At 63.1% G+C, this 54,560-nt stretch carries 65 protein-coding genes and 1 tRNA gene (2 of these 66 cut by a window edge); 45 read left to right on the forward strand and 21 right to left on the reverse strand.

The features are described from left to right. On the forward strand, positions 1-778 hold the 3' portion of the coding sequence (gene truB / locus K309_RS0109460) for a tRNA pseudouridine(55) synthase TruB (RefSeq protein WP_029046202.1). It extends 179 nt beyond the left edge of the window; the window shows 778 of its 957 coding nt (coding positions 180-957); its start codon lies off the left edge, out of view; it ends in the stop codon at positions 776-778. A gap of 24 nt (positions 779-802) precedes the next feature. Here truB and K309_RS39830 read toward each other — a convergent pair whose 3' ends face one another. The 8 genes from K309_RS39830 to K309_RS0109500 form a co-directional block, all read right to left on the reverse strand. Next, positions 803-958: a hypothetical protein gene (locus K309_RS39830; RefSeq protein WP_369796405.1), complete on the reverse strand. Its 156-nt coding sequence runs from the start codon at positions 956-958 to the stop codon at positions 803-805. After that, a complete protein-coding gene (locus K309_RS36220) occupies positions 955-1,422 on the reverse strand; it encodes an AroM family protein (protein ID WP_084402385.1) in 468 nt (155 codons plus the stop codon). The genes K309_RS39830 and K309_RS36220 overlap by 4 nt, the downstream gene beginning before the upstream one ends. 52 nt (positions 1,423-1,474) lie before the next feature. Next, positions 1,475-2,191: a dipeptidase PepE gene (gene pepE, locus K309_RS0109475; RefSeq protein WP_029046203.1), complete on the reverse strand. Its 717-nt coding sequence runs from the start codon at positions 2,189-2,191 to the stop codon at positions 1,475-1,477. A gap of 21 nt (positions 2,192-2,212) precedes the next feature. Beyond that, the gene (locus K309_RS0109480) at positions 2,213-3,001 is read right to left on the reverse strand and encodes an IclR family transcriptional regulator (RefSeq protein ID WP_029046204.1); all 789 of its coding nucleotides are present in this window, start codon (positions 2,999-3,001) and stop codon (positions 2,213-2,215) included. A gap of 172 nt (positions 3,002-3,173) precedes the next feature. Beyond that, on the reverse strand, positions 3,174-4,784 hold the full coding sequence (locus K309_RS0109485) for a DHA2 family efflux MFS transporter permease subunit (protein WP_029046205.1): 1,611 nt from the start codon (positions 4,782-4,784) through the stop codon (positions 3,174-3,176). Positions 4,785-4,786: 2 nt separating this feature from the next. After that, positions 4,787-6,100, reverse strand: a complete 1,314-nt coding sequence (locus K309_RS36225) for an HlyD family secretion protein (RefSeq protein WP_232232343.1) — start codon at positions 6,098-6,100, stop codon at positions 4,787-4,789. A gap of 44 nt (positions 6,101-6,144) precedes the next feature. Further along, entirely contained in the window at positions 6,145-7,698 is a 1,554-nt protein-coding gene (locus tag K309_RS0109495; protein WP_029046206.1) for an efflux transporter outer membrane subunit, read from the reverse strand. A 105-nt stretch (positions 7,699-7,803) separates the two neighbouring features. Then, positions 7,804-8,289 (reverse strand): MarR family winged helix-turn-helix transcriptional regulator, encoded by a 486-nt coding sequence (locus tag K309_RS0109500; protein ID WP_029046207.1) that lies wholly within the window; start codon positions 8,287-8,289, stop codon positions 7,804-7,806. Positions 8,290-8,501: 212 nt separating this feature from the next. Between K309_RS0109500 and typA the strand changes: the two genes are divergently transcribed. After that, on the forward strand, positions 8,502-10,322 hold the full coding sequence (gene typA, locus K309_RS0109505) for a translational GTPase TypA (RefSeq protein ID WP_029046208.1): 1,821 nt from the start codon (positions 8,502-8,504) through the stop codon (positions 10,320-10,322). 44 nt (positions 10,323-10,366) lie between these two features. On the opposite strand, the gene K309_RS0109510 is transcribed toward typA, so the two are convergent. After that, the gene (locus K309_RS0109510; protein ID WP_029046209.1) at positions 10,367-11,230 is read right to left on the reverse strand and encodes a sterol desaturase family protein; all 864 of its coding nucleotides are present in this window, start codon (positions 11,228-11,230) and stop codon (positions 10,367-10,369) included. Positions 11,231-11,368: 138 nt separating this feature from the next. On the opposite strand from K309_RS0109510, the gene K309_RS0109515 reads away from it, so the two are divergent. The 8 genes from K309_RS0109515 to K309_RS0109550 all read left to right on the forward strand — a co-directional run bounded on the left by K309_RS0109515 (position 11,369) and on the right by K309_RS0109550 (position 17,960). Continuing rightward, a complete protein-coding gene (locus tag K309_RS0109515) occupies positions 11,369-12,457 on the forward strand; it encodes an enoyl-CoA hydratase/isomerase family protein (RefSeq protein WP_029046210.1) in 1,089 nt (362 codons plus the stop codon). Between the two features lie 160 nt (positions 12,458-12,617). Next, positions 12,618-13,181: an NADPH-dependent FMN reductase gene (locus K309_RS0109520; RefSeq protein WP_029046211.1), complete on the forward strand. Its 564-nt coding sequence runs from the start codon at positions 12,618-12,620 to the stop codon at positions 13,179-13,181. 241 nt (positions 13,182-13,422) lie between these two features. Beyond that, entirely contained in the window at positions 13,423-14,460 is a 1,038-nt protein-coding gene (gene dusA, locus K309_RS0109525; RefSeq protein WP_035877126.1) for a tRNA dihydrouridine(20/20a) synthase DusA, read from the forward strand. A 993-nt stretch (positions 14,461-15,453) separates the two neighbouring features. Continuing rightward, positions 15,454-15,732, forward strand: coding sequence for a hypothetical protein (locus K309_RS0109530; RefSeq protein ID WP_029046213.1), 279 nt, complete (start codon positions 15,454-15,456; stop codon positions 15,730-15,732). 101 nt (positions 15,733-15,833) lie between these two features. Next, positions 15,834-15,909 (forward strand) — tRNA-His (locus K309_RS0109535). 350 nt (positions 15,910-16,259) lie between these two features. Next, a complete protein-coding gene (locus tag K309_RS0109540) occupies positions 16,260-17,132 on the forward strand; it encodes a hypothetical protein (RefSeq protein WP_029046214.1) in 873 nt (290 codons plus the stop codon). Beyond that, positions 17,129-17,449, forward strand: coding sequence for an STAS-like domain-containing protein (locus tag K309_RS0109545; protein WP_029046215.1), 321 nt, complete (start codon positions 17,129-17,131; stop codon positions 17,447-17,449). The genes K309_RS0109540 and K309_RS0109545 overlap by 4 nt, the downstream gene beginning before the upstream one ends. Positions 17,450-17,459: 10 nt before the next feature. Continuing rightward, positions 17,460-17,960 (forward strand): hypothetical protein, encoded by a 501-nt coding sequence (locus tag K309_RS0109550; RefSeq protein ID WP_156914322.1) that lies wholly within the window; start codon positions 17,460-17,462, stop codon positions 17,958-17,960. On the opposite strand, the gene K309_RS0109555 is transcribed toward K309_RS0109550, so the two are convergent. Genes K309_RS0109555 through K309_RS42880 form a run of 4 tightly spaced genes read right to left on the reverse strand, consistent with a single transcriptional unit; the run spans position 17,961 to position 20,129 of the window. Continuing rightward, positions 17,961-19,058, reverse strand: coding sequence for a site-specific integrase (locus tag K309_RS0109555; protein ID WP_029046217.1), 1,098 nt, complete (start codon positions 19,056-19,058; stop codon positions 17,961-17,963). A 2-nt stretch (positions 19,059-19,060) separates the two neighbouring features. Continuing rightward, complete coding sequence (locus K309_RS0109560; protein WP_156914323.1) at positions 19,061-19,288, reverse strand: hypothetical protein; 228 nt, start codon at positions 19,286-19,288, stop codon at positions 19,061-19,063. Further along, complete coding sequence (locus K309_RS41605; protein WP_156914324.1) at positions 19,270-19,467, reverse strand: hypothetical protein; 198 nt, start codon at positions 19,465-19,467, stop codon at positions 19,270-19,272. Before K309_RS41605 ends, K309_RS0109560 begins: the two co-directional genes overlap by 19 nt. Continuing rightward, a complete protein-coding gene (locus K309_RS42880; RefSeq protein WP_029046219.1) occupies positions 19,464-20,129 on the reverse strand; it encodes a hypothetical protein in 666 nt (221 codons plus the stop codon). The genes K309_RS41605 and K309_RS42880 overlap by 4 nt, the downstream gene beginning before the upstream one ends. A 26-nt stretch (positions 20,130-20,155) precedes the next feature. Between K309_RS42880 and K309_RS0109570 the strand changes: the two genes are divergently transcribed. Both K309_RS0109570 and K309_RS0109575 read left to right on the forward strand, forming a co-directional pair. Further along, the gene (locus K309_RS0109570) at positions 20,156-20,413 is read left to right on the forward strand and encodes a hypothetical protein (protein WP_029046220.1); all 258 of its coding nucleotides are present in this window, start codon (positions 20,156-20,158) and stop codon (positions 20,411-20,413) included. A 101-nt stretch (positions 20,414-20,514) separates the two neighbouring features. Then, entirely contained in the window at positions 20,515-20,910 is a 396-nt protein-coding gene (locus K309_RS0109575; protein WP_029046221.1) for a hypothetical protein, read from the forward strand. A gap of 616 nt (positions 20,911-21,526) precedes the next feature. On the opposite strand, the gene K309_RS0109585 is transcribed toward K309_RS0109575, so the two are convergent. The 6 genes from K309_RS0109585 to K309_RS39150 all read right to left on the reverse strand — a co-directional run bounded on the left by K309_RS0109585 (position 21,527) and on the right by K309_RS39150 (position 27,479). Then, positions 21,527-23,305, reverse strand: a complete 1,779-nt coding sequence (locus K309_RS0109585; RefSeq protein ID WP_029046223.1) for a DNA cytosine methyltransferase — start codon at positions 23,303-23,305, stop codon at positions 21,527-21,529. 103 nt (positions 23,306-23,408) lie between these two features. Next, the gene (locus tag K309_RS39145; RefSeq protein ID WP_198030800.1) at positions 23,409-24,590 is read right to left on the reverse strand and encodes a RecT family recombinase; all 1,182 of its coding nucleotides are present in this window, start codon (positions 24,588-24,590) and stop codon (positions 23,409-23,411) included. Next, the gene (locus tag K309_RS0109595) at positions 24,587-25,561 is read right to left on the reverse strand and encodes a YqaJ viral recombinase family nuclease (protein ID WP_232232345.1); all 975 of its coding nucleotides are present in this window, start codon (positions 25,559-25,561) and stop codon (positions 24,587-24,589) included. Before K309_RS0109595 ends, K309_RS39145 begins: the two co-directional genes overlap by 4 nt. 79 nt (positions 25,562-25,640) lie before the next feature. Next, positions 25,641-25,865 (reverse strand): hypothetical protein, encoded by a 225-nt coding sequence (locus tag K309_RS41620; RefSeq protein ID WP_156914326.1) that lies wholly within the window; start codon positions 25,863-25,865, stop codon positions 25,641-25,643. Positions 25,866-26,017: 152 nt separating this feature from the next. After that, complete coding sequence (locus K309_RS41625; RefSeq protein ID WP_156914327.1) at positions 26,018-26,332, reverse strand: hypothetical protein; 315 nt, start codon at positions 26,330-26,332, stop codon at positions 26,018-26,020. Positions 26,333-26,999: 667 nt separating this feature from the next. After that, the gene (locus tag K309_RS39150) at positions 27,000-27,479 is read right to left on the reverse strand and encodes a hypothetical protein (RefSeq protein WP_156914328.1); all 480 of its coding nucleotides are present in this window, start codon (positions 27,477-27,479) and stop codon (positions 27,000-27,002) included. A gap of 73 nt (positions 27,480-27,552) precedes the next feature. On the opposite strand from K309_RS39150, the gene K309_RS0109620 reads away from it, so the two are divergent. The 3 genes from K309_RS0109620 to K309_RS41630 are packed head-to-tail and all read left to right on the forward strand — an operon-like array spanning position 27,553 to position 28,552. After that, a complete protein-coding gene (locus K309_RS0109620) occupies positions 27,553-27,831 on the forward strand; it encodes a transcriptional regulator (RefSeq protein ID WP_029046228.1) in 279 nt (92 codons plus the stop codon). Next, complete coding sequence (locus K309_RS0109625) at positions 27,828-28,178, forward strand: hypothetical protein (RefSeq protein WP_029046229.1); 351 nt, start codon at positions 27,828-27,830, stop codon at positions 28,176-28,178. The genes K309_RS0109620 and K309_RS0109625 overlap by 4 nt, the downstream gene beginning before the upstream one ends. 29 nt (positions 28,179-28,207) lie before the next feature. Then, positions 28,208-28,552, forward strand: a complete 345-nt coding sequence (locus K309_RS41630; protein ID WP_156914329.1) for a hypothetical protein — start codon at positions 28,208-28,210, stop codon at positions 28,550-28,552. Here K309_RS41630 and K309_RS0109630 read toward each other — a convergent pair. Then, complete coding sequence (locus tag K309_RS0109630) at positions 28,497-28,730, reverse strand: hypothetical protein (RefSeq protein WP_029046230.1); 234 nt, start codon at positions 28,728-28,730, stop codon at positions 28,497-28,499. The two genes, K309_RS41630 and K309_RS0109630, sit on opposite strands and share 56 nt — an antisense overlap. Positions 28,731-29,000: 270 nt before the next feature. On the opposite strand from K309_RS0109630, the gene K309_RS0109635 reads away from it, so the two are divergent. The 6 genes from K309_RS0109635 to K309_RS0109660 all read left to right on the forward strand — a co-directional run bounded on the left by K309_RS0109635 (position 29,001) and on the right by K309_RS0109660 (position 33,831). Further along, the gene (locus K309_RS0109635) at positions 29,001-29,306 is read left to right on the forward strand and encodes a DNA-binding protein (RefSeq protein WP_232232346.1); all 306 of its coding nucleotides are present in this window, start codon (positions 29,001-29,003) and stop codon (positions 29,304-29,306) included. A 103-nt stretch (positions 29,307-29,409) separates the two neighbouring features. Next, the gene (locus K309_RS0109640; protein WP_029046232.1) at positions 29,410-29,763 is read left to right on the forward strand and encodes a hypothetical protein; all 354 of its coding nucleotides are present in this window, start codon (positions 29,410-29,412) and stop codon (positions 29,761-29,763) included. A 299-nt stretch (positions 29,764-30,062) separates the two neighbouring features. Further along, positions 30,063-31,139 carry a DUF1376 domain-containing protein gene (locus tag K309_RS39155; protein WP_051320395.1) on the forward strand — a complete coding sequence of 359 codons (1,077 nt, stop codon included), beginning with the start codon at positions 30,063-30,065 and terminating at the stop codon, positions 31,137-31,139. Positions 31,140-31,247: 108 nt separating this feature from the next. Beyond that, a complete protein-coding gene (locus K309_RS0109650) occupies positions 31,248-31,742 on the forward strand; it encodes a RusA family crossover junction endodeoxyribonuclease (RefSeq protein ID WP_029046233.1) in 495 nt (164 codons plus the stop codon). A 17-nt stretch (positions 31,743-31,759) separates the two neighbouring features. Further along, on the forward strand, positions 31,760-32,410 hold the full coding sequence (locus K309_RS39160; protein WP_156914330.1) for a hypothetical protein: 651 nt from the start codon (positions 31,760-31,762) through the stop codon (positions 32,408-32,410). Between the two features lie 206 nt (positions 32,411-32,616). Further along, positions 32,617-33,831, forward strand: coding sequence for a phospholipase D family protein (locus tag K309_RS0109660; RefSeq protein ID WP_035877129.1), 1,215 nt, complete (start codon positions 32,617-32,619; stop codon positions 33,829-33,831). 199 nt (positions 33,832-34,030) lie between these two features. Here the strand turns inward: K309_RS0109660 and K309_RS39165 are convergent, their stop codons facing one another. Continuing rightward, positions 34,031-35,095 (reverse strand): HNH endonuclease, encoded by a 1,065-nt coding sequence (locus tag K309_RS39165; RefSeq protein WP_051320397.1) that lies wholly within the window; start codon positions 35,093-35,095, stop codon positions 34,031-34,033. Positions 35,096-35,773: 678 nt separating this feature from the next. Between K309_RS39165 and K309_RS36255 the strand changes: the two genes are divergently transcribed. The 24 genes from K309_RS36255 to K309_RS0109790 form a co-directional block, all read left to right on the forward strand. After that, positions 35,774-37,189, forward strand: coding sequence for a site-specific DNA-methyltransferase (locus tag K309_RS36255; RefSeq protein WP_051320398.1), 1,416 nt, complete (start codon positions 35,774-35,776; stop codon positions 37,187-37,189). Positions 37,190-37,198: 9 nt separating this feature from the next. Further along, entirely contained in the window at positions 37,199-37,600 is a 402-nt protein-coding gene (locus tag K309_RS36260; protein ID WP_156914331.1) for a hypothetical protein, read from the forward strand. A 3-nt stretch (positions 37,601-37,603) separates the two neighbouring features. Then, positions 37,604-38,995, forward strand: a complete 1,392-nt coding sequence (terL, locus tag K309_RS0109685; protein ID WP_029046235.1) for a phage terminase large subunit — start codon at positions 37,604-37,606, stop codon at positions 38,993-38,995. A gap of 9 nt (positions 38,996-39,004) precedes the next feature. Next, positions 39,005-40,312, forward strand: a complete 1,308-nt coding sequence (locus K309_RS36265; protein WP_064737433.1) for a phage portal protein — start codon at positions 39,005-39,007, stop codon at positions 40,310-40,312. Then, positions 40,302-41,054, forward strand: coding sequence for a phage head morphogenesis protein (locus K309_RS0109695; RefSeq protein ID WP_232232347.1), 753 nt, complete (start codon positions 40,302-40,304; stop codon positions 41,052-41,054). The genes K309_RS36265 and K309_RS0109695 overlap by 11 nt, the downstream gene beginning before the upstream one ends. A gap of 10 nt (positions 41,055-41,064) precedes the next feature. Then, a complete protein-coding gene (locus tag K309_RS36270) occupies positions 41,065-42,144 on the forward strand; it encodes a DUF2213 domain-containing protein (protein WP_035877132.1) in 1,080 nt (359 codons plus the stop codon). Between the two features lie 2 nt (positions 42,145-42,146). Next, entirely contained in the window at positions 42,147-42,584 is a 438-nt protein-coding gene (locus tag K309_RS36275; RefSeq protein WP_232232348.1) for a structural cement protein Gp24, read from the forward strand. A gap of 73 nt (positions 42,585-42,657) precedes the next feature. After that, positions 42,658-43,617, forward strand: a complete 960-nt coding sequence (locus tag K309_RS0109710) for a DUF2184 domain-containing protein (protein ID WP_029046237.1) — start codon at positions 42,658-42,660, stop codon at positions 43,615-43,617. A gap of 1 nt (position 43,618) precedes the next feature. Beyond that, complete coding sequence (locus tag K309_RS0109715) at positions 43,619-43,915, forward strand: HeH/LEM domain-containing protein (RefSeq protein ID WP_029046238.1); 297 nt, start codon at positions 43,619-43,621, stop codon at positions 43,913-43,915. A 2-nt stretch (positions 43,916-43,917) separates the two neighbouring features. Continuing rightward, positions 43,918-44,319 carry a DUF4054 domain-containing protein gene (locus K309_RS0109720; protein WP_029046239.1) on the forward strand — a complete coding sequence of 134 codons (402 nt, stop codon included), beginning with the start codon at positions 43,918-43,920 and terminating at the stop codon, positions 44,317-44,319. Then, entirely contained in the window at positions 44,294-44,752 is a 459-nt protein-coding gene (locus tag K309_RS0109725) for a hypothetical protein (RefSeq protein ID WP_029046240.1), read from the forward strand. The genes K309_RS0109720 and K309_RS0109725 overlap by 26 nt, the downstream gene beginning before the upstream one ends. Further along, the gene (locus K309_RS0109730) at positions 44,749-45,111 is read left to right on the forward strand and encodes a hypothetical protein (protein ID WP_029046241.1); all 363 of its coding nucleotides are present in this window, start codon (positions 44,749-44,751) and stop codon (positions 45,109-45,111) included. The genes K309_RS0109725 and K309_RS0109730 overlap by 4 nt, the downstream gene beginning before the upstream one ends. Then, on the forward strand, positions 45,108-45,617 hold the full coding sequence (locus tag K309_RS0109735) for a phage neck terminator protein (RefSeq protein ID WP_029046242.1): 510 nt from the start codon (positions 45,108-45,110) through the stop codon (positions 45,615-45,617). Before K309_RS0109730 ends, K309_RS0109735 begins: the two co-directional genes overlap by 4 nt. 63 nt (positions 45,618-45,680) lie before the next feature. Beyond that, positions 45,681-47,045, forward strand: a complete 1,365-nt coding sequence (locus K309_RS0109740) for a DUF3383 family protein (protein ID WP_029046243.1) — start codon at positions 45,681-45,683, stop codon at positions 47,043-47,045. A gap of 12 nt (positions 47,046-47,057) precedes the next feature. Then, positions 47,058-47,486, forward strand: a complete 429-nt coding sequence (locus K309_RS0109745) for a phage structural protein (RefSeq protein WP_029046244.1) — start codon at positions 47,058-47,060, stop codon at positions 47,484-47,486. Beyond that, positions 47,486-47,998: a phage tail assembly chaperone gene (locus tag K309_RS0109750; protein WP_029046245.1), complete on the forward strand. Its 513-nt coding sequence runs from the start codon at positions 47,486-47,488 to the stop codon at positions 47,996-47,998. Before K309_RS0109745 ends, K309_RS0109750 begins: the two co-directional genes overlap by 1 nt. A 151-nt stretch (positions 47,999-48,149) precedes the next feature. Next, complete coding sequence (locus K309_RS39170) at positions 48,150-50,027, forward strand: tape measure protein (protein WP_051320400.1); 1,878 nt, start codon at positions 48,150-48,152, stop codon at positions 50,025-50,027. Then, on the forward strand, positions 50,024-50,611 hold the full coding sequence (locus tag K309_RS0109760; protein WP_029046246.1) for a phage baseplate protein: 588 nt from the start codon (positions 50,024-50,026) through the stop codon (positions 50,609-50,611). The genes K309_RS39170 and K309_RS0109760 overlap by 4 nt, the downstream gene beginning before the upstream one ends. Next, positions 50,612-50,944, forward strand: a complete 333-nt coding sequence (locus K309_RS0109765) for a phage baseplate plug family protein (RefSeq protein WP_029046247.1) — start codon at positions 50,612-50,614, stop codon at positions 50,942-50,944. After that, entirely contained in the window at positions 50,931-51,848 is a 918-nt protein-coding gene (locus tag K309_RS0109770) for a phage protein (protein ID WP_029046248.1), read from the forward strand. The genes K309_RS0109765 and K309_RS0109770 overlap by 14 nt, the downstream gene beginning before the upstream one ends. A 2-nt stretch (positions 51,849-51,850) precedes the next feature. Next, positions 51,851-52,519 (forward strand): Gp138 family membrane-puncturing spike protein, encoded by a 669-nt coding sequence (locus tag K309_RS0109775; RefSeq protein WP_029046249.1) that lies wholly within the window; start codon positions 51,851-51,853, stop codon positions 52,517-52,519. After that, positions 52,516-52,881: a contractile injection system sheath initiator gene (locus K309_RS0109780; protein WP_029046250.1), complete on the forward strand. Its 366-nt coding sequence runs from the start codon at positions 52,516-52,518 to the stop codon at positions 52,879-52,881. The genes K309_RS0109775 and K309_RS0109780 overlap by 4 nt, the downstream gene beginning before the upstream one ends. 12 nt (positions 52,882-52,893) lie before the next feature. Continuing rightward, positions 52,894-54,357 (forward strand): hypothetical protein, encoded by a 1,464-nt coding sequence (locus K309_RS0109785; protein ID WP_029046251.1) that lies wholly within the window; start codon positions 52,894-52,896, stop codon positions 54,355-54,357. Then, positions 54,348-54,560 carry the start of a baseplate wedge 1 family protein gene (locus K309_RS0109790; protein ID WP_029046252.1) on the forward strand. 447 nt of this gene lie beyond the right edge of the window, so 213 of the gene's 660 nt are visible here — the first part of the coding sequence; the start codon lies at positions 54,348-54,350; its stop codon lies beyond the right edge, outside the window. The genes K309_RS0109785 and K309_RS0109790 overlap by 10 nt, the downstream gene beginning before the upstream one ends.

Below are 54,560 nucleotides of genomic sequence, written 5' to 3' on the forward strand. Positions count from 1 at the left end.
GCTGCCGCTGTGCTTCGGCGAGGCCACCAAGTTTTCGCAGGACCTGCTGGAAGCGGACAAGACCTATGACGCCGTGGTGCGGCTGGGTGCGCGCTCCAGTACCGGCGATGCCGAGGGCGAATTGCTCGATATCCGTGAGGTGACCTGCGACCGCGCCGCGGTGGAGCAGGCGCTGGCGCGCTTTACCGGCGAGATCGAACAGGTGCCGCCGATGCATTCTGCGCTGAAGAAGGATGGCCGACCGCTGTACGAGTACGCGCGCGCAGGGCAGACGGTCGAGCGCGCCGCGCGCCGTGTCACCATCCACGGGATCGAACTGCTGGATTGCGCGCTGCCCCCGTCGTTCACCACGGCCGCGTTTACCATGCGCGTGACCTGCAGCAAGGGCACCTACATCCGCACGCTGGCCGAGGACATCGGCGAGGCGCTGGGCTGCGGCGCCCACCTGACCGGGCTGCGCCGCATTGCCGTGGGCGACCTGACGCTGGACGGTGCGGTGACGCTCGAGCAGATCGAGCAACAGGACGATGCCGCGCGCCCAGGCATGCTGGCCCCGGTCGACGCCTTGCTGCAGAAGAGCCCGCCCGTGACGCTGGACGAAGCTGCCGCCTCGCGCTTCCTGCAGGGACAGCGCATTGCGCGCCGGGACCTGCCCGAGGGCACCGAGATAGCGGAAGGCGTGCTGGCGCGCGTCTATGCCGGCGAGCCAGCGCGCCTGCTCGGCGTCGCGCGTATGCGCGAGGGCGCTTTGCGGCCGGAGCGGCTGGTCAAGCTGTAGGCGCCGCTCCTTGCCGGTAGCGGATCAGTCGAGCGTGATTTTCGCTGCCTTGATCACGTCGGCCCACATCTTGCGGTCCTGTGCCAGGAACCCGGCGAAATGCTCCGGCGTGTCGCCGACCGGCTCGGAGCCGAATTCCGCCATCTTCTTCTTCACTTCCGGATTCGCGAGCGCCTTCACCAGTGCCTGGTTGTAGCGGGCGACGATCGGCCTGGGCAGGTCCTTCGGGCCGAAGTGCCGGTGTCGGTATAAGGGGAGGCATGCGTAACGCGCAATTCACAGGACACCGGCCCGATCAGATGAAAGCTGCCGACCTGGCCTTCCAGGGGCAGCACGATGCCGAGCCGCTTGCATCCCTGGGCGAGCGCGACGGTCAGGTGATCCACCACCTGCTGCGGCTCGATCACCAGCGTGCGCATCGGCGGCAGCGCGGTGCCTGTGCATAGCGGCACCAGTGCGTCGAAGCGGCCATCGTCCAGCGATGCCATCAGCCGCGCCAGCATGGCCTCGGCCACCGGCTTGCCCATCACCGCCTGCGAGCCGTCGCGCAGGCGGCTGGCGAAGCGGTATTCGCCGCCGTCGGGGGCGAGCGTGGCGATGGCATCGGCGTCAAGGTCATCGAGGATGCCGAATTCTTCCGCGATTCAATCACCTGCTTGATGGACATCTTGCTTGGCTTTCCTGTATTGCGACGGGTCAGATGGCAGTGGCGCAGGCCGGCACCGACAATGCGCCGGGGGCGACGTCTTCGATCTCCTGGCCAAGGAACCAGCGTGCGCCATGCGCGCCGCCCATCTCCATGCAATCGCCCGATACGCGCACCCAGTTGCCTTCGGGCAGGCCCAGCACCGGCATCCGCGGCTGCAGCACCGTGAACTCGGCCAGGCGCTGGTCACGGGTTTCGCCGCGGAAGCCCGGGACCACCAGGTTGAAGTAGTGCGGGTTGATCTGGAAGGGCACCAGCGCGAGCGCATCGAGGCCGCCGGGGTCGGCGACCGGCATGTCGTTGGTGGTGCGGATGGTCGGGCAGGCGACGTTGGTGCCCGCGCTCCAGCCGATATAGCGCGCGGCGCCCGCAGCCACCTGGCGCGCGATGACGGGCAGCAGGCCGCGCTCGCGCAGGCATTGCAGCAGGCGGAAGGTGTTGCCGCCACCGATGACGATCAGTTCGGCCGCTTCCAAAGCCCGTACGCAGTCGGCATCGGAGAGCCGGTGCGGGGAGTGCGCTTCGATGCCGGCCGGGGCCAGTGCGTCGCGCACCAATGCTTCATACGTGCCCCAGTCGCGCGTGACGCCGGCGAACGGCAGGAAGCAGGCACGGGTGCGTCCGCCGGCCAGTTCGCGGATGGCGTCGTGGGCATGGACGAGGTAGCCCGCGTCGCTGGAGGAGTTGCTGAGTAACAGGAGTTCCATGGGATTGAGCTGCCGGGGTTGCTAGTGCCCGGCGGTGTCGCCGGGATGGAGCCAGAGCGGATCGCCGATGCGCTGCCCGACCGGCGCCACCGCCCGCACCAGCGTTTCGCGCAGCGCGTCGGCCTGGGCCTGGCTGACCTGCATCGCGGTGAACGACAGGCACAGGCCGCGCACATCGCCGGAAAGCGGATCGGCCAGCGTGGTGGCCACCGCGCCGATGCCCGGCATGCCTTCATTCACGGCGATCGCGCTGCGCTCGCGGCTGGCGCTTGCCACGCGCTCGGCCAGTTCGGCCACAGTAGAGGGGCAGCCCGCCGGCGCCTCGGGCAATTTGCGCGCACCGGAGGTGCCATAGCGTGCGCTGAATTCGGCTTCCGGCAGGCGCGAGAGCAGGACGCGGCCCATCGCGGTGGTGAATGCCGGCCGCCGCGCGCCCGGCGGCGACAGCACTTGCACCGGGTTGCTGCCGTTCAGGCGCTGCAGGACCACGGTGTCGGTGCCGTCGAGCATCGACAGGTAGGCGGTAAAGCCGGTGGAGTCCGACAGCGAAGCCAGGATGGCCCGGCATTGCTCGTCGAACGGATGCGCCTGTGTCGCCGCCTGGGCGGCGCGAATCAGGAGCGTCCCGGGGCGGTAGCGCCGTGTCGACGGCTGCAGCTCCAGCAGCCGGTAGCGCACCATCTGCGCCAGCAGCCGCGAAGCCGAGCTCTTGGCCAGGCCGAGTTCGTCAATGACGTCGTTGAACGTGACTTCGTGCCGGCCCTGTTCGAACATGGCCAGCACGCTTTCCACGCCTTCGAGAATGCTCACACCGTCGCTCCGTCGTTCTGATATTCGGTTGGTTCCGTTTTTCGGAACCATGGTTCCGTAAATCGGTTCGGAAATCATAGGACGGCCGGGGCCGGAATACAAGGGGGCCAGTCGAGAAGACAAAAAAGGGACGCTCGCAAGCGTCCCTTTGTCCCATCAGCAGGCGTGTGCCTCAGTGCGCCGCCATCGCGTCCGCCGAACCGCCGCCGCCCCTGGCCGGCCGCGTCAGCCAGACAAAGCCGATCAGTACGAAGAACAGCATCCCCGAGATCCAGAAGATATCGTTGGCGCCCAGCATGGCTGCCTGCTGGCTGATATTGCGCTCGATCACCCCCACCGCCTGTGCCTGGCTCATGCCCATCTGCATCAGGTGGCTGAGCTGGTCCTGGTAGGCCGGGTTGTACGGGTTCACCTGCTCGACCAGCTGCGCATGGTGCAGGGCCGAGCGGTTCTCCCATACCGTGGTCGAGATCGAGGCGCCGATGCCGCCGAAGGTGATCCGCACGAAGTTCGACAGGCCCGACGCCGCCGGAATCTTCTCGGCCGGCTGCCCCGACAGGATGATCGAAGTCAGCGGGATAAAGAACATCGCCATTGCCGCGCCCTGGATCAGCGTCGGCACCATCAGCGTCCAGGTATCGACCTGCGTGGTGAAGCCCGAACGCATCAGGCTGACGATGCCGAAGGTGATGAACGCAGCCGTTGCGACCCAGCGCGCATCCATCTTCGGCAAGTTGCGCCCGATCACCGGCGACAGCAGGATCGCGAAGATCCCCACCGGCGCCATCACGATGCCGGCATCCGTCGCGGTATAGCCGACGATGGTCTGCAGCCACAGCGGCAGGATCACCAGGTTGCCGAAGAACAGCCCGTATGCCACCGAGATTGCCACCACGCCCGAGCTGAAGTTGCGGCCCTTGAACAGGCTGATGTCGACGATCGGATGCTTCTCATAGGTCTCCCACGCCAGGAAGAACAGGAAACCGACAATTGCCACCAGCGTCAGCACCACGATCTCGGTGGAGTGGAACCAGTCCAGCTCCTTGCCCTTGTCGAGCATCAGCTGCATCGAGCCCACCCAGATCACCAGCAGCGCCAGGCCGATGCGGTCGATCGGCAGCACCTTGGTCGGCGTCTCGCGGTCCTTGTAGATGGCCCAGGTGGCGTAGGCGGTGATGATCCCCACCGGCACGTTGATGTAGAAGATCCACGGCCACGTCATGTTGTCGGAGATCCAGCCACCCAGCAGCGGGCCCATGATGGGCGCCACCAGCGTGGTCATGCCCCACAGCGCCAGCGCCATGGTGCTCTTCGCGGGCGGATAGCTCGACAGCAGCAGCGACTGCGACAGCGGGATCATCGGCCCCGCCACCGCCCCTTGCAGCACTCGGGCGGCCAGCAGCGTTTCCAGGTTGGGCGCGACGCCGCACAGCCACGACGCCAGCACGAACAGCAGGATCGACGTGATGAACAGCCGCACCGCGCCGAAGCGCGTGGTCAGCCAGCCGGTCAGCGGCACCGAGATCGCATTGGCCACCGCGAACGAGGTAATGACCCAGGTGCCCTGGTTCGGCGCCACCCCGAGGTCGCCCGAGATCGCCGGGATCGACACGTTGGCGATCGACGAGTCGAGCACGTTCATGAACGTGGCCAGCGACAGCGCGATGGTGCCGAGCACCAGCTTGCCGCCGGTCAGCGGCTGCGGCGGCTGCGGCGCCAGCGGCGCGGCAGGCCGCGCCGGCGTGCCGGCGCCGGACTGCGCGGCGGTGATGGAGTTGGCCATGATCAGGAGCGGGCCGGCTTGGCGTTGGCACCGCCGGTCGCGTTGGCGGTGTCGGGCCCGATGGCCCCGTTGCCTCCGTTGGTCCCCTTGGCGCCTTCGGCCCCGGCGGCAGCAGGCAGGCCGGCGGCGCGGCCGCCGTTGTTGGCGGTGATGATCTGTGCGATCAGCTGGTCGGCGTCCTGTGCCACCTTGTCATAGACATCGGTCTGCATCAGCCTGGCCGGCGCGGCGTTGGCCATGGCGGCGCCTTCCTCGCGGCGCACGTCGACCTTCACGGTCATCGACAGGCCCACGCGCAGCGGGTGGTCCTTGAGCTGCCGCGCATCCAGCGCGATCCGCACCGGCAGGCGCTGCACCACCTTGATCCAGTTGCCGGTGGCGTTCTGTGCCGGCAGCAGCGAGAAGGCCGAGCCGGTACCGGCCGAGAAGCCCGCGACCTTGCCCTTGTACTCCACCTTGGAGCCGTACACGTCAGCCTCCAGCGTCACCGGCTGGCCGATGCGCATATGGGTGATCTGCACTTCCTTGAAGTTGGCGTCGACCCAGACCTGGTCCAGCGGCACCACGGCCATCAGCGGCGCGCCCGCGGCCACGCGCTGGCCCACCTGCACCGAGCGCTTGGCCACGTAGCCGGTCACCGGCGCCGGCAGCGTCGAGCGCGCGAACGACAGGTAGGCCGATCGCAGGTTGGCGGCGGCGCGCTGCACGTTGGGGTGCTTCTCCACCGTGGTCTGGTCGGTCAGTGCCTTGTTCGACGCGAGCTGCTCGCGCGCGGCCAGCAGCGCCGATTCCGCGGCCTTGAGCGCGGCCTGCGCGTGCGCGATCTCTTCACTGGAGACCGCGCCCGTGCCGGCGATGGCCTGGCGGCGGCGCAAATCTTCGCGCGCCTTGGCGACATCGGCTTCGCGCAGCGCCACGTTGGCGGCGAGCGAGCCGTTGTTCACGTAAAGCGTGCGCACCTCACGCACGGCCTGCGCCAGTTGCGCCTCGGCCTGTTCCATCGATACCTGGGTATCGGCCCGGTCAAGCTGGATCAGCGGCTGGCCGGCGGTGACGAGCTGGGTGTCGTCGGCGGCGATCGACACGACGGTGCCGCCGACCAGCGGGGTCACCTGCACCACGTTGCCGGCAACGTACGCATCGTCGGTGCTTTCGAAATGGCGGGCGTACATGCCCCAGTACACGCCGTAGCCGATGCCGGCAACGACGATCGCCGCGGTCAGCGCCAGCAGCATGCGCTTGCGCTTGCCATTGTCGCCGGAGGCCGGGGTTTGCTGGGGATGGTTGGTGCCGGTCGCTTGCTGGTTATTGCTCATGATGTTCTCTGCTGAATCTTGTCTGCGATCACTGGGTGCGCGGATCAGCCGCGGGCGCCCGCCTGGGTCTTGTCCTGTTGCTGCGCGGCGCCGGCCTGGCTGTGGCCTGCGTGGCTCTCTTCGTCGGCAGGCTCCTGGTAGCCCCCGCCGAGCGCCTTCATCAGGCCCATCTGCAGGTCAAGCCGGCGTGCCTGCAGGTCGGTCGCGAGCCGGCGCTGCTGCAGCACGTTGCTTTCCGCGTTGAGCACGGTCAGCTGCGTGCCCAGACCTGCCTTGTAGCGCGTAGTCGCCAGCGCGTAGGCGTGCTCGGCCAGGTCCAGGGCTTCGCGCTGGGTCTGGATCTGCTTGTCGACGCTGCGGATGCTGGTCATGGTGTCGGCGGTTTCGCGCAGCGCGTCCACTAGCGCCTGGTTGTAGTTGGCCACGGCGATGTCGTAGCCGGCGTACTTGCCCTTCAGGTTGGCGCGCAGCCTGCCGCCCTCGAAGATCGGCAGGCGCACGGTCGGGCCGATGCCGAAGGTGCGGCTGATGCCCATCAGCAGGTTGGACGGATCCAGCGCTGCCAGGCCGGCAAATGCCGTCAGGCTGACGTCGGGCAGGAATTCCTTCTTGGCGACGTTGATGTCCTTGGACGCCGCTTCGACGCGCCAGCGCGCCGCCACCAGGTCGGGGCGGCGGCCCAGCAGGCCGATGGTCAGGTCGTCGGGAAGAGTGGGTGTGGCCTGGGCCAGCAGCACCGGCGGCTGGATCTGCAGGCCGCGGTCCGGGCCCTTGCCCAGCAGCGCGGCGAGCTGGTTGCGGGCCAGCGCGATCTCTTCGTCGACGCGCTGCAGGTCGGTCTGCGATGCGGCCACGGTGCCGCGTGCCTGCGTGGTCTCGACCTGCGTGTCCAGGCCGGCGGCCAGCCGCTGGCGCGACAGCTCGGTCAGGTCGCGGCGCTGCGCGATGGCACGCTCGGCGACGTCGCGCTGGGCATACAGCGCGGCCAGGCGGGCGTAGTTGCGCGCGATCGAGGTCGCCAGGATCAGGCGCGAGGCCTGGCTTTCCGCCTCGGCGGCACGGTCGTCCGACAGCGCCGCTTCGAGCGCATCGCGGTTCTTGCCCCAGAAGTCGAAGTCATAGGACAGGCCCACCTGCAGGCGCGACTGGTTCTGCCACGAGCCGGCCAGTGGCGTGCCTTCGAACAGGTCCTTCTCGGAGAAGCGCTGGCGGATCAGGCTGCCTTCGAACTCCAGGTGCGGGTAGAGCGCGCTGCGCGTGGCCTCGGCCATGGCGCGCGACGCTTCCACGCGGGCAAAGGCCGCCTGCAGGCTGGGATTGTCTTTGACGGCCTCGTCGACCAGCGCGCTCAGCTGCGGGTCCCTGAACTGGTCTACCCAGTCCTGCGTGGGCCACTGCCCGTGTTCGCCGGGCAGGATTTGCGAGGTGGCCATCGCGGCCGGGTCGGCCATGGTCTGGGTACTGTGCGAGTTGCCGAGCGCTGCACAGCCGGCCAGCACCGCCGCGGCAACGACCGTCAATGCCAGCGTGCCCGCCCGGCGTGCCAGCTCGAGCGGGCGGGCTGGCAACGGGGCTTGTGAAGAGAGAACTTGTTTCATGGTGTCGCTCCGTGTCCGGAGCCATGCTTTGTGACGGGTGGTACGGTGTGTCCGGCGTGCCGGACGGTCTGCCTCGCCGGGGTTCGGGCTCCGGCCGGCGCCGCGCTACCCGCTGTAGTTGTCGATGACCCGGCGCAACATGCTCTTCAGCAACTGGACTTCGTCGGCGGAAAACCCGCTGAAGTGCTGGGAAAGTACTTTGCAGAAGATGCTCGGCAGGCGGTCGGCCAGGGCCTGGCCCTGCTCGGTCAGCAACAGGTCGACCACGCGGCGGTCGGCGTCGCGGCGCTGCCGTTCGATCAGGCCGCGCTTTTCCATGCGGCTGAGCAGGCGCGTGACGGAACCCATGTCGGTGTTCAGTTCGCGCCCCAGCTCTGTCACCGTGGCGGCGCGTCCGGAGGCGATCATGATCAGGCAACTGGCCTGCGCATGCGTGATGTCCAGGCTGCTGACCTCCTGCTCGACGGTGTGCGCCAGCGCGTTCTTGGCGCGCTGCAGCAGGTAGCCGACGCTGTCGCACATCTGGTAACTGGCGGGATCGAACAACCCGGCGTTCGTTGCCGGCGGTCGGGAGGGAAGGTCCTGTGACATCTTTGCCTTTGCAATCTTTGCTGTGGCAAATATATGTTTGTGTTTAAGGATGCGCAAGAACGGAAATTGGTTATTTCACTTTTGGCAATGATATTTGCTAGCGGAGTGACGGTTGAGGTCAAAGCATCTTGCGCCGCAACATGCTAGAATGTTGGGTTACCTCAGATTCTCCGACTCTCCCTTGCGGGAGTCGCTTTTAGCGAGACGCAGCAATGACCCGCGCCATCCGAAACATCGCCATCATCGCCCACGTCGATCATGGCAAGACCACCCTGGTCGACCAGCTCCTGCGCCAGGCAGGCACCTTCCGCGACAACCAGCAAGTCGCCGAGCGGGTGATGGACTCGAACGACCTGGAAAAGGAACGCGGGATCACGATTCTCGCGAAGAACTGTGCCGTCGAATACAACGGCACCCATATCAATATCGTCGACACCCCGGGCCACGCCGACTTCGGCGGTGAAGTGGAGCGCGTGCTGTCGATGGTCGACGGCGTGCTGCTGCTGGTCGATGCGGTCGAGGGCCCGATGCCCCAGACCCGCTTCGTCACGCGCAAGGCGCTGGCGCTGGGCCTGAAGCCGATCGTGGTGGTCAACAAGATCGACCGCCCGGGCGCGCGTCCGGACTGGGTCATCAACCAGACCTTCGACCTGTTCGACAAGCTGGGCGCCACCGACGAGCAGCTCGACTTCCCGGTGATCTACGCCTCGGGCCTGAACGGCTTTGCCGGCCTGACCGAAGACGTGCGCGACGGCGACATGAAGCCGCTGTTCGAGACCGTGCTGGACAAGGTGCCGGTGCGTGACGACGATCGGGACGGCCCGCTGCAACTGCAAATTATCTCGCTGGACTACTCCAGCTACGTTGGCAAGATTGGCGTGGGCCGCATCTCGCGTGGCCGCGCCCGTCCGCTGCAGGACGTAGTGGTCAAGTTCGGCCCGGAAGGCAATCCGATCAAGGGCCGCATCAACCAGGTGCTGAAGTTCCAGGGCCTGGAGCGCGAGATCGTGCAGGAAGCCGAAGCAGGCGACATCGTGCTGATCAACGGCATCGAAGAACTGGGCATCGGTTGCACCGTGTGTGCGCCGGACGCCCAGGACGCGCTGCCGATGCTGAAGGTGGACGAGCCGACGCTGACGATGAACTTCTGCGTCAACACCTCGCCGCTGGCCGGCCGGGAAGGCAAGTTCGTGACCAGCCGCCAGCTGCGCGAGCGCCTGGACCGCGAACTGAAGTCGAATGTGGCGCTGCGCGTGGCTGATACCGGCGACGACACCATCTTCGAAGTGTCGGGCCGCGGTGAGCTGCACCTGACCATCCTGCTGGAAAACATGCGCCGCGAAGGCTACGAGCTGGCCGTGTCGCGGCCGCGCGTGGTGTTCAAGGAAATCGACGGCGTCAAGCATGAGCCGTACGAACTGCTGACCGTGGACGTCGAAGACAGCCACCAGGGCGGCGTGATGGAAGAGCTGGGCCGCCGCAAGGGCGAACTGCTCGACATGGCCTCGGACGGCAAGGGCCGCACGCGCCTGGAATACCGCATCCCGGCCCGTGGCCTGATCGGCTTCCAGGGCGAGTTCCTGACGCTGACGCGCGGCACCGGCCTGATCAGCCATATCTTCGACGACTACGCGCCGGTGCGCGAAGGCGGCCTGGGCGAGCGCCACAACGGCGTGCTGATCTCGCAGGACGACGGTGATGCCGTGGCCTACGCGCTGTGGAAGCTGCAGGACCGCGGGCGTATGTTCGTCAAGCCGGGCGATGCGCTGTATGAAGGCATGATCATCGGCATCCACAGCCGCGACAACGACCTGGTGGTCAACCCGATCAAGGGCAAGCAGCTGACCAACGTGCGCGCTTCGGGTACCGACGAAGCCGTGCGCCTGGTGCCGCCGATCCAGATGTCGCTCGAGTATGCGGTGGAGTTCATCGCCGACGACGAACTGGTCGAACTTACGCCCAAGAGCATCCGCCTGCGCAAGCGCCACCTGAAGGAGCATGAGCGCAAGCGTGCTGCCCGCGAAGGCGCATAAGCATTGAGCTGGTCATAGAAAACCGCGCCCGGGGCGCGGTTTTTTTATTGCCCGTCGGGCGGCGGCGCCATTGCCGGCGCGCGCGGGCTGCGCCATTCCGGCGGTTTCCACAGATAGCGGACATCCCGGTCGCGCCACGCATCGGCGAACATGTCGCGCCATTCGTGGAAAGTCAGCGTCAGCGGGTTGTGCGTGCGCACCTGGCGCGTGATGCCGTACACCGGCATCTCCCGCTCGGGGACGAAGGTTCCGAAGAGCCTGTCCCACACCGTCAGCACGCCGGCGTAGTTGCGGTCGATGTACTGCGGGTTCCTGGCGTGATGCACGCGATGGACCGAAGGCGTGTTGAACAGCGACTCGATCCAGGGCGAGCGCTGTCCCAGCCGCGTATGGACGAAGAACTGGAATGCCAGATTAAGGCCGACGGCCAGGATCACCCAGTCCGGCGTGAAGCCGATATACGCCAGCGGAATCCAGAACAGCCACATCCCGGACAGTGGATACGTCAGGCTTTGCCGGAACGCCGTCGAGAAATTCATGCCTTCCGACGAGTGATGCGTCACGTGCGATGCCCATAGCCAGCGCACGCGATGGCTGGCGCGGTGGAACCAGTAGTAGAGCAAGTCCTGCAACAGCAGCAACAGCGCGAACGACCACGCCGTCTCCGGCACCGCACGCAATCCATGCTGGTAACACCAGCCGTACACCGTCCGGATCATCAGCCAAAGGAAAAATGCGTCAGAGGCCTGGTGCATCAGCGCGAGCGCCGCATTGGAGAGCGTATCGCGCAGGCTGTACACCGACCGGTCGCGGCGCGCCCAATACCAGGCCTCGCCCGAGACGGACAGCAGGAAGACCGGCGCAAACGCCAGCAGCACGAGTCCGGGATCGAGCGATTCGGTGGTCATCCCGCAAGTGTGCACATTCCGACCGGAATTGCTACGAGGAATTCCTCAATGCTCGTGCATGCGCCGCAAGCTGCCCATGGGGTACGCCCCGCCGGTGCGGCTGGCGTAAAATCACCCGTTGCATTGGAGGAGCAAGACATGACTGAATTCGTCACGACCGAAGTCCACGGTGGCATCGGATACCTGACGCTGAATCGCCCGCAGGCGCTCAACGCGCTGTCGCTGGACATGATCCGCGCCATGACACAGGCGCTGCAGGCGTGGGCTTCGGCGCCCGAAGTGGTGGCGGTGGTGGTCTCCGGTGCCGGCGGCAAGGCATTCTGCGCCGGTGGCGATATCCGCTACTTCCACAAGGCGGCGCATGAAGGCGATCCGCTGCTCGACCAGTTCTTTGTCGAGGAATACGCGCTCAATTTCCTGATCCACCGCTACGCCAAGCCTTATATCGCGCTGATGGACGGCGTGGTGATGGGCGGCGGCATGGGCATTTCGCAAGGCGCCCGGCTGCGCCTGGTTACCGAGCGCACCAGGATGGCCATGCCCGAAACCAATATCGGCCTGTTCCCCGATGTCGGCGGTGGCTGGTTCCTGGCACGCACGCCGGGCCATATCGGCGAATACCTGGGGCTGACCGGCACCGCGATCAGCGCGGCCGATGCGCTGTATGCAGAAATGGCCGATGCCTACCTGCCAGGCAACCGGCTGGCCGAGCTGATCGATTCGCTGCGCGCGCGGCAGTTTGCCGCCGGCGATGCCGTCCTCGCGCATATCGATGGCTTCACTGCGCCGCACCGCGCTGACTGCCTGCCCGCGCAAAGCACGCTGGCGGGCCTGTCCGCACAGATCGACGCGCTGTTCGCCGGCAATACCGCGCAGGATATCCTTGCCGCCGTCAGCGACGCGCCGGGCGACTGGGCCGCGCAGACCGCTGCCATGCTGCGCAGCCGCTCGCCGCTGATGCTGTGCGTGTCGCTGGAGCAGATCCGCCGCGCGCGCGGCATGTCGCTCGACGATGAGCTGCGCATGGAGCTGGACATGATGTACTACGTGTTCCGCAAGGGCGACGGCGTCGAGGGCATCCGCGCCCTGGCGATCGACAAGGACCACAAGCCGCGCTGGCAGCATGCCCGGCTGGATGAGGTTGGCCGCGAGACAGTCCAGTCGTTCTTCGACAGCCCGTGGCGTATGGAAGACCATCCGCTCGCCGCGCTGGGCAAGGGCGCCTGATCAGCCCGTTGCCCCTGCCAGGCGGCCTCGCGCGCCGCTCGCCTCACGGCAGGCCAGTCGCGACTCGGGTAGAGTGGTGGCTGGACCGGCGCGGGCAGCGATGCCAATCATGGCGCCTGCGCCGCCCGCTTCAAGCGTCCACACAGACAAAGGAGCCGTGATGAGCAATCCTCGTGATGTCGTTGTACTGGTGGGAAGCCTGCGCAAGGAGTCGTATAACCGCAAGCTGGCCAAGGCGCTGATCGCGCAGGCGCCGGCACAACTCAAGCTGGAGATCCTCGAGATCGGCGAACTGCAGCTCTACAACCAGGACCTGGACGACAAGCCGCCCCAGACCTGGGCCGCTTTCCGCGACCGCGTGCGCCGCGCCGATGCGGTGCTGTTCGTCACGCCTGAGTACAACCGCTCGGTCCCCGCACCGCTGAAGAACGCCATCGACGTGGGCTCGCGTCCCTATGGCAGCAGCGTCTGGGACGGCAAGCCTGCCGCCATCGTCAGTGCCTCGCCGGGAGCCGTCGGTGGCTTCGGCGCCAACCATCACCTGCGGCAGTCGATGGTGTTCCTCAATGTTCCGCTCCTGCAGCAGCCCGAGGCCTATATCGGCGGCGTCGACAAGCTATTCGACGAGCAGGGCGGCATTGCCAGCGAATCCACGCGGGGCTTCCTCGACAAGTTCCTGACCGCCTTCGCCATGTGGATCGACAAGACTGCAGCCACACGATGAGGCGCGGCGCGCCCGCGCCCGGCAATTGCCGGTGGTTCACGGCAAGGACCGGCGAGGTTTTCGCCGTGCGGGCAGCGTCTCAGGCGAAAGATCTGCCAGGGTGGTAGACTCATGCGCCTCCCGAAGCCGCGATACTGCTGAGGCTGCATTGTGTGCGGCGCCCCCGGCGCATGGGAATTCCACCGGGCGCCGTTGATATCTGCGAGCAGCATGAGGATTGGCCGTGCCGATCCGTTCCCAAATGACCCATTTTCAAGGTAAACCTGCCGCGGCAAGCCCGCGCCGCGTATCCGTGGCGCCAATGATGGATTGGACAGATCGTCATTGCCGCACCTTCCACCGCCAGCTCAGTCGCCATACCTGGCTGTATACCGAGATGGTGACCACCGGCGCGCTGCTGCATGGCGACGTGCCGCGCCACCTGGACTTCGATGCGGCCGAGCAGCCCGTCGCGCTGCAGCTGGGTGGCAGTGAGCCCGCTGACCTGGCCGCGGCGGCGAGGTTGGGCGAGCAATGGGGCTACAAGGAGATCAACCTGAATTGCGGCTGCCCGTCCGAGCGCGTGCAGCGCGGTGCCTTCGGCGCCTGCCTGATGGCGGAGCCCGAACTGGTTGCCGATTGCGTGAAGGCGATGCGCAATGCGGTAAGCATCCCGGTGACGGTGAAGCACCGTATCGGCATCGATACCGTCGAGCACTACGATTTCGTGCGTGATTTTGTCGGCACGGTCGCTGAGGCGGGCTGCGAAACATTTATCGTTCATGCGCGCAATGCCATCCTGAAAGGCCTGAGCCCAAAGGAAAACCGCGAGATCCCGCCGCTGCGCTATGAAGTGGCGTACCAGCTGAAACAGGAATTTCCGCAGCTGGAGATACTGATCAATGGCGGCATCGTCACCTATGACGAGATGGCGCAGCATCTGCGGCACATCGACGGCGTGATGATTGGCCGCGAGGCATATCACCAGCCCTATGTGCTGGCGGAAATGGACGTGCGATTCTATGGCGACGCCGAGGCACCAGTGCGGTCGCGGCTGGATGTAGAGCAGGCGATGCAGGGTTATATCGGCGACATGGTCGAACGCGGCGGGTATATGGGCGCAGTCACTCGGCATATGCTGGGGCTGTACCGCGGGGTTGCGGGAGGACGAGGCTGGCGCCGCGTGCTGTCCGATGCGAAGCGCATGCATGCCGCGCGCACTCGTGCCGATGTGGATGCACTGTTTGCCGAGGCGCGTACACACCTGCATCCCCTGGCATCGGAGCCGCTGGCGGCATAAGACGATTCGCGCTCAACGATGAGCATCACGCCGTTATGGAGCGCTTGAACTCTTGCTCTAACACCGAATCGCCAACTTATGCATCGATTCGCAAGGGTAGCGCGTGCCGCACTTGCTCAGCCCGATCGCCCGGAAACCGGCGCCCGTAAAGGGATTCCAAGCGATTCAAAGGGATTCCCCTAATTCGCCGAGGCAGGGCACTTTTTTACACTGTGCCTGCCCTCGAATACAGGGCTTTCTTCAACTGATTATTCGGCCCGCTTCGGCGGGCTTTTTTTGTCGGCGCGTCCGGCGCTCTTCGTTTACCCGAATGGTGCAAAGTCCTGATGACAGTTACATTGCAACGGCCTTCAGGGCATTTGAGATCGCTAAAGTTAAGAGTCCGCGCTGCGGACTCTTTTTTTGGCCTTTTGCGATTGCGCCATTCGAGCGAATTTGACCGGGCGGCATGGAAAAGAGTTCCATCGGTCACGCTTGCGGCGGTAGGGCTATCGCGACGTATGGCTGATGCCCACGTCCAGCGTCCCGTAAGCCGTGACCCCCGACTCCCGCCCATCGGCTCCGCCGCCAGCACAGCCCGCCAGGGCCGCGACCATTCCCAGTAGCGACGAGGCTCCCGCAAGACGTTCAAGCATTGTTCGCATGCTCCTTCCTCGCAATCTTCCTGAAGATGATTGGGCCACGGCCAATGCGCCAGGTTCCAGGGAACCTGGCATTGCCAAACCGAATGATGCGGAAGGTAAAAGAGGCAGGCAGCCCGAGGGGACGGGCCGCCTGTCAGGAAGATCGAGGGGGGTCAATGTCCCTCGGAACGGAGTATCGCCGTGCGCACGTCCGCCAAGAACCCTGCAGAGGTGGGGGCTGTGCGCGCCATATGGCCAGCGGATTGGTGGCTTGCCGCAAAGGCCTGTCGCGCCCGCGCGCCCATGTCTGGCAACCGGCCTGCATGCTACGATTCTTCACATCGCCGCAGGCGAATGAACGGCAGAAAGCGTGGGCAAAGCGAACACAAACAACGAAGGATCATTCGGCGAGGTGTTTGAGGACTTCAGGCTGGTCTGGGTCGCCGAACAACTGCAGGATGGCAAATGGACGGCGCGCTACTGCTGGCATCACGGTACTTCCGAAGCCGCGGGTAGGGCACTGCAGGAAGCCGTTTTCAACGGCAAGTCACGCCGGCTGCTGGGTCACTTCGACACCGAGGCGGAGACCATTGCCGCCATCAAGCAGGCAGTATTGCTGGAGGCCAAGTGGCAGCCGCGCAAGGCGTGATGCAAACCTCGAAAAAATTTGTGCGGGATACTAGCCATCTTGGGAAAGTGTTTGTATAATCTTGGTTTTCGTCGATCAGCACTTCGCTGATGACCTCTACGGTGGCTGTAGCTCAGTTGGTAGAGTCCAGGATTGTGATTCCTGTCGTCGTGGGTTCGAGTCCCATCAGCCACCCCAATGAATTCAATGGTTTGCAGGTTACCAAGTACTAACTTGCGGCTGTTTTTGGAATCTGATCTTCCAATTTTGGAAGATCAGATTCTCTTTCGGGTTTAGGTAAAGGCTGGACAGATGTCTGGCCTTTTTCTTTGGGTCGCCGGTAGTCGGCTCCGCCAGGTCGGGAGTCAGCCATCAAGCTTCTAACATATAAGAGGCGATACTTCCTCGTCCGCCGCCAGCAGCGGCTCATCAGATCCCAACCCATTCGAGATGCGCGAGGCGCCCGTCGGCGCCCCAGGCGTGCCGCCCGTCGTCGCTCTCCGGCTGGCCAGGCCATCGCTTGGATGGCACCCCGCGTCTTTGGGCTGATGAACTACATTACCCGACGCAAGGTCATAAAGGCCCTCGGCGAACTCCGTCGTATCGTTCTGCATCGCCGAAAGTCGGTGATTTTGGATTTCTCGAGGACGCAAAAGCTCTACGCCGAAGGTACGCTGCTGTTCGTTGCTGAGTTGCGCAGGATGCTGAGGTTGTCGGGTGGGAACGTCGCAATTTCTGGAACGGTTCCATGCGTTGACAAGGTTGCCCAGGTTCTAAAGAAGCTCGGTGTTCTTGATCTCCTGGGAGTTGAGTGCGACGTCGTACCAAAGGACGAGGATGTGATCCACTGGCGCCATGCGCACGGGCATAAAGTAGATGGTGCCGCATACGAGGACGTGCTCGCCGAATATGACGGGGAGATAGCTGAAGCCTTGTCGCAGCAGTTGTACACGGGCATAACCGAAGCAATGACCAATGTCCTCAACCACGCCTACGAATTTCCGCGTGAGGACGGCACAAAAACTGCTAGAGGGGAGTGGTGGATGTTCTCCCAGGAGAAGGACGGCATGCTTTCGGTGGCATTTTGCGATCTTGGTGCCGGAATTCCCCCAACACTAAGGTTGAAGCGCCCGTCAGTTTGGGCCCGCGCGTTTCGATACGGGGATGGCAAGGACGCAAATGTGATTGCACATGCGATCCAAGACAGCGTGTCTCGCACACGCCAAGGTCATCGAGGACACGGCTTGAACCAAATTGTGAGCCTGGTGGATAACATTCGGGGTGGCCGTGTACAGGTCATCAGTAACCGAGGGGCCATTGAGCGTGAGGCCGGAAACATGAAGCCGTTCGAGTTCTCTGATAGCATCATGGGGACACTTATCTATTGGCTAATCCCCTTGCATAGCAAGGAGGCGGTATGAGAACCATCAGCATTGCGAAGGACTTTTCTCGGCATCCCGCTGGCCGGTTCGAGAGGGACGGCCCCTCCAGTGGCGAACTGTTCCGTAGGAAGTTCTTGATTCCGAGTCTCCGAGAGGAGCAAGACAAGATCGTCATTGAGATGGACGGTGCTCGTGGCTATGGCTCTTCCTTTTTGGAAGAGGCTTTCGGCGGTCTCGTGCGGGAGGGATTCGACAAAGAACGACTGTTGCGGACGCTCGTGATCATTGCCTCAAACGCGAGCCTAAAGGTCGAGATCGAAGACTACATAAAGAGCGCCGCTCCAACACAACACTAGGGTCAACAATTTGGCTTGGGCTGACTGGGCATCAGGCATTCCGTGGGTCATCGCTGTCGTCGGGTGGGCAGCAACCCATGTATTCAGTGAAGCGCGCGAGCGGCGGAAGGAATGCCGGTCGCAGCTCGACAAAGTTCACGAATTGCTAGCCAAGATAGAGCAGGGCGGTACAGCATTTCATCGGGCCGAGAAGTATGACGGCGGGAAGTCGGGCGAATTGCTCTCTCAGCTTCATCAGCTGGAGCGTACGCTCTATCGCATCCCAGTTGTCGATGTGGATGGGTTGGCGCGCGATTTGGTCGGACTGCGTAGATCAATCACGTTGAAGAATTTCGATCCAAGCGAATTCGTCGCGCAGCTTCAAGGCAGCGACATCGTCGCAGGGATATCGGATGCCGTGTTCGACATGGAAGACGCTCTCGAGCTCCAATATCGCGACAGGTATCCTGCGCAGTTTCCGTTCTTCCGACTTGGTAAGGCAAAGGCTTCGACACAAATCGGTCGTGATTGACTAGCGCGTAGCCTTCACCTTTCGCTCTCTTCTGCGGTCGTAAATCTTGGCTACCATGCGGCCATCCGCATGTCCGGTGGCGTCCACAATGCGCTCATCGCCTTCATCCATCCGCTCGGTCACCGCGCTTGGTCGCATGTCCGCAAGTGCAAAACGCACGAACGGGATTTCCTCCTTCTCTGCTGCCGCTTCGCAGTAGTCCATCAGCCGGCCCCAGATCGTGTTCCACCCGCTGCGACTGTACACCTGCCCAGAAGTGTTGCCAAAGACATACACGCCTGGGGTGCGCTGTAGTGCCAGTGCCTCGTCGACCGTGGCCTTCAACTCCGGGGACCAGTAGATGAGCTTCCAGCGCTGGGCATGCCCGGCCTTGCGCTTGCCAACAGGCACCTGGACGCCGGCATCGGTGATTCGCTGACGGAGGAGGGCGCGCATCTCGTCTGGGCGGCTGACGGTTAGGAATGCCGTATACGCACACAGCGCCATGATGTGGTAGCTGCCGCCGCGTTCGCGCGCGATCCGACGCATCAGCTGCATCTCGGCCGATGACACCACGCGCTGCCGAGGGCGGGTCGGGTTGTACTCGATGCCGCGGCACGGGTTCTCCTCAAGGTCGCCATGCTTGCGCCCGTACTCCAGCACCGCGGACAGCAGGGCGATTTCCTTGTTGGCCTTCGCAGGCGCTCCCTTGCTGGCTCGCGCGGCCAGGTATTTGTAGGCATGGACGGGCTTGATGCTGTCGGGCGCCATCTTCCCAAACACAGCGATCAGCTTCTTCGATTCCCGCCTGTTCTCGGTGAGCGTGCCTTCAGCCTTCCTGGACTCGCTGTCAGCAGGCAACCCTTCCTGCCATTCGAAATACCGATCGAAAAGCGATTCGACCGTGCCGGCGCGCACGACATTGCCGTTCAGCTCGTTGGCGCGCCGAATCGCGTCGTCGCGGATAGCGGCGACTGCCTCGGGATTGTTGGTCGCCGCGGACAGCCGGAATGCCCACTTGCCGTTGTCGAGCTTGTAGCCATAGCTCGTCTTGAATTTGCCGGCCCGCACATACAGGCGGAATGGCAGCCCATCGGGCCGCTTGCGTCGTCCAATCATGTTCAGATTGCGGAGAAGTCGGGTTCCATGCCGGCAGGCGAGGCCTCGACGACTGCCATGCCGGACATGCGGGCCTCATAGTACCGACGGTCGACTTGGGGGAACCCGCGCAGGTTCGGGATGAACGGCACGCGATGCCGCTCCAAATGTCGTCGCATGCAGGCGAAACTGCTCTTGCTGCAGTCGATCATTTCGGCGAGCTCGTCGGCTGTCAGGTATCGGCTTTGCATGTCACACCCCATAGTCGGCGGGTCAATTCGACGTTGCTCAGTTTTTGTTCGTCGGTCGGCACACCGATCACCTCGCGCCAAGTGAGCGCTGCCGTTGGCGAAAGTAGGGCGGTGAAGCCAGTAAAGGAGCGCTCACGGATCTGGACCCGACCATGCCGCTCGAGGGGGTAGTTCGTCATGCTACGATTCCTTTGCCAATTTCCCAGAGGCCACGATGACGACGTACGCCGTTACCGCAAAGCGCATTGATCCAAATACCGGATGGGTTACTCATGTCATGTGGGGGGAGGTCAACCGTGACGGGTTCGAGTGGGCAGTGGCACCGCATCTGGCCACCGTCCTTGACGTCGTCGATGCGCTCACTTTCGGAGACAAGGTGGTTACCGTCTTCGAAATTGAAGGCGGACGGGTGCTTGGTCCTCATCTTCGGGTGACAGTCGACCATGCTGGACGCGAGAACATTGCAATTGAGCCTGGGGAGCTGCGGGAAGGTCGAACTCTGGCTGATCTCCCCAATTGCTGACGTAGCGCTCCGTGGAAGGCAGTTCATTTGGTCACCATTCCACAATGGTGTACATGTCCACGAACTGCCGCTCTTCGTAGTAGATGTAGCCAGCTCTTTCAACTGGCGCACCGCCTCGTCGTACTGCTTGGCTAGCCCGGTCGAACGGTCGCTGCTATAGCTGCCGCTGGGCCAGGGGCCATCGTGGGGCGCCATCGAGCGCTTCTTGGTGTTGGCCGCCTCGCGGATCTTGTCTAGAGCTGTATCGACGCGCTCGGCGGAAGTCGGGCCGGCGATCTCGCGGGCTTCGGCGGCGGTCAGGAGCTTTCGGGCTCTCATGCTAGGATGTCCTTTCCAGACAAGGGATGACCATGCTGAACTCCAAAGACACCAAGTACAAAGGATTCACCTATCGCGTTGGCGGAACGCAGCAAGGGAGCGGACCTCGCTACGGTGAGGTGCGATATGCGAGGAACGAGGTCGACGGGTCCCCCGGCAAGGAAGAGCGGACTATCCAAGTCCATGGCAAATTTTCCGACTTGAATGCAGCCATGGACGCGGCGGACAGGCATATCAGGGCGATGATTGATCGAGGTGATCCGGCGCTCGACTTGCCGGAGTGAGTCGATAGGGAGCAGGTCGCGCATGACGTCGCGGCGGTCGCCTTGGCCGCAGTGGTTGGTGGTCAGCGTGCTCCTGATCGTAATTCTCGGAGGAGGGCCTAATGGAAGCGGACGACAAGCGAATCGCTGCCGAGGATGCGCGGCGCCACTGGAATAGTTTGGACACTGCCCTGATCGAGGCAACGAAAGCGTGCCTCATATTGAATGGGGGCTCTGTGGTCGCGATGCTTGGACTGCTGCAGAACCTCCTTGCGAAGTCACAGGGAACAGCGTTCAAACCATATGCATTGGGCGCCGCCGCGTTGTTCCTGATAGGGGCGGTCTGCGTGGTACCAGCATTTGGCCATCGATCAGCGATGTTCCGTAAGATTCTCGCCGGCAACGCCGAAGAAGCCGTCCACAGGGACAATAGTTCTCTGACTTGGCTCGGAGGCTCCATCTTGGCTTTCGTGCTGGGCGCCATTGCAGCAGGCGCGGGAATTGCCATTGCCTTGTAGTTCACGAGGCCCCCATTTGGCTGCTTAGCTGACCAACTCGCCATCTGGGGCACTTTGGCGTGCACCATGGAGTCGGAGAAAAGGTTGGCGCGTTCGTTCGTCATGCTAGGATCTTCAAACACATTGGAGCTGCCTATGGCTATGCCCGACGATGGAGATGTCATTCGCGCGATGGGAACTGTCGCGTTGTGGTCGGCATATATGGAGGAGGCCATTGATGATTGCCTTGAGCAGTTCATTGACCGAGGAAGAGCTGAGGAGCGATTGCGTAAGCAGTCAGCGCGTGAGAAGGCCAAAATTCTGAGGCGGTTGATCAATAGCACTCCCTTCAATGAGGAGCTCGTATATCTTCCGGCACTGCTTGACGCAGTCATCAATCGCTTGGAAGATCGGAATACTGTGATACATGGGCGGCTATACGTCAGCCCTGATGGCGAGATGATTCGGCGGTCTGCACGGCATGGGGAACCTGATGTTCCAGCCAGCTCTGCTGAGTTGTACGCGTTGGCAGACGGGATCCAAGAACTAGTTCCTGGGCTACTGCATGCGTCCAGATTCCGACTTGGTAGACATCTGGACAGGCGCGATGAAGGCGTAGAAGGGTAGCTCACGCTGCCTACGTATGTTGCGCTACAGCCAGGGCGATCGCGACCGGCCGTACCCACACCGGCGTGGCCGACAGCATGAACGTCTCGCCAGTCTCGGCCAGCAGCAGGGTGGTGCCCATCACCTCGGCAATAGCCTCCGCTGCATAGGGCGGCACGGCATTGCCGATGCGCTCGCGCCACGCCTGGTCGCTCAGGCCGTCCAGCTCGAGGTATTCCTCGGGTTCGATCAGCGACTGGATAGCGGCCAGTTCCAACGTGGTGAACGGCCGGTGCCAAGTGCCATCCAGCGCGCGGATGATTGCGATCAGCTTGTCGTTCGCCGCCGGCAGGCGCGGATCGGCCACCGACCACTTGCCGTTGTCGTAGCCAGCTGCGGCCGAAACGGCGCCACTGTGCTGATTCCAGCTAACCACACCGTAGTGCCCGGCGGTCAAGTAGTTGTCGCCTTTCTCGCGGTGGAAGCCGGGACGAGGGTCGGCAACGGCAAATGCGCCTTGGCCCGTAGTGCTGCCAGCGATCACAGTGCCCGTTGCCTCTTCCCATTGCGTGACGGCGTACTTGCCGTAGGTCGGGCCTTCGCGTCGGGGGTCGGCGACGCACTGTCCGGTCCCGTGCGCGCTGGTGACCGCGCCAGCGGCCTGGCTCCATGGCACAATGCGGTATTCGTTGTTGTGCTTGGCCGGGCCGGCGTGGCGCGGGTCTGCCACGCTGAACGTGCCTTGCCCGGGCGACTTCACGCCGATGATCGCGCCCGACGCCTCGCGCCAGCCCAGCACACCATACTGCTGATATTGCGCGGCATTAGCGGGGGCGCGCGGATCCGCCACCGAGAAGGCACCATTAGTCGGCAGAGACTCCCCAGCTACTGTCCCTGCCCCCGGCTCCTCCCAGTCAACTACACCGAGGTGGCCACCGCGGCGTTCCGGCAGGATCAGGTAATCCTGCAGATAGCCATCCTTCACTGCTAGCCGGTCCAGGCTACGCCAGTCACTGCCCGCTTCGACGAACGCCAGCCGCACCCAGGTCTTCCACTGCAGGGAAGGCACACGGTGCATGGGGCCGGCCTCGGCAGCGCCCGGCAGCGGCATGCGGTCCAGCACGGCACCGACACCCTGCAAGCGCTTCATTGGCGGCTCGTACAGAAAAGCCGGTACCTTGGCGGTGTGGCGTGCGACCAGCAGAAAGCGCTTGCGGCTCTGCGCCAGCCCGCCGATCACGCCGCAATCGTGGGTCGTCTCGTTCACGGCATAGCCGTAGTGGCGCAGCAACTGCCCAATCTGGTCCAGCAGATGCCGGCCGCGCGTCGCCAGCCTCGGCACATTCTCGAACACGATCAGTTCGGCCGGATCATCCTTCCACGCCTCGCACATGAGCCACACGCAGCGCAGAGTCAGCTCGTTGAGCGCCTGGTATTTCGGCGTCTTGCTTTTCTCTTCGGATAGCAAGCCAGAGGCGCCCTTGCACGGCGATGAGATGAAGACGCAGTGAGGGTGCTCACTGTTGGCCGCGCGGCGTACATCAGCGGGCACAGCCTCGCGCCAGCCGTGCGGCGGCTCATTGCCGTGGAAGGCGGTGTACTGCTGACGCGTGAACAGGTCCATAACCGTGCACGGCGTGCCGACAAGGCGCTGGAAGTCGCGCGCGGCAGCCGGGTCGTTGTCGATACCGCCGATGCAGCGCCAGCTCGCCTTCATGTTACGCACGCGCGAGACGGCGCGCCGGAAGCCTTTGGCGCCACCGCCAAGGCCAGAGCACATGGTGAAGCAGTTGTAGCTGCGGTGAATCATTACGACTCCTAGTCCTTGCAAGCCTCGCGGCGTAGAGCTGTGTGCCGGTCTCTCCCGGCTGTCACGCCTGGTTCTCTCACGCGCGGCGTTCCGCTCTCGGGGTTTAGTTGTCACCTTTCTTCAGGCGCTCGAACTCGGCCCGCAGCTCATCCTGTTGCACCATGTCCGGCACGTACCGGATCAGGTCTGCGGCAAGGTTCAAGGCTTCCACGGTCGTCGCCTGCTGCAGCGCGTCCATGACCTGCGCGAAGGTCAGGGCGTCTTCCTGCTCGACAGCAGGTGCCTGGACGGCCGGTGCATGTTCAGTTGGCGTTGGCGCAGCGGTAGCTGCCTTTCCGGCTTGCAGCTTGTCCTGGTACGCCTTGCGCGCGCGGTCCTTTTCGGGACCATCGGGCATCTTGCTGGCCATCTGGCCGGCAGCCGTCAGTTCGGCGCCGTTCGTTGCCGCGCCAATGGCGCCCAGCACTTCGTCGAGGCCAGGCGCGCCGGTGGCGACATCGGTTGCTTTCACGTCGGTTGCCTGCGCTGCGCGGCTGTGGAGCTTGTCCTTGACGCGACTGGCGCGGCTTGCCGGAGCCGGCTCTTCCTTGCGCACGTCCTCGACCTTGCCCATGTCGCGCTCGACGGCAGGCTGCTCGAAGCCATCCAGCTCGTCGGGTGTGCTGACGCCCAGCAGCACGTCGGGTGCGTGACGGCGCGCCCACTTGCGAATGGCTACATACGTGATCTGCTGTTGCGGGTCCGTTGCCCACTGTGTAGAAAAGCGCGGGTAGCATTGCGACATCATCACCTTGACCTCGCGCGGCTCGGGCTCACCGACGATCGTGGCCCGGCAGATGACCCCGAGGCCTTCTTCGTCCGCTTTGGTGTAGGTGGCGACGTAGTATTTGCCGCCTTTCTCCGACTTGCGTTCCTCGACCTTGCCCAAGACTTTATTCCAGTCACCGATGAACTCGTAATCGGGCCGAGCGATGATCGGTGCACGGGCGATCACGACAGCATTGATGAGTTGGGCTTCGTAGCCGAGCGCGCCGCTCTGGCTGATGTGGGTCTTCTGGGCAACTGCGAACGGGTTCATTTCCCATTGCATCGCCTGCATCGTCACCGCGAAGCAATCGCCCTGGTTGCCACGAAGATGTTGAGGAATGGTGGCGCGTCCAGATGCCATGATGTCGGCCACACGACTGATCGACTCAATCGTGGCCACGTCCAAGAGCATGGAGGTGGAACTCAGACCAGGCGCGCCCGGCTGCTGGGTTCGGTCCATCGTTTGAATTGCGGTCATTCTTCGTCCTGATCGTTGGTGGTGTCAGTCTTCCTGCCCTTGGTGGGCTTCGCGTGGCGGAAGTCGATGTAAGAAGTCTGCTCAACGAAGTAGCCCTTCTTCTTGATTTCCTTGCGCCGGTAGAAGGTGCCGTCGGGCAGCATCCCGATCGCTGCGCCGCCCATGAAGTCGAGGATGTGGTTGTCGGCTGCGGTGACAGCGGCTTCGTAGACCTTCAGGGAGCGCTTGGCGTCCTGGCGAACCTTGTGCCAGTGCTCAAGTTCGGCCAGATCGACTTTGCCTTCGCCGACGGTGTGGTGGAGGCGCTTGAGAAGATCGTTCGTGGTGTCGTGCTGCCAGTCCGGATCGGGGCGCTCGCCGGATTGCACGCGCTGCCAGAATGCGTGCTCCTGCTCGATCAACATTTCTTCCAGCTCTGCGTCGCGGAGGATGATGTACGTCTTCAGCTTGTTGCCGCCGACGCAGGCAGCCAGATGCCACTCGGGATAGTCGAGCACCGCCATGTAGTGCTGGCACTGGAGCAGGTATTCCTCCGGCACCTCGTCGGTCCCAGGCTCGCCCCACTCGCCGAAGCGGAAAGCCATCGCGTCGACGTTCTTGCATTCGAGCCCCACGCGGCAACCTTCAAGCAGCCGGTCGACGCTGGCGCGCATCCACGGGTATTTCGCGTGCGCGATGATTGCGTTGCGCCGGCGCACCTTCACGGCGTTACGGCGTGCGTACTCGCGCGCAATGATCTCTTCCATCAGCGTGCCAAACCTGACGTGCTCCTTGTCGTCCAGGTCTTCGGCGGCCAGTTCGCCTCGCTTCTCCAGGTAAAGCTGATATTGAGTCTTGAAGCGGGACAGGCCCAGCGCTGCTGCGGCGTCCGATCCGCCGATGCCTTGCTGCCGCTGTTGCAGCCATTCTTCACGAGCATTCATATAAGAAATCCTTCGAGGTATCCGATGGCGATGCTCAGAGCGTCGCAAGGGTTGGAAGCGATCACCGTCAGGTCGACGCCTACACCGTGCACCTGGTAGCTATGGCCGGGGATGAGTGGGCGCGCGATCATGATCGGGCCTCGGCATCAGCCAAAAGAGACTCGGCGCGCAGGACAACTGCAGCCTTGTCGATATCGCCCCAAACGACGCGCCTGTTGCAGCTGCGCAAGTAGTTGCGCAGCAAGATCGTGGCCTGTGGCTTCGCGGCCAACACACCGAGGAATTGCAGTTCCGTACTGGTGGTGTACGTCGTTGATTGCTGCTCTGCGGTCGGCGCCGCCTGTCCGTTCATAGTCAAGCTCCGAGACGTGGTTGGATGGACGGGGCGCGGCTCGTCTATCGCGAGCGAATAGGCTAGGTAGAAGGCGGCCCAAGCTGCAGCCGCCCAGACGCATCTGTTGAACCAGCGGACGTAGCGATCGATGCGCTCGTTGTCGCGGGGCGTCATGCAGTGCCTCGCTCGGCGACGAGTTCCAATGCGTCGGAGCGCGCATGACGGGCGGCCTCGTTCTCTTCGTCCGCCACACGTTGGGCATTGCGGCTGATCAACTCATCGAAGAGCTGATGGGCACGAACGCCCATCAGCTCATGGGACCGGCGCAGATGCTCGGAAGGGGTCTCGGCGGGGAGGTAGCGGACATTGCCGGCGTTGAGAATGTCGCCCAGATACTGCAGCGCTTGGTCTGGCGGGCAGTACGCTTCAACCGCGCCGGCGCGCAGATCGGCGGCGATCAGATCCGCAGCTTCGTGGTGGTCCATGTCGCATCCATCGGTCAGTCGATGGATGCATAGTAGCTTGCGCTACGCTACGCATCAAGTAGCAAATGCTACTGAAATTGTAACTTCCTCAGATCGCCGCATGTCGGATCGGACTTGGGCGCCGGGAGCGTCCATTGGTTAGGCGCTCTGAGGGAGTGCAGTAGCGTGCGGTCGAGGATAGGAGTTTCGGAAATTCGATCATCCCAATGGGAACCTTCCGGCCTGTCAAGCAGGTGGTCTTGCGCAATAGTCCTACCTCACCAATCGCAATGGCGGAGCAAGACATTGAAGAACCCTGATGACTACGAAAACGCAGCACCTGTTTCGCTAACCTTCAGCGAAGGCAACGTCATATTTGTTTGCTTGGGGCCGGTTATTGTCTCCGCAGGAGACGCCCAATCATTGCTTTCGAGCTTTGGACTCCAGTCGCCTGGCGCGGCTTCGGACAAGGCGGAGGGGAGGCGAGGTCGAGGTGTTCGTGGGGATGATCGGTAGACCGGACCCGGAGCGGAGGTCAATTACGACATAGCTGCGAGTTATATAAACTCCCGTCTCCGCAACTGCATCATTCTCTAGAGCGCCTGCTATCAAGGCCTCAACCTGCTTCGAAACGTCGCCCATCATGTCTCCATAAGAGGTGCGACTTCTCGGGTTGCGGCCCATTAGGCTAGCTCACCAACCTCAGGTACCTCTCCACCGTTTCGCCGCTATCCGCAGAAGGCGCCCGCAGGTAATGATCGTAGATCAATACAACGAGGTCGGCCTTCTTCTCTGGTGATAGCGAGATCTGCCGCTTGTGCAGGCCTCGCTCCACGCCAATGACGACTTCCCGGAGTAGTTCGAGGTTCCCCTTTTGCTCGGCATGTGGAGCGGAACGCTCCACGACATGCAACTGAGTTTCTCTTCCCGCGGCCTGGGTCGGTTTCCCATGCTTGGTTGAGAACCAATTCTCGAGGCCGGGAAGTCTCTCTACGGCCTCCACCGTCTTCTCGGAGACTGCCCGCGTGCCGGCCAGCATCTGCCGCACGAATGCGCCGTCTTTGTAGCCGAGGAGTCTGCCAAAGGCAGACACATTGCCGTCGCATTGCTTGATCACGGCGGCTTGCAATCTCTCGATTCGGTAGTCGGCAGTGGGCTTTGTTGTCATATCGCAAGCGTAGCGCATGCTACGCAACAAGTTGCTACTTGCTTTGCGTAGCAAATGCTACTAATATGGCCGCATGGATCTCGACACCTATCTCTCTCAGGTGGGAGCGCTGACCGTTGCGGAACTGCGTGCTCGCATGGCGACCTTTGGCTACAAGGTAAAGAGCGATGCCCAACTGCGGCAATGGCGCCACCGCTATGCCGGCCGTCTGCCTTCGCCCGAAAACTGTCGGGGGCTTGAACTAGCCACCGGCGGGGTCGTTACCCGGCAGGCTATGCGACCTGACGACTGGCACCTGATCTGGCCAGAGCTTGCAGACGCTCCGTCTACTGATGCGAAGGAGGCTGCATGACCCCCGCCGCCAAGCTTCTCATCACTGTCTTGGGCAACGTCGCCGAAATCTCCCTCCTGGTTGCCTGGAAGGGGTTCGGCGTTGACGCCGCCGGCAACCTGCTTCTGTTCTGGCTGTGGTTCTGCACCGTGGTGGGCACTTTGCTCTGGCTTGCGCCGGTCACCGGAGCAACGATCCGTGCTGGGCCAAGGCATCAACGTCACGACGGCGATTGCGGACATTGGTGCGCTCGCCTGGTTCGGGCACTTCGCGGTAGCCAGCTTCTACACGTTTGGTCTGCTGGGGCTGCATGTCTACTGCCAGCCGCTGCCGAGGCCTGCCTCGCGAGCGTGAAGGACGACGACTGATTTCGACGCCGACTTTTTGAGGAACGCTAATGCAATCGCTTAACGAACAAGCTGCGCAGTGCCTTGATGCCTTCAAACGCGAGAGTTCGCTGGCCAACGATGCGCTAGCACGCAAACAAGAGTTGGAGCGAGAGTTGCAAGAGGTATCTGCGCTCGCGCGCCAACACGCTATGTCTGCCAAAACGCTGGCAATGGTTCTTGTTGCTGCGTTCAGCCCCGAACCAAAAGTTGGTGAAATGCTCCAGGCCGCCTTGGGGTGGGACGGCACAGCCGTGCACATTTCGCCGTTTCTGGCCGGCGCTCTCAAATGGATCGGTGCTACTCCTGAATCAACAGAAGCAGATCGCCTACAGAGGTGGCTAGCAGAAAACTGACTTCCTCCGGGACTTGGGTCGCCTTCATCTGTAGATCCGCAGTGACAGCAAGCGCTTTCAGTTCGCTGACGAGCTGGTTTTTTGGCGCACGCGGCAAGGCGCGTGCCAGTCCAGCGACGGCGAGTTTCAAGACAATGATGTCGGCCGCGAGCTTTGCAGGTGCGTGTTGGTTTTCCATGTGTTCCCCATTCGTGGGAGATTGAGAAGGTCAGCGCCGCATTCCTAACACGCCGTGCTGCTGCCGAGTCCCACATCGTAAAAATCGGATTCTTTCTATGCGCACCTCCTGCCAGCTTCCCCATGTGGGTATGAAGGTCAGAGTTCCATCGCCATGCAGTGCTGGCGGTAGAGGTGCGCGCCCGTTTGCTGTTTCGTGTGTCCATGCCGAAAGCGTATCCGCCCACGGATTCAAGGGCATTCCTTCAATTCTGAATAGGTCTGAACGGCGATGAACGAGCCGATACCCAGGATGCGCCGGCCCAGTATCGAGGCCGCGATCCGAGCCGCGATAGCGGACCCGAGGAAGAAGCGTGAGTTGCTGGACGCCACCGGCTGGGACGATTCCATGCTTTCAAAACTGGTGCAGGAGAAGCCGGCCGGCATCACGCTCGACAAGCTCGACATCGTCCTGGCCGCACTGGACCACGTAGTTGTCACACGCAGCTACCTGGACGCGATGTGCACGATGGGGAAAGTCGGGATGTTCTGTGAGTGCGCTCGCGCCGGAGGCGGCGAGTGCGGATCCGGTCGGTAGATTGCTTACGCGCCCCCGTAACCATTCTGAAACGGAGGAGTGTCGCAATGGTAAAGAACTCAGTTGACGCATACGCGGGGACGTCGGGCTTGTCGAGGGCAGCATGACTCACGAACGTCGAAGCGGCGATATCAGCCACGCCGATAGCGAACTGGCAAAGCTCGTCATCCAGCATCTTCAAGGCAATCCGCTGCAGCGGTTCAGCGAACCGATGCTGGCCCGGCGCTTTGGGGTATCCGCACGAACTTTGTATCGCGCGATGAAGCCAGCCCTGGTCGCCGGTCAAGTTGCGTCGGACTTTGTCGAGACTTCGATCCGCGTGTACTACGTTCCACGCTCGCCGCAGCCGATGCCGGAGCGGATAGTCGGGCGCGGTGAGCTCAAGGGCTACGAGACGGAGATCCGCCGGCTTCCGGAGTTGCGTATGGCACCGCGCGGTGCCGGATGGAGGTTGTGAATGCGGTGCAAACCTGGCGATCTCGCGTTCATTGCTCGGGATCCATTTCCCGAGAACATCGGCCGCGTGGTTCGCGTTGTGGCACCAACCAAGCCTCTATTCGGATGCGCGACTTGGTTGGTGCGATCCGAATGTGGCCCGCTTCGTGCGCTGGCGCTTCCGTCGCTGACTTGCACCATGAGTAGCGAGGGCGATTGCCTAGATGAAGACTTGCGGCCGATCAGCGGCGTGCCCGTCGACGACTTGCTGGCCAGTCGGGACGAGCCGGCGGCTTGCCCGTCGGCCTACGGATTGTGTGAATGAACGACTTGCCCGAACCTCTCACGCCAGTCGACTGCGACCTTCGCGACTTCCAGTTCATGCCACTCGACGTTGAGCGACTGCGTGACAGCGACCTGGCGGCTCTGGAGGCTCCGGAAGCGTGCTGGGCGGCAGTGCTGCTCTGGTGTGCTGCATGGCACCAGCTTCCAGCGGCATCACTGCCAGACGATGACCGCATCCTTTCCCAACTCGCTGGCTTTGGCCGCGTGGTCAAAGAGTGGCAGAAGGTCCGCGACGGCGCTCTGCGCGGCTGGATCAAGTGTAAGGATGGCAGGCTCTATCACCCGGTGGTCGCTGAAAAGGCCCACGAAGCATGGCGGAGCAAATTGAAACAGCGCTGGGACACCGAGAAGGCGCGGGTCAAAAAATACAACCAACGCAACGGGACAAGCCTAATTGTGCCTGACTTCGATGAGTGGTTGTCCCGGGGACGGGGTAAGGATGTCCCCGGGGACATTGGCACTAAGTCTCCCAGGACAAAGCCGCCATGTCCCTCAAATGTCCCTCGGGAAATGGCATCCAAGGGACAGGGAGAGGGACAGGGATATATAAACCATAGCAGCGGCATAACCACCGACGGTGGGTGCGCGTGCGCCGCGGAATCGCCGCTTGCCGCCGCTTTGGTCGAGGCCCTTGGGCGGCACGGCATCCCAGCCCATGCCGCAGACGCGCGGCTGCAGCGATGGGCGGGGGAGGGCGCGACGCCGGTTCAGCTCGAGCACGCCATCGGCGTTGGGCGCGAGCGCCGACAGCGAGAGCGCTCGGTCCAGCCGCTCAACGTCGGGTTCATCGACGTGCTTCTGGCGGACATTCTCGCTGCACGCGGTGCATCGCCGACCGTCACGGCAGGACCGCCGGCCGAGTGGCACACCAGCGCGTCGGGCATCACGGCCCATGGCGCCACGCTCGGCGTGTTCCAAGGGGCGGACGAGCCGTTCCCGTACTTCAAAGCCCGCGTTTTCGAGGCGGCTGGGGACGGGCCCTGGGTGTGGAAGCAGCGGGGCGCTGTGACCATTGCGGGCGGCACGCCGGTGGTCGCGTCCGCACAGAACTGACCATGCCATCCGCGTCATTTTTCCTTGGCACCCTGACAAGCGAAACGTAGGCACAGCAACGACTTACAGGCGATTGAAGGCCCATTTCTCCCGACTATAAAAAGCGTCATGACAGAACCACTAACCCATCATCAGTCATCGCGTGTCTGCTTCAGAGTCCCAGGCCAGCCGGTTGCCAAAGGCCGCGCCCGCAGCTCAGCAGTCATGCGTAACGGCAAGCCAGTGCTGGTCAATGGGCGCCCGGTAGTGAGGCACCACACGCCCGAGAAGACGGTCATCTTCGAGAATCTGGTCAAGATGGCTACTCGAGAGGCGATGGGTGCTCGCCCGCCGTTCGTGGGGCCGATCCACCTGGTGGTAGAGATCGCGCTTGCAATCCCGGCAAGCTGGTCTCGGAAGCGTCAGGCCATGGCTGAAACCGGCCAGATCTGCGCCACCAAGAAGCCGGACGCCGACAACGTGCTCAAGGCGGTCAAAGACGGCATGAACGGCGTCGTGTGGGTCGATGACTGCCAGGCGGTCGAGTACCGCATGAGCAAGAAATACGGCACCTCACCGGGTGTCTACGTGGAAGTGATGGAGTTGCCGCTGGAGCGGGCGTGACGAGCTTGGAGAAGGGCATGGAAGCGATTTTTCAGTACACCGAACAGGCGCTGCACGTCTCGTTCCTGATCCTGTCGGAACCGGCGATGGCGCAATGCCAGATGCGCCGAGCGCTCGTCCGAGTAATGGAAGCCGCGCCTATGCTGTCAGGGCGGCAGCGGAGCTGGCTACAACAACTGCGCGGCGAGCCGGGGGGCGTCAATTTTGGTGACCTGGACATGCTGGAGACGCGGGGGCAGTGCGCTATGGTCGTGACCGCGGTTCGCAGCAAGCTGCCGCGGCCTGAGATGGGCGCGGTACTGGCACGCTATGGCATCGGAGCCGAGAAGACAGAGGGTGTCCAGATTCTGACCGGCTACGCCCGCGTGGTCTGTGGCATCCACGCCTATGAGCCGTTGTTTCACCTGATCGCGAGGCACTACGCGCCGCGGAAGGTGAAATGCGATGGCATGTCGGTGCGGGACATTGGCGACAAGTGGGGCGTGAACCGGGGCAAGATCCACCGGGCTGCGAAATGGATGGCAACCCATTTCGCCGCTCTCGAGGCGCGTGCCGTTGAGAGGCTTGGCGCTGCCTTCCGGGAGCACGCAGTAGTGTCGTCGGATGACGATATCGAATGGGAGGCTGCGCAATCCCTGCGCGCCAATAGGCTGGCTTTATCCGCATAAGCGAAGGCGGTTGCAGGGCGCGCCTGAGTTTTGGCTCTTCGCCGATTTGAACAAGAACGGTCGTCGCCTGTCGACCTGTTGTGTCGGCCAGCGTCAGACTGTCGCGGAATAAGGGGATCGGCCCAGGTACTGAAATTCAAAGGCGTCAGGTCTCTGGTAGGCTATCGTCCAGAAAAACCAACTAGAAAAAGCGCATGAAAGTGAGAATGCTGACGGACGGCCAAGCCACCCGTACCGTTGTCCGCCTTGTACGCGAGTGCATCCGGTTTGATGTTGCAGTGGCTTGGGCAGGCCCCAACACTGCAGTGGACGCGATGCTGGAGTCGCATCCGAAGCTCAGGCGTGTTGTGATCGGTACCCACATGTACCAGACTGACCCGGAGGTGCTGCGGAGGTTCATGCCCCACAAGGGCGCTCGCTGTTTGCCACCAGACGGCCGGCTCTTTCACCCGAAGGTTTACCTTTTCGAGATGCCGAAGGGTTTCGCGACGGTCGTGGGGAGCCACAACCTTACCGGGGGGGCTTTCGGCGGCAAGAACGTAGAGGTGAGCGTGCTGCTCGAAGGGGGCGCCGAGGATGCGGTCTTCGTCGACTTGGTCTCGTTCGTTGAATCGAGCTGGGGCTCAGCGGAGGCCATCGACGACGACGCCTTCCTGTTTGCCTATGAAGCTCAGTACCGGATCAACAAGGCCAAGCGTAGTGCGCTGAACAGGTTCCACCGACTGAAGAAGCCCCGTGCCGGGGCGAAGACTTCGCCTATGGACATCTCTTGGGCGACCTTCATCGCGGACGTGAAGAACGACGGTCATCACAACCTCCAAGGTCGGTTGGCAATTCTGGAGAGAGCTTCGGCACTGTTTAAAGAGCATGATTCGTTTGAGGCCATGTCGCAGTACGAGCGCAAGGCAATTGCTGGCACCTACGGGGGGAAGGAACCTCAACTCGATGACTTGAATTGGCCCTGGTTTGGAACGATGTTCGGTCAGGGCGACTTCAAGAACCTTGTCAATGAGTCGCCGGGGCTTCTGTCCAAGGCTCTGCAGAACATCCCCCTGGACGGTGATGTCTCAGAGGCGCAGTTCGATGCCTTCGTGCGCGACTTTGACCTTGCTTTCGAGGGAAAGGCGCACAAGGGCGGCATCGCAACGGCAAGCCGCCTGCTCGCGATGAAACGGCCCGACGTTTTCGTCGGCCTCAACAACGCTAACCGAGTGGGCATCAGCGAAGCGTTCGGGACGGCTCCGACGACCTTGAACCTCAGCAATTACTGGGAGCGTGTCGTTGTCCCTATGCAGAACAGTCCATGGTGGCTGCATCCAAGGCCAAGAGAGCCGTTGGCCGGGCGTATTTGGGACAACCGTGCCGCACTTATGGACAGCATTTACTACGATCCGAGCACGAAGAGGACGGCCACCGGGTGATCCCGCCTGGGGGTCAATCCGAGGTCCGGGCCTGGCAGCCACGGCTCCAGAAGCTAAACGTATGCTAAGCAGCGCTCGCCCACCGCAAAGGTGGGCTGTCCCTGACCGACCCTAAACGGTCTGACATTGCTCTCCAGACGGGCCGGTCGCAACGGGACGCTGGGCGACACCCTGGGCTAGCTGAGACGCGTGCTATTCGTTACTGCGCTTTGTCCTCAGAAACGAACAGCAACTCCCGATGCCACTCAAGGTACTCGACGGAGTCCTTGTGACGTTGCTTCAGTCCCAACTGAGGACTCAGACCGAAAGCCGTTTGCACCCCTTGCGGAAGTCTCGGGCTGATCATCATCCTGAAGTTCTCGTCAAAGGAGATCAGGCCTTGGTCGAACATCTTGTCGAGATTCGGCGTTAGCAACAAGCCGTTCGCCGGCGAGATTCGCTGTTCCGCCGTGTCGCACAAGCTCCATGGTCGAATGTGCGAAGCGATCAAGAACTCTGTGGCCTTCGGTAGGCCCGTGACAGAGCACTTGCCGCCCCATCGCTGGATCAGTTGCTCCCGGAAGAGGCCCTGCCCGACACGTGCTTTGATGACCGCCTCACGGACGGTCTCATCGAGGGTCTCCAAGTACCGCTGCAGAAGCGGGTCGTTTCCTGGATCGAGCTCAGCTGGGTCGGGCTTCGGCATCTCCGGCGGCAACGACAGATCACGATAGATGCGGTAAGCCCCAGTCGTGTCGTCATACGAGTGGACCCACCATGTCGCCGGATCAAGCCCGCGGGTATCCGCCTTGGACGCCTCGTCAATATTGGGAAGCTCTTCATGGCCTCGTGGTAGCTCGTCCTTGTTGGAGCCGCCAACTATGATGACCCTCAAAGGCTGGCGCTTGTAGTAGGCTGCTCTGACGACGTCTTCAAGTCTCTTGGAGCGCCAATCCCACGCATTGAGTCTGCCGCGGTTCTTCGTGAAGTTCTCCCCGGAGAATTGGACTGCCTTCAGCAAATCGTTGCGATACTTCCGGTCGTTTCCGTCGTAGTACGCCGCCTCGCCGCCTTTGTCGATATCTTGGAACCAAAGGCAGACGGCCGATGGCTTTCCACCTGGATCCGCGAATCCCCACTGCGAATTCCGGAATGAGTTGGTAACTGGTTCGATGGGCTCGCCTGTCTTCACGGATATGCTCCAGTCTCTGAGGTCGTGCCCCAGTTCCTGCAGCAGCCGATAAACAGCCGGCTTGCCCGTTGGCTTTTCGATCGGTGGCGACATTGGGTGAGAGGACATGGTGTTCAGGAATGATGGGGAGCGAAGCAAGCATACAGCCCGCCACGAGGCTCGGTACTCGATAGAGAGGTGCTAATTGACCACGTACGGATGGCATGTAAATTCATGTCGCGACCCCTTCTAGGTATTTGCTTAATTTGAGTCGGAACCTACACAGCTTTGGCGATTTTGGACATACCTCAGATGAGGGGGCGGAGTGGCCCAATCCGAATCTTGCACGAGGGGCAGCGACGCGAGCCATCGGGCCAAGTCGTGGTGCTTGTTGAGGACGGCGCTGCCTTGCAACGCGACAGATGTCCGCTATTGACCGAGCTCGGCCCTCAGTCTACCGGCGAGCTCCAGATTGCGAGCACTTGACAGCGTGTGACAAACGACCTACATTCTCGACAGAATCGCAGGAATTGCATCCAAAGCCCGCTGAGCGCAAGCCAGCGGGCTTTTTGTTGGCCCAAACAATATGCCGCTGAGGATCCCGGAGCCTTACCGGGGCGCCCAAGCGGGGAAGTGGGCGCGACTTCTTGCGTGGCGCTGCCTCACGATGAGGCGTGGCAGCGAACCGCGGCACGCAGCACAGGGCCGGGGCCAGGCGTAATGGATGCGAGCCAAGCACCTTGACCGGTTCGGTGCTGGTGGAAGCCCAGCAGGGTTTTGGCGGAGGCGGCGATGGCGAATCCAGAGGTATCCTTCCGCTTGGTAGCGAAGCTGGTGCCATACGAGCGCAACGCGCGCCGGCACACGGCAGATGAGGTCGCACAAATCGCTGACAGCATCCGCGAATTCGGCTGGACGTTGCCCGTGCTGGCTGACGCCGACGGAATCGTCGCTGGCCACGCGCGCGCGCTGGCTGCACAGCTTCTGCTCGAAGCCGGTGAACGAATCCGTCTGCCGAACGGTGATCTGATTCCGGATGGCACGGTGCCGGTGCTTGACTGCACCGGCTGGACGGCCGCACAGCGCCGTGCCTATATCCTCGCGGACAACCGCCTCGCCGAATTGGCATCGTGGGATTCCGATATCCTGACGGAGGAGCTATCGAGCCTGCTGGACATGGGCTTCGACGTTGAGCTGCTCGGCTTTGATGCCGAGGATCTGGCCGCGCTTCGCCCCGATGCGGTCATGGCCGAGCTGGATGCCGACGAGGCGCCCGAGCCGCCGGCGATGCCCGTCACCAGGCTAGGTGATCTGTGGCAGCTTGGCGAGCACCGCTTGCTCTGTGGCGATGCACTGGACGCGCGCGCCATGCAGCAGTTGCTAGCGGGAACGGTCGCGGCCCTGGTCATCACCGACCCGCCGTACAACGTCGCTTACGAAGGCAAGACCGCCAAACGGATGCATATTGCCAACGACGACATGTCGGACTGCGCCTTCGGCACGTTCCTCCTGTCGGCCTATCGCAACATAGCGGCTGGCTGCAAGCCTGGTGCGTCCATCTATGTGTTCCACGCGGACACGGAAGGCATCACGTTCCGGCGCGCTTTCGAGGCCGCTGGCCTGAAACTGGCGCAGTGTTGCGTCTGGGTGAAGCAGGCGTTCGTGCTCGGGCGCAGCGATTACCACTGGCAGCATGAGCCCGTCCTGTACGGCTGGAAGCCAGGCGCTGCCCACCAGTGGCAGGGCGACCGTGCGCAGTCCACCGTGTGGACGTTCGACAGGCCAAGCCGTAACGAGGAGCATCCCACCATGAAGCCGGTGGCGCTGCTTGCGTACCTGATCGGAAACAGCAGCCGGCCCGGCGATGTCGTGCTAGACCCGTTTGCGGGCTCCGGCTCCACGCTGATGGCATGTGAAGCTACCGGTCGAGGCGCGCGGGTACTCGAGCTGGATCCGCGCTTTTGCGACGTGATCGCTAGGCGCTGGATGACTGCAACCGGCCTCGATGCGACCCTGGTGGAAGACGGTCGCACCTTTGACCAAATCGCCGAGAATCGGTCCGCCGGTGAGTCCGAGCCTCCAGACAGGGCCGCCCAGATCCGCCTCACCGGTCACCCTGAGCCTCCAGCAGACGCGCCGCCGCCGAGAGGGCAGAGCCGGCTGGCATCCATGAGGAATTGGATCAGCAAGCGGCTACGACGCGAATAGTGTGTGTACATGGCAGGCAGGAAACCATTCGAGCCGACTGAAAAGCAGCGCATTACCGTCGCAGCCATGGCTGCCTGTGGCATGCCGCAGGACATGATCTGCTCGAAGATCAAAAATCCTCAAACGGGCAAGGCTGTCGATACCAAGACGCTGCGTGCTGCGTTTCGTGTCGAGCTAAAGGAAGCCAAGGCACTCGCGAGCGCCATGGTCGCGCAGAATCTGTTTCAGCATGCGATGGGCAAGGGTCGGGAAGCCGTGACGGCTGGCATCTTCTGGATGAAATGCCAGGCTGGCTGGAAGGAAGCGCAGAAAGTTGAGCTGACGGGCAAGGACGGTGCCCCTATCCAGAACGTGAACATGACCCCGGAGGAGTTCAGGGAGATCGCGCGGCAGCTGCTTGAGGAGGTCTGAGATATGCGCGTGTTCTCACCGGCGGATCACCTGGCCGCCGCGGGGTTAGCACGAGCGGACCTGTACTTTTACACCCGGTGGATGTTCTACCAGCGCCGCCGCTTCCTTTGGAAGCGAGGGCCTCACCACAAGACGATCTGCGACGCGCTTACACGCGTGTTCCGTGGTGAATGCCGACGCCTCATCATCAACGTGGCGCCGCGGTACTCTAAGACGGAACTTGCTGTACCGAACTTCGTGTCCTGGGCAATGGGGCAGTATCCGGACGCGGAGTTCATTCACACCTCGTACGGTGCCAAGCTGGCTGCAAAGAACGCGCTTGCGACGCGCGAGATGCTGTCCCACCCCGCCTACCAGCAAATCTTCCCGGCAGCCACGCTGGATCCTTCGTCGTCCGCGCGCGACGACTGGAAGACCACTGCTGGTGGCGTCCTCTACGCGACGGGCTCCAGCGGCCCGATTACTGGGTTCGGCGCGGGTAAGCAGCGGGATGGCTTCGGCGGCGCGATCATCATCGACGACCCGCACAAGCCTGATGAGGCGGAAAGCGAGACGGTCCGCGAAGGCGTGATTGAGTGGTTCCAGAACACGCTGGAATCCCGCACGAACACGCCGGACACGCCGATCATCCTGATCATGCAGCGCTTGCACGAGCGAGACCTCGCGGGCTGGCTGCTGAATGGCGGGAACGGTGAGACGTGGGAGCACGTATGCATTCCGGCCCGCAACGAGGATGGGACACCGCTCTGGCCGGAGAAGCACACCGCGGCAGACCTGGCGCGGATGGAGCAGGCGAACCCGTATGTGTTCGCCGGCCAGTACATGCAGGCGCCGGCACCGCGGGACGGCGGGGTGTTCAAGCCCAGCCGCATCGAGACCGTCGATGCGTTGCCCGCCGGGCTGGAACTGATCCGTGGCTGGGACTTGGCGGCAACAAAGAATGCCGGCGACTGGACTGTTGGCGCGTTGCTGGGGCGCACCCCAGACGGCACGTTGTGGATCGCCAACATGGAGCGCGAGCGAGGGGGGCCAGACGACGTGGAACGGCTGCTTGTCGGGACGGCCAAGCGGGACGGTCACCGCATCATGCAGTCAGTTCCGCAGGATCCCGGCCAAGCCGGCAAGGCACAGGCGGCATACCTGGGGAAGAAGTTGATCGGTGTGCCGTTCGCGTTCACCACAGAGAGCGGTGACAAGGCGACCCGAGCGGCGCCGTTCGCAGCGCAGGTGAACGTTGGCAACGTGAGGATGCTCAAGGCGCCGTGGAACGACGCGCTAATCGGCGAGATGCGCATGTTCCCCAATGGGGCCTTCGATGACCAGATTGATGCGCTGTCGCGCGCGTTCAACGGCCTTGGCGACAACATCGCCCGCGCACGGGCGCTGGCCAGCTGATGAAATCACATGAGACTAGACGGTTACGAATCGGCGCTGCTTGGCCGCAGGGCAGGCGTCTCGCCGACGCTCTCGCGCACGGCTGTCGAGCTTTATGCGCTGGGCGGGCTGTATGGCCGAGTGGTGGATCTGCCAGCCGATAAAGCGGTGTCCCGCGGCGTCGAGATTGAAGGCGATAAAGACAGCGTCGTGGCAAACGAGCTGGACCGCCTCAAGGTGCTTCCCGCATTGGCAGACTCTCTGCGCTGGTCCCGGCTGACGGGCGGCGCCGCAATCGTGGTTGTGGCCAACGACGGCGGCACATTGCGCGCACCGCTGGAGGCCTCGCGGCTGGACACAATCGAGGAGCTGAAGGTATTTGACCTTGACGATGTCAGCGCGACTGATCAGCGTTACAGCGACCCCACGAAGGCGAACTTCGGCATGCCCGAGGTCTACCAGGTGCGAACGCTGGCCTCCGGCACGGTCAACGCCGAGTTCTACGTGCACGAAACGCGTCTTATCCCGGTGCCCGGCGACCCATTGCCCCGTCGGATCGCCGCGATCAAGGGCGTGCCATGGGCCGGCCGCAGCGCCATCACTCGGGCATATCGGACGATCAGCGACTACAGCCAGTCGCTGCACTGGTCACTCGGGATCCTTGAGCGGAAGCAGCAGGCCATCTACGGCATGAAGGGTCTGGCTGAACTGCTACAGGCGCAGCTCGAGGACGTCGTGCAGAAGCGCATCGCGCTCGTTGACTCGGCACGGAACATCCTGAACACCGTTGCCATCGACAGCGAGGACGAATACCGGATCGAGGATACCAACGTCGGCGGCGTGCGCGACATCGTCAACGAGTTCCAGATCGCCCTCTCGGCAGAGACGGGCATCCCTGTCACGCTCCTGTTCGGCCGCTCCCCTGCTGGCCAGAATGCCACCGGTGACGCTGACTTCGGCACCTTCTACGACCTGGTGGAGGGACTGCAGCAAAACAAGGCCGGTCCGGCGCTGGAGCGCCTGATTACGCTGATTCTGGCGCAGAAGTCCATCGCCAAGACGATTGGTCAGTGGTCGATCGTCTGGCCGCCGCTGGAAAGCCCGAGCGAGAAAGAACTCGCCGATGTTGAGAAGACGGAGGCTGATGCCGCACAGGCGGAGGCGACGGCCATTGGCACGCTGATCGACCGCAACATCCTCACCGAACAGCTGGCGTTCGAATATCTGCAATCCGAAGGTCGATATGGACTCACTGCCAGCTCAAGCTCTCCCACCCGGGGCGAGAAGGAAGCCGCTCCGCCCGCTGAAGTGGCTTCATCCGACGGGGGTGGAGAATGATTACGTCAGCGCCGTGCAGTTGTATGCGAAGCGGATGACTGACGCGGTGGAGCGCTATGTGGTGCCGGCGCTGCCTTCTCGTCGCGGAGACGACCTCGGTGGACAATGGGAACGCGATGGCTGGTACACGGCGTTAGAACAGGCATTCCTCGATGCGCTGGCCGCCGCAACAGGGTCCGAAGAGTCGATGCGCGCGGTGATCACGCTGTTCGCGGACCGCGTCAACGCATTCAACGCCGGGCAGTTTCACAAGATCCTGCGGGCGGCCTACGGCGTCGATGTGTTCAAGTCCGAGCCAGCCCTTGGTCCGATATCGACGGTGTGGGAAGCAGAGAACCTGCGGCTCATCAAGTCGATCCCGACGCAGTACGTCGAAGGCTTGCAGAGCAAGGTGGTGGCCGCGGTGCAGCGGGGCGAGACGGTTGCGAGCCTCACAAAGCAGGTGAGGGAGAGCTACGACGTACCGAAGAAGCGGGCCGAACTGATCGCCCGCGACCAGATTGGCAAGTTGAACGGGCAACTCACGGAATACCGGCAGCGCAATGTCGGTGTCGATGAGTACCGCTGGCGTGGCGTTCTCGATGCCAGAGAGCGCGACGAGCATGTCGGCCGAGAAGGCGACAAGTTTCGGTGGGATTCCCCGCCGGCTGACGGCAATCCGGGACAACCTATCCGTTGTCGCTGCTGGGCCGAACCGGTACTTCCGAATCTTGATGACCTGGACGCCCTGATCGTCCATTGAGGGCAAAACCATGGAAATCCGATTTGACACCATGCCGCTGCGGGCAACCAGCACGACGGAGGGGTTCCTGCGCGATAGCCCCATCCTGACGCGGGCGGGCGTCTTCCCGTACAAGCGCCAGGATGGCACCACTCGGTTTGAACTGCGCCCGCCGGAAGAAGTGTTCCATTCGGACACGCTGGCCAGCCTGAAGGGCATCCCGATCACGGACGGTCACCCCGGCCTGGTAAACGCTCGCAACGCCAAGCTGCACACGGTTGGCACGGTGCTGTCGGAGGGGCGCCAGGACGGCCAGAATACCGTTGCCGACGTAGTGGTGCACGACACGTCGCCAATCGCCGCAGGCAAGAAGGATCTGTCCTGCGGCTACACGCTGACGCTGGACGAGACGCCGGGAGAGTGGAACGGACAGCGCTACGACGCTGTGCAACGAACTATCAGGTACAACCATGTGGGCCTGGTGCGAGCAGGACGGGCTGGAAATGCCCGCCTGAACTTGGATGCGGCTGATGCCGATTCGAACAACGATGAGGAAAGCAACATGACGACTGTCAAAGTCCGGCTTGACTCGGGGCTGTCCTATGACGCCGCGCCCGAGGTAGCCCAGGAGCTGGAGGCGCTGCGCGGCAAGCTGACTGCCGAGACGAAGCGGGCGGATGCGCAACAGGCGCGCGCCGATTCCGAGAAGGCGCGCGCCGACGAGGCGGTGGGGCAGATCGAGCAGGCTCGCAAGGATGGTCAGGCCGCGGCGCAGGCTCGCCTGAAGCTGGAGGCGGACGCCAAGACCCACGGCATCGAAGTCAAGCAAGACATGGCCGACAAGGACATTCGTGTCGCGGTGATCAAGGCGGTCCGTGGCGACGGCTTCGACGTGGCCGGCAAGTCCGACGCTTACCTGGAGGTGGCGTACGATCTTGCCGTAAACGAAAAGGCAAGCCGGGCAGACGCACTCAGCAGCCAGCGCCGCGAGATGCAGCAACACTTGCACCAAGACGGCGGCGACGGAAAGGGCGGTAACGGTCGCGGTGGCAATGTTTCTGCCGCTGCGGCCCGCGCCAAGATGATCAGCGGCATGAACGGAGGCCAGTAACCATGATGTATTCGGACCAGTTGGACCCGGCCTTTCCGGGCATGAAGATCGACTCGCGCGATGACCTCGTCGAGTCGTTCCCGGTCGGCGCGGACCTGGGCTTCGGCCTGGTGTGTGGCAAGGACGCCAGCGGCCTGCTTGTGCCCGGTTCGGGCACGAAGTTGGCCGGGATCTCGCTGCAGACTCACACGATTCCCTTCAACGTCAACAAGTACGTCAAGACGGACTGCGCGTCGATCCTGCGCCGCGGTGGTGTCTGGGCGGTGGTGACCCCAGGCGCTTCCGTTACGGACGAGGGGCCTGTGAAATTCGCCGAAGATGGCACGGTGTCGGACAACGGCAGCAAGGCGCTGCCCAACGCGGTGTTCCGAAGCGACAAGGTGACGCTGCTGGACGGTACCGATATCGTGAGCGTGGAACTGCACAACCCGTTCGCCTGACCACCGCGCATCAGTGCAACCCACATCGCCGGCCCGCCACAGTGCGGGCCGCTCTTATTTCCGCGAGGGAAACATGAATCGACACACTCACTACGACGAAGCCGATCTGGCCGCCGTGCAGACCTTTGCCCCGCAGATGGGCGGCCTGCGCGAGGACGAATCGATCTTCGCCGCGCGCGAGCTGGATTACGTCAAGGCGCGCACCTACGACCGCAAGCTGCCGCCCATGAAGGGCCTGCAGCTGGTGCCTCAGACCTCGGAAGTGCCGGAATGGGCCGAGACCTTCACCTATCGCTACTACGACCAGGTGGGCATGGCAAAGATCGTGGCGAACTATGCCGACGATCTGCCGCGCGCGGATGTGAAGGGTCAGGAGAAGACCGTTCGCATCAAGGACATCGGCGACAGCTACGGCTACAACATCTCCGAGCTGCGCGCCAGCATGGCGCTGCAGGCCAACCTGCCGACACGCAAGGCGAGTGCTGCGCGCCGCGCGGTCGACGTGAAGCTGAACCAGGTGGCGATGGTCGGCGACCCCGACTATGGGCTGTTCGGCCTGACCACTCACCCGAACATCGGCGTGACCGTCCTGCCGCACGGCGACTGGGCCAATCCTGCGCGCACGGCGGACGAGATGCTGGAGGACGCTGATGCGCTCTGGAACTCGGTTCGCCTGCAGTCGAAGGGCGTCCATACCCCGACCATGTGGGCGCTGCCGAGCATCGAGTACTCGCTGCTCTTCTCGCGGCGCCTGCCGGACTCCGTCGGCAAGACCGTCGGCGAGTTCTTCAAGGGCAAACATCCGGGCCTGACGATCGAGGAAGTCCCCGAGTTTCAGGACGCGGGCGAGGGCGGCACGCCGCTCACGCTGATGTACGAGTTCAGCTCGGACAACGTCAGCATGGAGAACCCCATGCCCTTCAACCAGCTGCCGGCGCAAGCCCGCAACCTCGAGCTGGTGGTGCCGTGTCTGGCCCGTACCGCGGGCGTCACCGTGTACTACCCCCTGGCACTCACCAAGGCGGAGATCTGACATGAAAGTCAAGAACACGGCGGCATTCGTTGTGACCATCGGTGGCACGCAGGTGATTGCACCGCTGGCCACGGCCGAGGTCTACGGCGAAAACCGCGGTATCCAGACCCTACTCAGCCGGGGCGTTCTGGTGCCCACGGACGATGCCGGCGACGCGGGTGATGGCGGCGACGAGAACGGCGCGCCGCAGACCGTGGCGGACTTGAAGCAGGCGCTCGACGCCGCCGGTATCGAGTACCCGAAGCACGCAAGTAAGGCCGAGCTGCAGGCTCTGTACGGCCAGGCGCGGGGGCAGTAAGCATGTCGGCCACCGTAGAACTGCTGGACTTCCTGGCGCCGGCGGTGGCCGACGTGCCGAAGCCCGACAAGGAGTTCGCTCTCCAGCAAGCCAAAGGGTACCGTCCATGGTGCTTGCCGGCCGACAGGCAGGACGAGGCGCAGGCATGGTATGCCGCGTGGCTGCTGTACAACCGGTTGCAGCAGCAGGCTGCTACGGCGACTGTGGGCGTTATCCCAGTCGGCATCTCCAGTGAGAAAGAAGGCGACCTTGCGCGGACCTACCGCTCCGGCGGAGGCGGCAGTAGCGATGTGGGTGATCCCATGGGCTTCTTTGCTCAGTACCAGCGTCTGGCCGACCTGTGCGGGTATGGAGCTATCACCGTAGCGAGGGGGCCCAATGGGTGTGAGTGTCAGGGTCATTGATCGGGGGCTTGCCAAGTTCGTCAAGGACCAGTCGAAGCTAGCTGGGAAGGGCGTCAAGGTGGGCATCCAGGCGGATGCCGGCAAGGAACCGGGCAGCGGCGTGGATATCCTCGATATCGCCATCTTCAATGAGTTGGGGACCGAAGACATACCGGCCCGACCCTTTGTGCGCGACTTCTTCGACAAGAACCGGAAGGTGATCGGCATGGCGATGGATCGGCAGGCCAACGCCGTCGCAGGCGGCGCTGATGCCGGCGCAGCCATGGACATGCTGGGGCTGTGGGTCGAGAAACACCAGAAGGCCCACGTTCAGCAGTCGCCCGGCTGGGCTGCGCCGAATGCACCGTCAACTGTGAAGAAGAAGGGCAGCAGCACGCCGCTGATTGACCACGCGGTTATGTTGGGCGCCATTCGCTACGAGAAGCTGAAATGAGCAGTTTCCGGAAGCCGACGCAGATCCGCCGGCGCGCAGCCGGGCAGTGGGTGGAAGGCCGCTGGGTGGATGGCGCAGAGGAGGGCATCGTGACGATTCCGGCGTCAGTGCAGCCATTGCGCCTCTCTGACTATGACGAGCTGCAGGCGCAGATGGAGGGCCGGCGCATCGAGGCCGCTGTCCGCATCTACACCGGCGAGGTGCTGAATGTAGCCGGCGCCAATGACAGGAATGGCGACAAGCTTATCTGGCCGTTTGCCCCACGCCCCGGCGAGTACCTGGTGGTGGCCGTGAGCCCCTGGCAGTCAGGGGTGATCCCCCACTACCGCTATCACGCCGTGTTGGAGATCGAGCCATGACGCCTGAGCAGGCCATCTTCACGCTCATCACGGCGGTGTCCGGCGGCGTGCCGGTGATCTTTGCCGACGAGAACGGCCCCCGCCCACCGAAGCCGTACATCCAGCTCCGTGTGCAGACGGCGCGCCGGTTCCCGCTTCACCGTGGTGCCGTAGATGACGCCGGGCAGCAGCTCGTGACCGGGCACAGGGATGCTGCAGTCGAGCTCCTGAGCTTCGGCAGCGGCAGCTACGACGCCCTCGACAGCCTTGGGCAGCGTCTGGGCATGGAGGGCGCCCTGGCCGAGGCGGAGCGCCTGGATCTGGCCGTCTTCGATGTTGGCAAGATCAGCCAGGTGCCGGTGCTGCGGGATCAGGCTTCATACGAGCCGCGCGCGCTGCTGGAACTGGGCATTCGATACGCCGTGACGTTGTCGGATGCCGTCGACGCAGTGGAGCAGGTCGTTTTCCATGGTGCAGTAACCGGCGGGGCTACCGGAACCGTGCCAGTCGACGTGACGACACCGTAGCGTCACCTGATTTTTTTGCGGAGAGCCGCCTTCGGGCGGTTCTCGTCATTTCTGGAGCCTCATATGGCAAACATCGACCGCATCGTCAACGTTCAGATCAGCCTGAACACTACGGCGATCCGCGAGCAATCCTTCTCCGATCTGCTGGTTCTCGGCCCGCACGTCGCCTCGCTCGGCAGGCTGCTTGTCGTGACCGGCTCTGACCAGTTGCTCGACATGGGCGTGGCCGACACTGATCCGCTATACAAGGCGGTACGGGACGTGTTCAAGCAGATCCCGACGCTCAGCCAGTGCTATGTCGGCCGCCAGCAAGCCGATGTCGTGGATATCACGGTCACGAAAGCTTCGGCGTCCGAGTACATTACGACGCTGCAGTGGCGCGACGCCGCAGGTGCCGCTCACATGGCCACGGCGATCTATTCGGGCAAGGACACCGACACGGCCCCGATGATTGCGCAGGGACTGGCAGCAGCGATCGCCGCGACGCCGGTCCCAGTGACTGCCGTAGCCGCTGCGGACCAGGTAACGGTGACGAACGATGTGGAAGGCGCCACCGTGGCCGTGAGGGTCAAGGGCAATCTGGTGCTGGTTGCGCCGCAGAGCACCGAATCCGTGACCGATGCGCTCGCGGCGTGCCGGCGTGAGGACGATGGTTGGTACGGCGTGATCCTGACCAGCCGGGAGGAACCGGACGTCCTTAACGCCGCCGAATGGGTCGAGGCCAACGCCAAGCTGTTTGGCGTTGGCGTTGCGGATCCGGGAGTGCTGGGTAGCGGCATTGACACCGACATCGCCTCCAAGCTGCAGGAGAAGCAATATTTCCGGACACACGTCTGGTATCACGGGGCAGCTGACAAGGAATGGCTGGAGGCCGCAGTGTCAGCAAACCGGTTCACCTTCTACCCGGGCGCCGAGACCTGGGCGAACGTGCGCCTCGCGGGTATCACCTACGACAACCTGGCCGAGGGCGAATCCATCGCGGCGCGGAACAAGAACGCCAACACCTTCGAGCCGTTCCGCAACTTCGCCATCACCCAGAGCGGCAAGGTTGCTGCCGGCGAGTGGATCGATGTGATCCGATTCCGCGACTGGCTGGCCGAGCAGATCAAGGTGAACGTGATGTCCGCCCTGGTGAATCTGAAGAACAACAAGGGCAAAGTGCCGTACACCGATGGGGGCATCGAGATCGTGACGACAGCCATGCGCCAGGCGCTGGACCTCGGCGTCACCCGCGGGGGTATCGCGCCGGAGGAAGTGGACGACGACATGCGCACGATCCCGTCCTACGTGATCACGGCCCCGCGCGCGGCAAACGTGCCGTTCAACGACAAGGCGAACCGCGTGCTGAATGACGTGGGCTTTACGGCCCGCCTGGCCGGCGCCATTCACGCAGTCAACATCAAGGGCAATCTCACCTACGCCCTGTAATCGGAGTCTCGAATGACGACACACACCTACGATCCCTCGCGGGTCAATGTCACCGTCGCCGCCGCGACCCTGTCGGGCTTTGCCGAAGACAGCTTCATCAGCATCGAGGAAATCGGCGACGGGGTGACGTCCACCAGCGGTGCCGACGGCGAGGTGGCGCGCGCGATGTCCAGCGATCGTCGCTGCAAGGTCACCATCAAGCTGCAGCAGACGAGCTCGGGGAACGACGTGCTGTCCTCGCTGCTGCAGGCCGACAGGCTGAGCGGCGGTAGCGGCATCTTCCCCATCGCAGTCACCGACCTGCGCGGCCGCACGCTCTTCACGTCGTCCGAAGCGTGGGTTGTTAAGCTGCCGCCGTCCGAATTCGGCAAGGAAGTGGACGAGCGCGAGTGGGAGATCCAGACCGGCAAGAGCATCTACTTTGTTGGGGGAAATAACTGATGGAACGGCTCAAAGTCACCATTGGCGAGACGGATTTCTATATCGCCCGGTTCGATCCGTTCGCCGCGCTGCGCATGTTCGGTGATCTGCAGAAAGAGATCCTGCCGTCAGTCGGCCACCTCATACAGGCGGCATTTGGGGGCGATGCTGGGGATCGCAGTGGGAGGCCGATCGACCAGGGGGCACTCGACGCTGTTGCTGATGCCGCTCTTGTCGACGCCCTCCGCGAGCTGTCCGAGAAGTTGAACGGCGCGGCGCTGGAGGCATGGGCCAACCGGCTGCTTGATCCGGAGTGCATCTCGACCACGATCAATGGTCGCGACGTCAAGCTGGCCAAGGACATTCGCCTAATGGCCTTTCGCGATGCAGGCGACATCCTCGAACTGATGTTCCACGTCATCCGGCACAACTTTGCCGATTTTTTGCTGCGGTGGGCCGTCCGTTCTGGACCGGCCCAAAAGCTGCTGGCAAAGCTGTCGGACGGTTCCGAGCCGACTTCGAGCAAGAGCTGATTGTCTGGCGCGTTATTCGCGCCGGCTGGGTCAGCATCGACGCGGTCAACGAAGGCCGCGTCGACCTGGTCCACATCCTCAAGGCCAACGCCGTCCTTGACGCCATGGAGGCGGCCGAGGCCGCTGCCATCAGAGAGGCGCGGGAGAAGAAATGAACGCAATCCGCGAACTGGTCACCGTCCTCAAGTACGAGGTCGACAATTCCGGCCTGAGCCGGTACCAGGCCGCGTTTCGCAACGGCATGGCGAAACTGCGCGCCGGCGCGCGCAACGTGCGAGAGTTTGGCGCCGGGTTCATGGAGGGCGCGCACGAAGGCCTCCGCGACGTACTGGGCAGCCAGCAGGCTTTAAACACGTCGCAGGCGAATGGTGCGGAGTCGGTCGAGAGGATGGGCCGCGGATACCGCAGCATCGCCGGTGTGGTCCGGTCCCTTGTCGCTGGCTTCTCCGTTGTGCAGGCTGCCCGGGTCGCGGACGAGTGGGCAAGCGTGGAGGGGCGCGTTGGGCTGGCCACCAAGAGCGTTGAGGAGCAGAAGTATGCGCTTCAGGAGATCTACGGGATCGCCCAACGGACGCGCCAGGAGTACACCGCCACCGGCGACCTGTTCCAGAAGGTGCAGCGCAATGCTTCAGATCTCGGCCTCGGCCTGTCCGACTCGCTGAATCTGACCGAGATCATCGGCAAAACGATGACCATCGGCGGAGGCGACACCGGCGCCCAGCAGGCGGCGCTGATGCAGCTCGGCCAGGCGCTCGGTGCCGGCGCGCTGCGCGGGGATGAGCTGAACTCCATCATCGAGCAGGCGCCGCGGCTGGCGGAGTCGATTGCGGACGCCTTTGGCGTATCGGTGGGACAGCTCAAGGATCTTGGCAAGGCAGGCAAGCTCACCAGCAAGGAACTCGCGCAGGGGCTGCTTAAGCAGGCCGACAAGATCGGAGCCGAGTTCGACCGGATGCCCAAGACGTTTGGCGGCTCCATGGTGCTCCTGAAAAACGCTCTAGGCAGGCAGATCAGCGCACTTAACAAGGCCACCGGCGCCGCGAACCAATTCGCGGCGGCTGCAGCGTGGGTCGCCGACAACCTGACCGACGTCCTGAAGGTGCTGGTGCTCATCAGTGCCAGCATGGCTATTGTGCAGATGGGGCGGGCCTTGAACGCTGCTGCGGCAGCAGCAGGTAGCTTGAGGGCAATGCTGATCCGGATGGCAACGGCCGCCTGGGCGTCGCTCGGCCCATACCTTGCAATTGCCGCGGCGCTCGGGGCCATCTACCTGATTGGCCAGGACATTTGGGTCTGGTTACAGGGAGGCGACTCCGTGCTGGGCTCCATCGTAGGCGGCGTGGAGGAGTGGGGAGGGGCGCTCAACGGCATCATCGCTCCGCTTCGCGTGATCTGGGAAGCTGTGCAATCCATCTGGGCGAGGTTCGGCCAGTGGATTACATCTCTCGGCAACTGGATCGCGCAGGCGCTCGGGCTGGGCTCCATCTTCGAGAACTGGGAGGACGTCGCCAAAGCAGTGTTCAGCGCCATCCTGTCGTATATCGGCACGGTGCTCAGCGTGATCTCGTCCCTGATCAGTGCAGTGGCCGCGGCATTCCGTGGCGACTGGGACGCGGCCTCCTTCCACCTGCAGGAGGTGTTTCGCAAGTGGTGGGAGTGGCTGAAGGCGATTGGCGACTTCGCGGCAACGATCTTCAAGGCAATGGGCGATGCCATTGCGACGTGGGTCATTACCAAGGTCCAGGCGCTGAAAGGCATGCTGGCGAACCTGATGCCGGATTGGGTCAAGAACGCTGGCGCCTGGGTGGGCAACAAGGTGTTCGGCAAGGGCGCCGCCGATGTGCAGCGTGTCGTGCCAGGAGGTGGCGTCACCATCCAGAACAACATCGGCGGGGTTCAGGTGACGGCGCCGAACTCCAGTCCGGCAGCCATTGCCGCAGCGACGGAACGCGGCATCAGCACGGCTGTGAGCCCCGGTCGCATGTCGAGGGCTGCGGCAGCGGTGCCAATGGTTGAGGCAGGCGCATGAGCTTTGTTTCCCTCGTATTCGATAGCGGCACGGCAAAGTCCAGTATCGGGGCGATTCTGCTCGATGCTCTCCTGAACGAAGAGACAGCTCTGTCGAGCCAGGCGACCTCGTATGCCGTGGAGGACGGGGCGCCAATCTCAGACCATGTCGTACAGGAATCCGAACGGCTGTCGCTGTCCGGTTGGATCACAGCTGCCGATACGGTGCTGTACGGGGCCGGCGGCCGAAGCAAGCTGATCACTGCGAAGGAAGCCCTGCGATCGATTCATCGCGAGCGGCTGCCGGTCGTCGTGGTGACTGGTCTGGACACTTACACCGACATGGTGATGGAGTCTTGCAAGATCAGCCGCGACGGAAAGGGCGAGTTCTTCGAGGTGTCCTGCGATTTCCGCCGGATTCGAAAGGTCACGCTGCGGAAGGCCGACGTCCCGCCGGAGAGGGTTTCCGCCAGGGATGGTGGTAAGGCCAAGGGCAAGGCGGGATCCACAAAGAGCAATGCCGGCAAGGTGGACGGTAAGGGCGGTACCGAGAAGCAAAAGAGCGACCTGAGCCGGATCTTCGGTAGCGTGTTCGGGAAGATGTAGATGCAGACAATCCCAGTGCTGGACGCGAACGACAGTTTGACGGAGGTGGTGCTGGACGAGCGGACATTCTTCCTGCACCTGTCATGGAACAGTGAGGCCGAACTGTGGTCACTCGCAATCGAGAATGCGTATAACGAGCTGATCATCGCTGGCATCGCCCTGGTTCCCGACACGCTTCTGCTCGATCGCTTTCGGCACCTCCCGGTCCCCGCCGGTGACCTGCTGGCGTTGACGCCGGACGGCCGAGACAGCATCAGCCGCGAAGCGCTACCGGCCGGCGACGTTGCCTTGCTCTACATCGAAGCCGACGAGGTGAAGAGTGGCACGCTTTGATCGGACATACAGGCTGCTGGTCGGCAAGTCCGGTGGGAAGGGGCTGGAGATTGCGCCGCCGATCCGCATCACTTTCGAGGTCGACAAGGACGCTAGCGAGCAGCCGAATCCGCACAAGATTCGGATTTTCAACCTGAAGCCAGAGACACGACGTTCCATCGAGGTGCCGGACACGCGGTGTGTGCTGTATGCCGGGTACGCCGAGGAAGACGGGCCAGTGCTGATGGCGGCCGGCGCGGTGACGTTCGGCTACACCTACTTCGACGGCCCCGATGTAGTGACGGAACTGGAAGTGCGCGACGGCTATGTCGAGGTCAGAGATACCGCAGTTTCCCTTGGCTACGGCGCGGGCGCGTCTGCGAAGCGCATCGTGAGCGATATCGCAAAGCAGATGGGATTGCCATTGATCATGGCTGACGATGCGCCTGAGCGTACGTGGCAGAACGGCTTCTCGTTCTACGGCCCGGCCCGCCAGGCGCTGCACAAGGTGGTTCAGGGTACAGGGCTGGAGTGGTCCATCCAGAACCAGACGCTGCAGGTCGTGCCGAAGCGAGGCACTACCAAGCGGCAGGCTGTGGTGCTGGCGGCCGACTCCGGCTTGATCGGGTATCCGGAGCGCACGCGGGAAGGCGCGCGCGAGAAGGCGCGCGTCAAGGACGAACGCACCGGCAAGCGGGCCAATCTGGTCAGCGCGGCGCAGCAGCGAGACGGTTGGAGGGTGAAATCGCTCCTACTGCCGCAGATCAACCCTGGTGATCCGGTGAAGCTGGAAAGCCGGTCAATCGAGGGCTTCTACAGAGCCGAGTCGGTCAAGCACACCGGCGATTCGGAAGGCGGTGACTGGCAGACAGAACTCGAACTGGTCGACCGCAACGCACCACCGAAACAGAAGAAGGGCAAGTAACCATGGATGTGACAGAACTGCGTCAGCTTATTGCGACCGAGCTGGCGGAGGTGCACACATGCCTGCCAGGCGTCATCGTCTCCTATGACGGATGCACCGCGGTGGTCAAGCCGGCGCTGCCCAAACAGCTGGCCAACGGGGATGTACTCCCGGCCCCGCAGATTGTGCAGGTGCCAGTGTGCTGGCCATGCGGAGACATGAGTGGAACGAAGGCGCTCATCACGGTTCCGCTCAAGCCCGGTGACCCGGTGAAGCTGTCGTTCTGCGAGCGGGCGCTGGAAGGCTGGCTGTCAGGTTCTGACGCTGCACCGGATGATCCACGCCAGTTCGACCTTTCCGATGCCTTCGCCACGCCACTGATGCGCCCGGGCGCTGATGCCGCGGACACGGAAAACGTGGCCGTTCAGTACGGCGCCTGCGCACTGAAGCTTACGCCGGCAGGGGATGCCATCCTGAGCGGACCCGGCAAGTTTCGTGTGCAGATGCCGGCCGTATTCGAAAAGCTGCTGACATACCAGGCCGGCCTCGCGGGTGAGGGTGGCGGCGCTGGAACAAGTATCACCGGCGACATCCAGCACACCGGTGGCACGATCTCCTCTGATAGCCCGGTAGAGGATGGTCACCGCCACACAGACAGCGTTGGCGGGAAGACCTCTGGACCTGAGCAATGAGCTTCGACCTCGCACTATCACCCACGCACGACCTGGAACTGTCGGATGCCGGTGATGCATCCCTCGTCGACGGTGCTGAACGCATCGCGCAGCAGATTAAGGTGACGCTGCTCGCGTTTCTCGGCGAGTGGTTTCTCGATGTGTCGTTTGGCATTCCCTACCTGGAATCGGTGCTCGTCAAAGGACCAGATCGGGCCCAGCTTGAAGCGATCTTCCGGGCGAAGATCGCCGAAGTCCCCAGCGTAAGGACCGTGCGCCGCATCGACCTGCTCATTGACCACGCCGGACGGACAATGGCCATCGACTTCGAAGCCGACACTGACGCAGGCCTTGTTGCCCGTCGCTACTTCCTTCAAGCATAAGGACTGCATCTCATGGCATACGGTTTGACACCCGACGGGTTCATGCGCATGCGCTTGCCCGAGATTCGCCAGCAGATCGTCGCCGACTGGGAGGCACGTTTGCGCGCGAAGGGCTACGCTGGCGCAATCGAGACGCGCCCTGATTCCGTCATTGGCCTGCTGATCGACACCTTTTCCGATCGAGAGGCAGCGCTGTGGGAATTGGCGGAGGGAGTGTACTACTCGATGTATCCGCCGACGGCGTCGGGAGTGTCCCTCGACAATTCTGTCGCGTTCGCGGGGGCGAAGCGCCTGGCGGCGGAGCCGTCCCGTTGCTACGTGGTGCTCTACGGCGCGGAGGGGACGGCTGTCGGGCCCGGGGCGCAGATCCGGCACCGAACAACGCAGACGCTTTGGGGCATTACCGACGGCGCCACAATTTCTGCGGATGACGCGGCGGACCTGCACATCGAGGTAGCGGCGGTGGCGGCCAACGTTGACTACACAGTGCTCATCGACAACGTTCCCTACACCTATCGGAGCGGGGCAGCGCCCAACGTCGCGAGCATCATCTATGGCGTTGCCGGCATGTTGCTGCCAACCGGTCTCAACGTGGAATCCAACGCGGCGGCTGTGCGTGTCTTCACGGATGGCAGAGCAGCGTTCGCAGCGGCCGTGTCACCGAACCTACGCATGGCGACCATCGGGACGCCGGCCCTTGCGGAGACGTTCGATGACATCGCTGAGGTGGCCCTGCCAGGCGACCTATCGCAGATCGTCACCCAGACGCCCGGTTGGGCATCGGTAAACAACCTGCAACCTGGCGCTGTCGGCCGCGCCTCTGAAAATGACGCACAGCTTCGCGCCAGATACAAGAATGGCATCTACCGTCTGGGGGCTGCGACGCTGCCAAGCATCTCGGCGAACCTCAAGGAACTGGTGCCCGGCGTGCTCGCGCTCAAGGCCTTTGAGAACGATACCGACGATCCAGACGAGTATGGGCGACCGCCTCACAGTCTGCACGTTGTCATTGATGGCGGCTTGGATCAGGAGGTTGCTGATGCGATCTTCCGGCTCAAGGCCGCGGGCATCGATACGCACGGCGATACGGTGATGTCGGTACAGGACGATGGGGGCACCGCACATGAGATTCGCTACGATCGCCCACACAAGGTGTACGTGTGGGCGAAGGCACGGGTCATGCAGCTGCCGCCTGAAGAGAGCGAGTTTCCGGTAGACGGGTACGATCGGATTCAGCGAGGCCTCGCCGCGGCCGGCGATACGCTGGATATCGGGGAAGACATCGTGCTGCAGAAGCTGTACAGCGGGGTGTACACGACCCCGGGTGTGGCGATGGTTGATCTGCGGCTGGCTTGCTCGACTGAGCCTGCGTATGTGCCGGCAGACGCTGATTATGTTGCCGGGAACTTTCCGGTAAAGCCATTTGAGCGGGCAGATTTTGACGTGTCGCGCGTGGAGGTGGTCGCATGGACCTGAGCCAACGGCACGACGAAATCGCCTGGTCGAACTGGCTTGCGCAGTTCAGGGACGGCAGCAACCTCGAGGCACTGGTTAAGGCCCTGTTAAAGCCGGCAGCGGGAATTCAGGACGCGTTGCGCGAATTGCGCGACCGGCGGTCACTGGGCACTGCCTGTGGCGTCCAGCTGGATGGTATCGGCACCATCGTGGTGTTGGATCGT

Source organism: Cupriavidus phytohabitans (genome assembly GCF_000426345.1).
Lineage (GTDB): Bacteria > Pseudomonadota > Gammaproteobacteria > Burkholderiales > Burkholderiaceae > Cupriavidus.

Excerpts from the sequence above, each read along its gene's own strand:
- K309_RS0109725 (WP_029046240.1), top strand. The coding sequence starts at position 44,294 with ATGGGTGTGAGTGTCAGGGTCATTGATCGGGGGCTTGCCAAGTTCGTC.
- K309_RS0109780 (WP_029046250.1), top strand. The coding sequence starts at position 52,516 with ATGAGCTTCGACCTCGCACTATCACCCACGCACGACCTGGAACTGTCG.
- K309_RS0109510 (WP_029046209.1), bottom strand. The coding sequence starts at position 11,230 with ATGACCACCGAATCGCTCGATCCCGGACTCGTGCTGCTGGCGTTTGCG.
- K309_RS0109585 (WP_029046223.1), bottom strand. The coding sequence starts at position 23,305 with ATGATTCACCGCAGCTACAACTGCTTCACCATGTGCTCTGGCCTTGGC.
- K309_RS0109555 (WP_029046217.1), bottom strand. The coding sequence starts at position 19,058 with ATGATTGGACGACGCAAGCGGCCCGATGGGCTGCCATTCCGCCTGTAT.
- K309_RS0109750 (WP_029046245.1), top strand. The coding sequence starts at position 47,486 with ATGGAACGGCTCAAAGTCACCATTGGCGAGACGGATTTCTATATCGCC.
- K309_RS0109720 (WP_029046239.1), top strand. The coding sequence starts at position 43,918 with ATGTCGGCCACCGTAGAACTGCTGGACTTCCTGGCGCCGGCGGTGGCC.
- K309_RS41605 (WP_156914324.1), bottom strand. The coding sequence starts at position 19,467 with ATGACGAACTACCCCCTCGAGCGGCATGGTCGGGTCCAGATCCGTGAG.
- K309_RS36225 (WP_232232343.1), bottom strand. The coding sequence starts at position 6,100 with ATGAGCAATAACCAGCAAGCGACCGGCACCAACCATCCCCAGCAAACC.
- K309_RS0109545 (WP_029046215.1), top strand. The coding sequence starts at position 17,129 with ATGAGAACCATCAGCATTGCGAAGGACTTTTCTCGGCATCCCGCTGGC.
- K309_RS0109740 (WP_029046243.1), top strand. The coding sequence starts at position 45,681 with ATGGCAAACATCGACCGCATCGTCAACGTTCAGATCAGCCTGAACACT.
- K309_RS0109515 (WP_029046210.1), top strand. The coding sequence starts at position 11,369 with ATGACTGAATTCGTCACGACCGAAGTCCACGGTGGCATCGGATACCTG.
- K309_RS0109650 (WP_029046233.1), top strand. The coding sequence starts at position 31,248 with ATGACAGAACCACTAACCCATCATCAGTCATCGCGTGTCTGCTTCAGA.
- K309_RS0109575 (WP_029046221.1), top strand. The coding sequence starts at position 20,515 with ATGGAAGCGGACGACAAGCGAATCGCTGCCGAGGATGCGCGGCGCCAC.
- K309_RS0109730 (WP_029046241.1), top strand. The coding sequence starts at position 44,749 with ATGAGCAGTTTCCGGAAGCCGACGCAGATCCGCCGGCGCGCAGCCGGG.
- K309_RS36265 (WP_064737433.1), top strand. The coding sequence starts at position 39,005 with ATGAGACTAGACGGTTACGAATCGGCGCTGCTTGGCCGCAGGGCAGGC.
- K309_RS0109710 (WP_029046237.1), top strand. The coding sequence starts at position 42,658 with ATGAATCGACACACTCACTACGACGAAGCCGATCTGGCCGCCGTGCAG.
- K309_RS0109735 (WP_029046242.1), top strand. The coding sequence starts at position 45,108 with ATGACGCCTGAGCAGGCCATCTTCACGCTCATCACGGCGGTGTCCGGC.
- K309_RS39160 (WP_156914330.1), top strand. The coding sequence starts at position 31,760 with ATGGAAGCGATTTTTCAGTACACCGAACAGGCGCTGCACGTCTCGTTC.
- K309_RS36270 (WP_035877132.1), top strand. The coding sequence starts at position 41,065 with ATGGAAATCCGATTTGACACCATGCCGCTGCGGGCAACCAGCACGACG.
- K309_RS0109775 (WP_029046249.1), top strand. The coding sequence starts at position 51,851 with ATGGATGTGACAGAACTGCGTCAGCTTATTGCGACCGAGCTGGCGGAG.
- K309_RS0109495 (WP_029046206.1), bottom strand. The coding sequence starts at position 7,698 with ATGAAACAAGTTCTCTCTTCACAAGCCCCGTTGCCAGCCCGCCCGCTC.
- K309_RS0109745 (WP_029046244.1), top strand. The coding sequence starts at position 47,058 with ATGACGACACACACCTACGATCCCTCGCGGGTCAATGTCACCGTCGCC.
- K309_RS39165 (WP_051320397.1), bottom strand. The coding sequence starts at position 35,095 with ATGTCGCCACCGATCGAAAAGCCAACGGGCAAGCCGGCTGTTTATCGG.
- K309_RS39155 (WP_051320395.1), top strand. The coding sequence starts at position 30,063 with ATGAACGACTTGCCCGAACCTCTCACGCCAGTCGACTGCGACCTTCGC.
- K309_RS0109620 (WP_029046228.1), top strand. The coding sequence starts at position 27,553 with ATGGATCTCGACACCTATCTCTCTCAGGTGGGAGCGCTGACCGTTGCG.
- typA (WP_029046208.1), top strand. The coding sequence starts at position 8,502 with ATGACCCGCGCCATCCGAAACATCGCCATCATCGCCCACGTCGATCAT.
- K309_RS39145 (WP_198030800.1), bottom strand. The coding sequence starts at position 24,590 with ATGACCGCAATTCAAACGATGGACCGAACCCAGCAGCCGGGCGCGCCT.
- K309_RS0109785 (WP_029046251.1), top strand. The coding sequence starts at position 52,894 with ATGGCATACGGTTTGACACCCGACGGGTTCATGCGCATGCGCTTGCCC.
- K309_RS0109765 (WP_029046247.1), top strand. The coding sequence starts at position 50,612 with ATGCAGACAATCCCAGTGCTGGACGCGAACGACAGTTTGACGGAGGTG.
- K309_RS0109540 (WP_029046214.1), top strand. The coding sequence starts at position 16,260 with ATGAACTACATTACCCGACGCAAGGTCATAAAGGCCCTCGGCGAACTC.
- K309_RS0109660 (WP_035877129.1), top strand. The coding sequence starts at position 32,617 with ATGCTGACGGACGGCCAAGCCACCCGTACCGTTGTCCGCCTTGTACGC.
- K309_RS42880 (WP_029046219.1), bottom strand. The coding sequence starts at position 20,129 with ATGAGAGCCCGAAAGCTCCTGACCGCCGCCGAAGCCCGCGAGATCGCC.
- K309_RS0109625 (WP_029046229.1), top strand. The coding sequence starts at position 27,828 with ATGACCCCCGCCGCCAAGCTTCTCATCACTGTCTTGGGCAACGTCGCC.
- pepE (WP_029046203.1), bottom strand. The coding sequence starts at position 2,191 with ATGGAACTCCTGTTACTCAGCAACTCCTCCAGCGACGCGGGCTACCTC.
- K309_RS0109760 (WP_029046246.1), top strand. The coding sequence starts at position 50,024 with ATGAGCTTTGTTTCCCTCGTATTCGATAGCGGCACGGCAAAGTCCAGT.
- K309_RS0109715 (WP_029046238.1), top strand. The coding sequence starts at position 43,619 with ATGAAAGTCAAGAACACGGCGGCATTCGTTGTGACCATCGGTGGCACG.
- K309_RS0109570 (WP_029046220.1), top strand. The coding sequence starts at position 20,156 with ATGACCATGCTGAACTCCAAAGACACCAAGTACAAAGGATTCACCTAT.
- K309_RS0109560 (WP_156914323.1), bottom strand. The coding sequence starts at position 19,288 with ATGCAAAGCCGATACCTGACAGCCGACGAGCTCGCCGAAATGATCGAC.
- K309_RS36255 (WP_051320398.1), top strand. The coding sequence starts at position 35,774 with ATGGCGAATCCAGAGGTATCCTTCCGCTTGGTAGCGAAGCTGGTGCCA.
- K309_RS36260 (WP_156914331.1), top strand. The coding sequence starts at position 37,199 with ATGGCAGGCAGGAAACCATTCGAGCCGACTGAAAAGCAGCGCATTACC.
- terL (WP_029046235.1), top strand. The coding sequence starts at position 37,604 with ATGCGCGTGTTCTCACCGGCGGATCACCTGGCCGCCGCGGGGTTAGCA.
- K309_RS0109520 (WP_029046211.1), top strand. The coding sequence starts at position 12,618 with ATGAGCAATCCTCGTGATGTCGTTGTACTGGTGGGAAGCCTGCGCAAG.
- K309_RS0109640 (WP_029046232.1), top strand. The coding sequence starts at position 29,410 with ATGACTCACGAACGTCGAAGCGGCGATATCAGCCACGCCGATAGCGAA.
- K309_RS39150 (WP_156914328.1), bottom strand. The coding sequence starts at position 27,479 with ATGACAACAAAGCCCACTGCCGACTACCGAATCGAGAGATTGCAAGCC.
- K309_RS39170 (WP_051320400.1), top strand. The coding sequence starts at position 48,150 with ATGAACGCAATCCGCGAACTGGTCACCGTCCTCAAGTACGAGGTCGAC.
- K309_RS0109630 (WP_029046230.1), bottom strand. The coding sequence starts at position 28,730 with ATGGAAAACCAACACGCACCTGCAAAGCTCGCGGCCGACATCATTGTC.
- dusA (WP_035877126.1), top strand. The coding sequence starts at position 13,423 with ATGACCCATTTTCAAGGTAAACCTGCCGCGGCAAGCCCGCGCCGCGTA.
- K309_RS36275 (WP_232232348.1), top strand. The coding sequence starts at position 42,147 with ATGATGTATTCGGACCAGTTGGACCCGGCCTTTCCGGGCATGAAGATC.
- K309_RS41620 (WP_156914326.1), bottom strand. The coding sequence starts at position 25,865 with ATGAACGGACAGGCGGCGCCGACCGCAGAGCAGCAATCAACGACGTAC.
- K309_RS0109635 (WP_232232346.1), top strand. The coding sequence starts at position 29,001 with ATGAACGAGCCGATACCCAGGATGCGCCGGCCCAGTATCGAGGCCGCG.
- K309_RS41630 (WP_156914329.1), top strand. The coding sequence starts at position 28,208 with ATGCAATCGCTTAACGAACAAGCTGCGCAGTGCCTTGATGCCTTCAAA.
- K309_RS0109500 (WP_029046207.1), bottom strand. The coding sequence starts at position 8,289 with ATGTCACAGGACCTTCCCTCCCGACCGCCGGCAACGAACGCCGGGTTG.
- K309_RS41625 (WP_156914327.1), bottom strand. The coding sequence starts at position 26,332 with ATGGACCACCACGAAGCTGCGGATCTGATCGCCGCCGATCTGCGCGCC.
- K309_RS0109485 (WP_029046205.1), bottom strand. The coding sequence starts at position 4,784 with ATGGCCAACTCCATCACCGCCGCGCAGTCCGGCGCCGGCACGCCGGCG.